The organism is Pseudovibrio exalbescens DSM 16456 (assembly GCF_000422785.1).
GTDB classification, from domain to species: Bacteria; Pseudomonadota; Alphaproteobacteria; order Rhizobiales; family Stappiaceae; genus Pseudovibrio; species Pseudovibrio exalbescens.
Window position 1 is genome coordinate 57672 of sequence record NZ_AUGS01000009.1, and the last position, 57671, is coordinate 115342.

Sequence of the window (57671 nt, forward strand, 5' to 3'; positions counted from 1 at the left end):
TTTGAGGTGGCACAGGTTCCACCAAAGATTGACGTGTGCGACGGGCAATATGTGTTCAATGCCCAGCCCACAGAACCAGGTGCCCGTTTCGCTCCGCGCGCGACTTGCCCCCAATATGAGCTGCCGCCGGGGATCGCCATGGCGTTCAATCGCAAGCAGCAAAGCGACGCCGAGGCAATGGCCAAGATCATTTTGGCTGAAGAACAGCGTGAGCGCCGTAACGCAGCCATCGCAGCGTTCTTTGGATCGGATGAAGACAACAGCACAAACGGAACCGCACCCGCTGCAACGGCAACCAGAACAGCGACCGCGCGCCAAACGACAACCGCACCAACGGGTGAACGTCAGAACGCGCCGACACCCACCGCGGTTGCATCTGCTCCGGCAGAAAGCGCCGGACAAGTGGAACCTTTGGCGCTCAATGCCCAACCGAATACAGGCGGCACCGAGAATGAGGATGAAGACTCCCGCGCTTTCGGTTTCTTCAAGCGCATCTTCCCCTTCGGCTCAGAGGACGCGCCAAGACAGGCAAACGTGGCTCAGATCGGCACCCCTGCCCCCGATGCGCCGCGCCCGATTGCCAAGCCATGACACAACGCCATGAACAGCCGGGCTGATCCAGCCCGGCGCGCAACCCGTTCAAACACGGGTACCAAAACTCAAAATTGTCACCGCACCATTTCTAGGTAGAGTGCTGCTGAGTAAGCGGCCACTGGCGATGGGGGGATGGTTTGAGCACACATTACAAAAAGGCGCTCGACAGTCTGGACAAGTGCCAGACAAGCCTGTTCAAAGCCAAGTACTTTGAAGACATCCGGACAAACCTCACGCACTTCAAGAAGCGCTATGACACCAACGCCGGCGAGTTGATGAGGCTGCGTGAAGCCGTGCCACACTTTCTCTCTCTGCCGAACTTGACGGAACACAGGATTTGCGAGTGCCTTGAGAACGATACCATGGAGGTTGGGTCCTACCCCCAACGCAGCCACCTGTTCTCAACTCTCATGCTGGTTCGCTGCACCCACTGCGGATGTGCATACGTGCCCAGAACCACCTTCAATCTGGATGACTATTACAAGGCCCAGTATGCCCATGACGTGCAGCAATTCCGCACCTCCGGGAAGGCCTTCTTCTCACCAGACAACGACTTTCTTTCCAGCAAGACCTATGCGCGAATGCAAGACCGCGCGCGCTTGATCTTGTCGCTGGCTGGCGACAGCCCGGAAAGGTCCATTCTCGATTTCGGCTGCGGCGTCGGCATCTTGCTCAACGAGTCCGTCTCTCACTCAAAACATGCCGTTGAGAGCGATGCCTATTCAATCAAGATTCTTAAAAACGAACTCGGCGTCAATGTCACGACCCTTGACCAACCAGAGTTGCAGGTTGATGCGATTTGCGCCAGTCACGTTCTTGAGCATCTGGCCGCTGAAACCTTGAGGGAAACGCTCGCGGCATTCCACCGGGTGCTCACTGCTGAAGGAAAACTGGTTGTCTTCGTGCCCGACGGCGCCAACCACATCAACCGGCTGAAAGCAGGTAGCCGGGATGGAATATTATTTGAGCCACATACCCTCCATTTTTCGCTGAAAAGCCTGCTGGATATCATGGCACAGACCAAGTTCCGCGTAACCCACGTGTCCACGCCGGACAGCGTACTCTCGAACCCTCACCTCTATCCGGAGGAGCTGCTGGCGCAATACACGCGCATTCCAACCAACGATCTGGCAATTGTCGCGGAACGCATCAACTAGGCCCAGATGGTCATGCGCAAACCGCGCCCGTCGCGCCGGAAGTCGTGCGGGAACGGCTCAGCTTCGCCGTGGTAGAGCCTTTCAGCGATGATCGCATTCACACAGGCATCAAGCACATCATCTCGGCCAGTGCCCTTTGGAGGCGCTTGATCCAAAAAACTGCGCGGGAATCCGAACCGTTCAAGCAAGTCACGTCGCATATCAAGGCCTGCGCCATAGGGTTTTCCCTTCACCTTTTTCGGCAGCGGAATGGGAGTTTTTCCATTCAGTCGCCAGAACGCCATCTCCGGATGCACTTCGAAGATAGTCTCTTCCAGGTCAGGGTGCATAACTTCATCCAGCTCACGGATTTTTGGAAACAGATTGAAGGCTTGTTTGGAGACCTTTCGGGGAGGAGAGGACGTTGCCAGCGCAGCTTCGCAGGCGGCACCATATTCCTCACAGTACACAGCTGCCCGAGATGGAATTGAGAACACGGTGGACTGGCGCATACCCAAGTGGGGGCGCACGGCTTGCTCGGCTCCACGACCGCCTGTCCCTATCAGATCCGGCAGGCCGATGGGCATGTCCACCGCTATTTTGGTCGGCGCTGGATCCAAACGCAGAATATCCGCAAATCTTTCAAAAACGCGCAAATCGAACGCAGGTGTGCCCGTCACCTGTCGCAGCACAACCAACCACCCGCTGCGGCACCCATCAACGCCAGCAACGACCACCGGTTTTGTGTCAAGCACGCGCAGGCGCCTCCATGATGCGGCGGGCATTGATCAAGGCCATTGGTTGCAAAAGCACCGCCTGGTTTTGGGGGATAAGAAGTTCATCTCCCTGCATTTTCACCGAGCGCGCCACCAGTTCAAACACCGAAGCGGTTGCCTTTTTCACAGCAGAGACCGGATCCATCCCCTCCAGCAGGCGGGCATAAAACAATGCAGCCAAAACCCCGCCGGCCCCTTCTGGGGCGTTGGCAACTTGGGCGTGCTCCACAATGGTCGCCTGCCCCGGTTCAACAAGAATGTTCGCGGTGCAATTGCGCCTCAGCGCCGGAGCCGACGTTATTACCGTCAGGGCGCTGCCCAAACAACGCGCCGCGGCGACGGCATCCTGCTCCATGTCGGTCGAGAAACCGCTGAGCTGAGCTAACTCAGCGCTGTTCAGGAACATGCAGTCTGCAAGGGGGACAAGTGTTTGTGTCAGCATTTCAAAAAAAGCCAGATCAGAGCTCTGCCGCCCAACACGAGCCCCTGAGGCGCACACGAACTTGGCCTCTGTCCGCTTTTCTTTCACCGCACGCACCAACCGAGCCACCTCAGCCCCCTGCGCCGCATTGGCAAGTTGAGCGGACAAGACCCCACGCACCTCGCTCAGCCATGGAGCTGCTATCAAACTGTCAATAAGCGCCTTAAAATCAGCATATTGCACGGCGACTTCTGGGCAGGAACCAAATGCCTCACTCCAAGGAACCAGTGCAGTAGGCACATGCCATACCTGAAAGCCCAATCGCTGCAGCACAAAAGCGGCTGTCCCGGCACCGCCACAGCGCACGCTTTGCGCACCAATCAGCAAAACAACCCCCGAGGCGGTGTCCGCACTCGGGGGTGGCGTAGCTGGCTTGTTCTTCACAAAACGTTCAAGCGACATCAGAGGATAACTCGTCATCAGAGGCGGAGGCTTCACCGGTGCCGAACCGCTTTTCAATGTAGTCAAGGACCATATCCTTGAACTCATTTGCGATATTCGGCCCGCGCAACGTCACAGCCTTTTTGCCATCAATAAACACGGGCGCAGCAGGTTCTTCCCCTGTGCCCGGCAGTGAAATGCCAATATCAGCGTGCTTGGATTCGCCCGGTCCATTCACGATGCAACCCATCACGGCCACATTCAGGCCTTCCACACCGGGGTATTTTTCCCGCCAAATCGGCATGTTGTCCCGGATATGCCCCTGAATGTCCTGCGCCAGTTCCTGAAACACGGTTGACGTTGTCCGCCCACATCCAGGACAGGCGGCCACCACCGGCACGAAACTCCGGAAGCCCATGACCTGAAGAAGCTCCTGAGAAACCTGAACTTCGCGGCTCCGGTCTCCGCCGGGCTCCGGTGTCAGCGATACACGTACCGTGTCACCAATCCCCTGTTGCAACAAAACGCCCATGGACGCCGCAGAGGCCACAATCCCCTTCGTCCCCATCCCGGCTTCCGTCAGGCCCAGATGCAGAGCGTAATCGCAGCGCTGCGCCAAATCGGTGTAAACAGCGATCAGATCCTGAACTTGGGATACCTTGGCCGACAGGATGATCTTGTCCCGCCCCAATCCCAGCTCTTCAGCCCGCTGCGCTGACAGCAAGCCGGATTGGCAGATCGCTTCGCGCATCACCTGTTCGGCCGTCAGCGGCGAGCCATTTTCCTGGTTCTCATCCATCAGATGGGTGAGCAACTCCTGATCCAGCGAGCCCCAATTGACGCCGATACGAACCGGCTTGTCATACTCCAGCGCCATCTCGATGATCTGGGAAAACTGCTTGTCCCGCTTGGCCTTGAAGCCAACATTGCCCGGATTGATCCGGTACTTGTCCAACGCCTCAGCGCAGCCGGGGTGGTCCGTCAACAACTTGTGACCGTTGTAGTGAAAGTCACCAATCAGCGGCACATTGATGCCGATGCGCTCGAGGCGTTCCTTGATGCGCGGCACGGCAGCGGCGGCTTCATCACGGTCCACAGTAATGCGCACGAGTTCCGATCCGGCGCGGGCAAGGGCAGCAACCTGCGCCACCGTTGAATCTGCGTCCGCCGTATCCGTATTGGTCATGGATTGGACAACGATTGGCGCGTCCCCCCCAACCGTTACGCCGCCGACGTTGACCCCGACGGATTTGCGTCTTGGAAATGGTTTGGAAAAGTAATCCCCGGCAGACTTGGTCATGTTCGGTCCATTGGCAGTGCAATTTGTTAACACAGGGAGTGCCGTATCAGCACGGACCTGTCAATAGATCCGGCGGATCTCTCCCTGAGAGCTACTCGGGATACTACTTAATACCTTTTGCGCTTCAACCAATCCCTCACACCCAAATATCGCTTGAAAACGGAGGCGACCGTCCGATAAAGCCACTGAGGCTCGCGTGCGCGAAGAGCCACAACCTTCCGTCGTCGCAGGATCTCACGATATCGGTGTTTGTTGTCCAACACCGTGCGAGCGCGATCTACCCACGCAGCCAGCTCCGCCTCTATAGCCATCTGAACGTCCGGTCGGGTGTTGCCGCTCAAGCCAGACAGACCGGTTAAACGCCCCTTGGAAAAGCCGTTATCCCCATGAACGCGATAGTAGCCCAAGGGCTGCTGTATCCAGAGCGTGCCCCCCAACATGTGCGCTGCCTGAACCAGAAAGGCATCAGCGCAGATGGGTATGCTTTCAGGATGATCCGGTACACACGCCTCTACCGCCGCCCGCCTGAACACCATGCCAGATGTTGCAGACCATATCCAACCGGGTTCCACATCAACAATCAACTGCCCGTCCAAATCGAACGGGTAGTCGAAGCGTTCCAACAAACTCCCGCGATTGAAAAGAACAGCAACGTCCAGAGTGCGTGCGGCAATCCGGCGAACATTACGGGCGGACCGAAACGCGCCCTGAACCTGTTTGTTCCCATCGGTTATGAACATGTTGGAAGACGTAACTGCAACCGGCTGCACGATGTTCAGATGCATCGCCACATGGCACAAAAGATAATCTTCCCGCCAGAAATCATCAGCATCCATGAAGGCGACAAAGTCACCGTCATCAGTTTGCGCCAGACCGTGCAACATGGCCGCCATCTGTCCGCTGTTTTCTGATGTTTGTGTGAAACTGAAGCGCTCATCATCCAGAGCTTCGAGCAATTGGACGATGGTCTCTGCCGATCCATCGGCAGAATTGTCATCAACCACGACACATTTGAAATACGGATAGCTCTGATTTTTGATTGAGTGAAGCGCGTCTGCGATGAAATCGCTCTGGCGATAATTTCCCAGCACCACAAGCACGGTTGGCAGTACCGGCTGCGCGAAGTCCGAATCCATGTCAAGTTTCCGATTGTTGCTTTAGCCTTGCGTAGCTAATGCCATTTCGGCGCGCAAACGTCCATCAAAGTACTGGACAGTTTTCGCGAGGCCTTGTTGCAGGGACACCTCGGGCTGCCACCCCAAAAGGGCACGTGCGCGGGAAATATCCGGTCGCCGACGTTGTGGATCGTCTTGCGGTAACGGCTCATGCAGCAAACGCCCCCGCGATGGCACAAGCTCGAGAACAAGCTCCGCCAACTCCAACATCGTGAATTCCGCAGGATTTCCAAGATTTACGGGCCCGTTCGGCGCGTCTGCAACCTGCATCAACGCACGCAGGCCAGCAATCATGTCATCGACGAAGCAAAAGGAACGCGTCTGCAAGCCGTTGCCGTAAACGGTCAAATCCTGTCCACGCAACGCCTGCACGATGAAATTTGACACAACCCGACCATCATTGGGATCCATGTGAGGGCCATATGTATTGAAAATGCGCGCAATACGCACATCGACGCCGAACTGCCGCGCATACTCCACACACAATGCTTCGGCAACCCGCTTTCCCTCATCATAGCAAGCTCTTATGCCGACCGGGTTGACATAACCCCAATAACTCTCGGGCTGCGGATGCACCTGCGGATCTCCATAGACTTCCGAGGTGGATGCCTGCACGTAGCGTGCGTTTTCACGAACAGCCAGGTCCAGCAAATGCCTGGTGCCGTTAAAGCATGTATTCAACGTGAAAATGGGATCACGCTGATAATGGGGCGGCGAAGCAGGGCACGCGAGATTATAAACCTCATCCACCTCTCCAAGATCCAACGCAACCACACTTTCTGTAATGTCGTGGCTGCGCAAGGTGAAAGCCGGGTGTTGCATCAACTCCTGCAGATTGCCGGGCGCACAACTGTAATAGTTCTCCAGCACCGTCACACGGTACCCATCCTGAAGGAGGCGTCGCGTGAGATTGGTGCCAATGAAGCCGCCGCCACCAGCAATCACAACATGCCGCGGCGTGGGTGCAGCACGCCAAACGGGCTTCAGACGATCTTCTTTTTCCATAGAGCCCCGGTTCAGGATGATTCGATTAAATTGCGTCTTAACAGATAATCATACCCATAATCGACTGTTTATTGGCCTCATCAAATATTGCCCCCGACGTTATGTGCATTGCAGCACCCGCCTTGATCCTTACAAATTGTATACGTGTAAATGCTTGCATGATCGCACGCACACGTATGGGAGGGTAACAACGTGACGTTAGCTGGAAAAACCGCGGTAATTACAGGATCGACATCCGGTATCGGACTGGCCTATGCGAAAGCACTGGCCGCAGAAGGTGCCAACATTGTCATCAATGGCTTTGGTGCCGCCGACGCAATCGAGGCTGAACGCGCTGGAATCGAAAGCACGTATGATGTGAAATGCATCTATCATGGTGCCGACATGACCAAGCCGGCGGAGATTGCTGACATGATTGGCACTGCCGTCACCAGTTTCGGGTCAGTGGATGTGCTCATCAACAATGCAGGCATTCAACACGTGGAGGCCATTGAAAACTTCCCGATTGAAAAATGGGATGCCATCATCGCAATCAATCTGTCCTCGGCATTTCACAGCATCCGCGCGGCCCTGCCCCACATGAAAAGAACCGGATGGGGACGCATCATCAATACCGCGTCCGCCCATGCATTGGTCGCCTCCCCGTTCAAGGTCGCCTATGTCGCCGCAAAGCATGGAATTGCCGGTTTGACAAAAACCGTTGCACTGGAAACGGCGGAAGACAAGATCACCGTCAATGCCATTTGCCCCGGATATGTCTGGACACCCCTGGTGGAAAAGCAGATCCCGGACACCATGCAAGCCCGCAACATGACCGAGGAACAGGTCAAGAAGGACGTGCTACTGGCAGCCCAGCCTACCAAGGAGTTTGTCACGGTCGATCAGGTCGCCGCAATCGCCGTCTTCCTGTGCTCTGATGCCGCCGCATCCATCACCGGATCGCTATTGCCCGTTGATGGTGGCTGGACTGCACAGTAATCCCCCCACCAACGGGAAAAGGAGCCAATCCCATGGCCAGCCGGAAGCGGAAACAGATCAGTCTGGCATTACAGGGAGGCGGTGCCCACGGAGCCTTCACCTGGGGTGTTCTGGATTGGCTTCTTGAAAACGAGGATCTTGAGATCGAAGCCATCTCTGGCACCAGCGCTGGCGCAATCAATGCCGTAGCGCTGGCAGATGGTCTAACAAAGGCTGGCGAAGAAGGCGGACGTCATGCCTTGCGCCAGTTCTGGCAGTCGGTCAGCGAAGCGGGCCAATACAGCCCGTTCCAGCGCAGTCCAATTGATGTTTTCTTTGGCAACTGGAGTCTGGACAACTCGCCTAATTATCTGGCTTGGGACCTCGTCTCCCGTGTTGCGTCTCCCTATCAACTCAACCCCTTGAACTATAACCCCCTCAAGGAGCTTCTGGACAAGCAGATCGACTTCGAGCGCGTGCGCAACTGCGATCAACTGAAGGTCTTCGTTGCCGCCACAAACGTGAAGACGGGGAAGATCAAGGTTTTTTCCGACGGAGAACTGACAGCTGACGCCGTTCTGGCCTCTACCTGTCTGCCCAACGTCTATCAGGCCGTTGAAATCGACGGAGAGTACTATTGGGACGGCGGCTTCATGGGCAACCCTCCTCTGTTTCCTCTATTCGATGTCCGGCCGGTCACAGATGTCCTTCTGATTCAGGTCAACCCCGTTGTGCGCGAAGAGATTCCAAAAACCGCTCAGGAAATCGCGGAGCGCATGAATGAAATAACATTCAACTCTACGCTGCTGCGCGAACTGCGCGCCATCGAGTTTGTGTCCCGGTTGCTGGAACAGGGAAAGCTTGATTCGAATCACTACACCCGTGTGCTCATGCATCGCATCGAAGCAACCCAGGATCTGGTCCCATTCGGATCGTCTTCCAAGCTCAATCCACAGTGGGAATTTGTGGAGTTGCTGTTTGAAATAGGCCGAGAGGCGGCCGAAAAATGGTGCGAAAGCAACTACGCTCATCTGGGAGAACGCAGCACCTTGGACCTGAAGAAGGAATTTTCTTAAGGGTTGCTTAACCCCCTTTTGCAAGGTGCAAGGCAGCATTTCTTAACACCCGCCTAACTCACGGCGGATCTTGTGGTCACGCCGATTGCCGGGGCTATATGTGCTCCTCACAGATTTCCAGTACCAAACCTTCGTTCCAACTCAGGAAAATGAAAACCTCTACGCAGTACCGTATCTCCTCGCTTCACCGTTGTCGGGCTACCTGATGGCACCGTTTGGGGAAACTTTGCCAATCCCCAAATGATGCGCTTTGCCAACCATTTGGAAACACTTTTTGAGTATCAAGGTGATGCTGATCTTAGGTATTGCGTAATCAGCACTTAGGTGGAAGTCACAAGCACTCGCGACCCAGTTTGTGACTTCCACCTGAAGCCCTCCTGTTTGAAAACTTCCTCCCCATTCCAGATGTTGGCCCGAGTAATCGATTGCTGCAATAAACAGCGTTGTCCAGAGCCCTACCGGTCACCCTTTCAATTGCCATGCAAGGGGTCAGACATGTACTCTAAAAGCTCATTGGGGTGCGCCCCACAGCGATAAAGGCGATGCCATGAAATCTGTTGCCTGTGCCACCTTGTTCTTCTTGTGCGAGCCATCCGCAGCCACGCTTGTGGAAACGCAGATTGAGGCCGTGGACCGGCTGCTTGAAACCGGGAAATGCATCGAATGCCAACTCAAACTGGCAGACCTGCGGGGGCTGAATCTCGAGAATGCAGATTTTCAGAGAGCCGTGCTTCGCGACGCTGATATGAAGAATGTGATTTTGCCAAGCGCAAATTTTGCCGCTGCGGATCTTCGCCGAACCGAGCTGGAGCGCACGGCAATGACCAGTGCGGTATTTCGCGACGCACAGATGCGTGGTGTAGACATGGAAAAATCGCTCCTGACAAATGGCGATTTCACCAATGCGGACATGCGGGACGCCGATCTCAATTCCACTACAGCGGACGGCTCCACATTCCGAAATGCAGATCTGCGTGAGGCCATGTTCATAAGAGCATCGCTGCGCGATACCATCTTCGTTGATGTCATGGCTCGTAAGGTCAAGTTCCAACGCGCGGACATTACAGGGGCGAATTTTACCGGTGCACGTCTAACGAATTCCGACATGGATCGCGTTCAAGCCACTGGAGCAAACTTCGCCAACGCAGAAATGCAAAATGTCAGCTTCGCGAGTGCCAACCTCACCCACGTGAACTTTTCCGGGGCAGATTTGAGCGGAGCCTTTTTCCGGCGCAGCCGTCTGGTAGGCGCAAACTTCACCAATGCGCGCGGCTTGGACAATGCAACATTTCTCGGCGCATGCGGTGATCACACCACGATCATTCCGGAAGGATTTGACATCAAGCCCTGCTCAGACCTGAACGAGGCAAAGCAGGGCTCACACCAGTGAATTGGATGCAGCAGCGACGAAATCAGTCGAACAGATTGAAATCGTAGCGATAGGTGGCCCCAATCGCAACAGTGAACTGATCGTCATCAAGGCTGATGGGGCTATCCGCCGCGTCACCAATCAGGCGATCCCAGCCACCCTGCAGATGCAAGGACACGTCATCGGTCGCAGCAAAGCTTGCGCGAGCAATGGCCCCCACGCTTTTGAAGCCACCATCTGCGCTGTAAGCACCCACAGCCGACCCGGCAGGAGATCCGAAATAGGTTTCCATGTAATCGGAGTCGGCAAAATCCACACGCGGTCCGATGGCTATTTTCAGACGATCCAGCGGCTGAAACAGAACATCAATACCCGCGCGCCCGACAATGCCGGTGTGGCCGTTAAAGCCATGGCGCACTTCCGCGAATGCTCGGAACCAGTCATATTGATAGCCACCGCCCAGACCAACTTCCCCCGCCCACTCGACTTTTTGGGTGCCCGCCAGCTTTGGATCATCGGTAGGCTTGCGCTCACCAACATAGCTGAAAGAAGGGTAGAAAAAGATGCCCTGACTCTCTCCGTCTTTCACCTGTCCAAAGCCAGGCAGATAGAAACGACTGAACGCAATCAACGGCAATGGATAGACAATATAGTCATCAGATCCATCGTATTTCGGTGTCACAACACCGGCCAAGCCCACGTCAACGACGAATTGCTTGCGCGCTTCAGTTGGTGTCAGATCACCGACCAGAATGTCATCTGCGGCAAAACCGGGCGCAATACCTCCAACAAGCAGAGCGGAGCATACTGCGGCCTTGGCAAAAAGCTTCATTTCCTATCCCACCTAGAAAAATCGTTTGGTCCAATGTATCCGAAAAACACCATGCTGATTTGTAAAAAGTATAATGCACGCGCAATTGTTGCGAAATTGCACAAATTTCGTGGATTAACCCACAATTACTCCGGCTAACAAGTGGCATTGAAGGTCATCATGCAGCATATCGGCGCCAGATACACAACGGCGGGCTTTGAAGAAGCCCTGCCTAGCTGGCTCTGATTCTCCAGAGGGTCGAGAAATCAGGTTGGTCAAGTCATTCACCAAAGTCCACACATGCACGTAGAATATCTATAGCATTCCTTTAGGTGAGCGCTTATTTAAACAGAACCGCAGAAGGGGCGCAGATCCCTCTGTACATCACTCAAGCAAGACATCGAGCGCAGCATGTTTTTGAGCATATTTGAAATCTTCAAGGTTGGCGTCGGCCCTTCCTCCTCTCACACCATGGGCCCCATGTCTGCCGCCGCCCGTTTTCTGGAGGCGCTGCGCGATGGCTCGCGCAAATGGCCCGGCGCTGGCGCACCAGCACGAGTGCGCTGTACGTTGCATGGGTCCTTGGCATGGACAGGCAAAGGCCACGCCACAGACCGCGCCGTGGTACTGGGCTTGGGCGGCTGCACACCTGATACGCTCGACCCGGCCGAAACCGATCGTATTGAAAACAAGATCAGTGAAACCCGGCAGATCACACCCGTTGGCCTCCCGGCTCTGGCGTTCGATCCGGCACAAGACATTGTATTCGATTTCGACACCAATTTGCCCGGTCATGCCAATGGCATGGCACTGGAAGCATATGATGCCAACGGCACCCTGCATTTTCGCGAAGTCTATTATTCGATCGGCGGCGGTTTTGTTCTGACCGAAGAAGAACTGGAAGCCATGAAAAGCGGCAAGGCGCCGCTGGCGCCGGGTAACGACAACAAGCCCGAACCGCCCTATCCGTTTGGCTCTGCCCAAGAAATGCTGAAGATGGGTCGGGACTCCGGCAAGACAATTGCCGAAATGAAACTGGCCAACGAACTGACCTGCAAGCCGGCAGAAGAGATCGAAAAGCAAATCTGGCGTATTTGGTCGGTAATGAATGCCTGCATTGAACGCGGCCTGGACACCACCGGCATACTTCCAGGTGGGTTGAAGGTGAAGCGACGCGCAGCAGCCATTTACACAAAGCTGCAGGAAGAGCGCGGCCTGAACACAAGCATGCCCCACGTGGCCAATGACTGGCTCTCCGTTTACGCCATGGCGGTAAATGAGGAAAACGCTGCGGGTGGCCAAGTGGTAACGGCACCTACGAACGGCGCAGCGGGAGTGATTCCGGCAACCATCAAGTATTACCGAGACCACTGCCCCGGCAGCACGGACGATGGCATACGCACATTCTTGCTCACAGCGGCAGCGGTTGGTGGCTTGATCAAGCACAACGCCTCAATCTCTGGCGCAGAAGTCGGGTGTCAGGGCGAAGTGGGCTCCGCAGCTGCCATGGCCGCTGCGGGTTTGTGCGCTGCTTTGGGCGGCACCAATGAGCAAATAGAAAACGCTGCCGAGATTGCGCTTGAGCACCACCTTGGCATGACATGCGACCCCGCCAAGGGATTGGTGCAGGTTCCTTGCATTGAGCGCAACGGGTTGGGCGCGATCAAGGCAGTTTCCGCAGCCTCTTTGGCCCTTCATGGCGACGGTTCTCACTTCATGCCGCTCGACAACTGTATTGAAGCCATGCGCCAAACGGGCGAAGAAATGAATGACAAATACAAGGAAACCAGTTTGGGCGGTCTGGCGGTAAACCTGCCAGAGTGCTGATACCGTGTGCGGGGGCTTTACAGCTTGCGGCCCTTCATCATTTCCCGCTTGTTGCCAAAGCCCTTGCAACGCTCCACTTCAAATCCGGCCGCCTGCAGGTTTCGACGTACCCAACCTGCGGCGGTATAGGTGGCAAACGTTCCACTGGGGACCGTATGGTCATGCACGGCCTGCATAAGGGGCTGCCCCCACAGCTCCGGGTTCTTTGCGGGATTGAAGCCATCCAGATACCAGGCCTGAGCCGGGGTTGGCAGACTGGAAACAAGCGCTGCGGCGTCACCAACCCCTAGATACAAGGTGGCGTCCGGCACGTCTCGCCGTTGCCATCCAGCTTGAAATTCTCCCTGAACAGAAAGCTCATCAAGAAGGGCGGTCAGATCCGGCCATGGTGACAATGTGCGCGCCATCGCATCCCAGGTCATGGGATATCGCTCGAAAGACTGAAAGATCAGATGAGGACGCGAAGTCCGCTCTATCAAGCGTACTTGTCTGAGTGTTTCAAAGAAGTTCAGGCCACTGCCAAACCCCAGCTCAGCCACGACAACATCCTGCGCCCCGCGCCACCGCGCTGGCAGATCGTTTCCCTTAATAAATACATAGTCCGTTTCCTCGCGCCCCCCGGCCTTGGAAAAGTAGGTATCATCAAACTGCGGGGAGTACGGCACATGGGCGTCCCGCCATTCCAATTGGGCTTTATCTGTCATATGAACGGCCAGATCTTACTGTGTAACTGAAATCCTTGTTAAAGCGGGGCAGATTGAAATGAAAGCCTTTGATATCGCAATTGTCGGCGCTGGCATTTTCGGACTATCGGTAGCCAAAGCCGCCCATGATCGGGGCATGCGGGTGGCCTTGATCGAAAAAGACACGGTTGCCAACGGTGCCAGCAAAGGCCTGCTCGGCGCACTGATGCCGCACATCCCGAGCCAATGGAACGACAAGAAACAATTTCAGTTTGATGCGCTGCGCACGCTGTCCGAGGAAATTGCTGCGCTTGAAGAGGCCACTGGCGTGTCAACGGGCTATCGACGGGTGGGGCGGCTGATGCCGCTTTACACCCAAGACAAGCTCGATCATGCACTGCACCGCCAAGATGAGAGCCAGACCCGCTGGCGCACAGCCGAAACAGGCTTCAGCTTCAATGTCGTTAAAGAAACACCTTTCAAGGACTGGCCGGCAGCAAACACGGCTCCGTTGGGATACATCTGGGACACCCTCGCCGCTCGCGCGAATCCTCGCCTGGTATCAGCTGCGCTCAAGGCCTATCTGGAACCTCGGATCACCCTACTTGAGCACACCAAGTTCGACCGCTTTGATGAAGACGCCGGACTCGTCCATCTGGGTGACGGTTCAACGCTGATGGCCGAAAATCTCGTTTTGTCGGCTGGCTACGAGGGCTTCGATCTCATAAAGGACCTCACCAACCAATCCATCGGCAGCGGGGTGAAGGGGCAATCGCTTGCCCTGAAGCTGGAGCTCCCGGTCGAGCTACCTGTCATCTATGATGAGGGCATATATGTCATTGCCCACGAAAACGGGACAGTAGCCGTAGGATCAACCTCTGAGCGTGACTGGTCACACAAGGAAACAGAGGAACCCACCCTTCAAGCCATGCTGGACAAGGCGATTCAGTTTTGCCCGGTACTGGAAGGGGCGCCCATCATCGACCGCTGGGCCGGCATTCGCCCCAAATGCCGAAAGCGCGACCCCCTTGTGGGTCTGATTCCCGGTCATAAGCGTCTTTGGGTGGCAACCGGGGGCTTCAAGATCTCCTATGGAATCGCACACCGCATTGCACAAGCGCTGATGAACCAAATCGACGCTACGTCAGGTACGCAAATCCACCTGCCCGAGACCTTCACCTGTGCATATCATTTCGCTTGAGCTATGCACTAATGTTCATGGCAGCCATGCGATAAATTAGATGCACGGCTAAGTATCGCAGAATTCCGCCATTTTCGGCATATTTTGCGCTGCGATATACCACATCACGCCTCTAGAAATCGTAGGGAGTTTGGACTATGTACAGATCAGTCGCCAAGCACACACAAGCACAAAGGAGATCAAGAAATGAAAACTACTCGTTGGCTTCAGATCGTTGTTCCAGCAATCGCAGCGATTGCTCTCCCCCTTCTGGCAAGCAATGCCGACATCAACGGCACCAAGGAAGTAGCGCAGCAGGAAAAATCCATTCATTGGTTTGATAGTCTTCGCGCTGACGCTTGGGAAGCTGCCCCAAAGGCAATGGATGTACAGCAGGCAACTGCCAAGAAGGAAAAAGAAACTGCAAAGTGGTATGACTCTCTGCGTTCCGACGCTTGGGAAGCTGCACCACATCACGCAAAAATCCAGACTGCTGACAACTATGCAAATGAAGCAACTGTAAACTGGTATGATGCACTGCGCGCCGAAGCATGGCAGATCGTGCAGAACAGCCCAGAAAAGAACAGCTAATTCAGTTCCAGCTGCTCATTGAGGCAGTTTTGCAATCGACCAGACAGATTTTCATTTGCACACAAAAACCAATGACGCCCCAGAATCGCAGAAGCCTCCCAAGCCTGCACGTCATTGGAAATCAAGAAAGACAGACTGCACTGGCCCCATATGTGACAGTCTCTTGCCAAAGCATTGGGCGCGCTCCGCGCCGTCGGAGCGCCCCCAGCTGGCAATAAAGCCCTTTCAAGCGGCTAAAAACACTCGTTTTTTCAACCCAATTTAAAACCAAAAGCATTAGCGTCACTCTTGCGGGTGCGTGCAATCGCAGCTACATCATGGCTACGAGCCGTTATCAAGGCTGAGAGTGGGCGATGGCGGCAATCACTCAACACCTGCCCGGATTATTTGGAGAAGTGGCAATCCATGCTAGCTATTCTTGATGTCGTGATGCTCGTTCTGAACCTGTACACATGGGTTATCATTGCGAGCGCTATTTTCTCTTGGCTGTATGCCTTCAACATCGTGAACCCGAGCAATCAGTTCGTTTCCATGATTGGCCAGGCGCTGTACAGCTTAACGGAGCCGGCTTTACGCCCGATCCGCCGCATCATGCCGAACATGGGCGGACTGGACCTGTCTCCTGTTGTCCTGCTGATCGGTATTTTCTTCATTCAAAACGTGATTGCCCGCTACGTTTACCCAAACGTATTCTAGGATGTCACAATCCAATGGCGTTCCCTGGTCTCGGTGCCAAGGCGGACTGGTTCTCCAGGTCCGCCTGACGCCTAAATCCTTCAAGGATGCTCTTGAAGGCCTTACTCGGCAGGCAGACGGTAAATGCTATCTCGCGGCGCGCGTACGCGCAGTTCCGGAGAAAGGCGCAGCCAACAAGGCGCTCACCAAATTGACCGCCAAGACGCTGGGGCTGCCAAAGTCCGCAATCTCGCTCGAATCAGGCAGCACATCACGCATCAAAACGCTTCGTCTGGAAGGCAATCCCGACGAGATCGAAGCAGCATTGCGGGAACTCTTGAAAAACTGAGGCTTACTCGGCCTCGTCCAACGGACGGGCTTCTTCCGCCAGCATTACCGGAATGCCATCTCGGATCGGATAGGCCAGCTTGGCAGCACGGGAAATCAGCTCCTGCCGTTCAGCATCATACTCCAGCGTGGTCTTAGAAACGGGACACACCAGCAGTTCCAGCAGCCGACGATCAATCTTGTGACTAGATGTATTTGACATGTTTTATCCGGTATAACGCCGCCTATTGGATCGATGGCCCTGCGCCCGGGTTGTCCCGTGCCATTTCCATCTCGGCCAAAGCAATGAGGGTATCGGCACGAACCTTAAGTGATTCGGCCTCTAAAAGGGCTTGTTTTTCCTTGGGTCCGTAGGGGCTCATCATGGAAAGAGCATTGATCAATACTTCAGTGGAAGCTGTATTGACGCTTTCCCAATCCGCTTCCATTTCGTTGGCTTCCAGATACGATTGCAGAGCGCTCAAAACACCATCGCGGTCCACCTCTTCCTCGCCAACCCCGGGGGTCAGATCTTCAACGTAACGGCTGATGTCAATCGCTCCCCGCCGAAACGGCGCGCGATCCTCAACCTCGCCAATCAGATCAAACCGACTGATTCCGGAAAGGGTGACAAGGTAGCGACCATCTCCGCTTTCTTGAAAAGAGGTGATGCGTCCCAAACATCCAACAGACTGAAGCGGCGGCCGCGCGCCAGGCACCTCTTCCTCACCTTCCTTCAAATCTGGCTGTATCATCCCGATCACCCGGTCTGTGCGCATGGCGGCATCCACCATGGCAATATACCTCGGCTCGAAGATATTCAGCGGAATGTGGGACCGCGGCAGCAGCAATGCACCCTCAAGAGGGAAAAGGGGTACTACCTTCGGTACGTCCTCGATTGTCTGGTAGGTTGCATTGCCAACTGTCATCACATCACTTTCCATAGGCTATCTGAACTAGACCATGTACGATCAGGAGAACAGAATAGATGACAATTTCCTGCGGCCATAAGTTGAAGCCGGATCCTTGAAGCCCCAGGCTTCAAAGAACTGCAGCAACTGCTGGCGGGCGCCATCTTCATTCCACTCGCGGTCGCGTTTCATGATCTCTATGAGCTGATCAACCGCTTCTTCCTTCTCGCCCCGGGCATTCAATCCCAGTGCATAATCGAACCGCGCCTGATGATCATCAGCGTTGCCTTCAATCCGGGCACGCAATTCCGACAGGTCATCGACTTGATCTGCCTGCTCAGCCAGTTCAATGGCCTTTGCAGCAGCCAGATACTCTTGATCCTGACGTTTGTCTTCAGGTGTCATCTCGAGCGTTTGCTTGGCCCGATCCACTTCCTCTGCCGCCACAAAGCATTGCGCCAGACCGGAAATGGCTTTCACATTGTCTGCTTCCATGGACAAAACACCGGCATAAGCTTGCGCTGCCTGCGTGATATCGCCTGACGCACGGGCGGCATCGGCTTGTTCCAGCATGACATCTACATCGCTCGGGCCAATCTTGACGCCAAGTTTCTCAATGAAAGCCTTGATCTGGCTTTCCGGCTGAGCGCCCATAAAGCCATCGACAGGCTGTCCCTGTTTGAAGGCCACCACAGCCGGAATGGACTGAACGCCCATCTGACCGGCAATTTCCGGGTAGTCTTCAATGTTCATCTTCACGAGCTTTACAGCCCCGCCCGCTTCTCGAACGACGGATTCAAGAACAGGCGTCAACTGTTTGCAAGGGCCACACCACGGTGCCCAGAAATCCACGATGACAGGCGTTTGCATGGACGCTTCCATGACGTCCTGCATGAAAGTCTGCGTCGTTGTATCCTTGATCAGGTCATCGCCCTGTGCAGACGCAGCCTGACCCTGCCCGGTTTGGTAGCCTCCACCATAACCGCCGCCCATTGTGCCGCCGAGGCTGCCACCTACTGAAAAGCCGGATCCACTCATATGCCCTGATCCCTTAATTCTGCGCCGCCTCAACAGCGGCAAAAACCATAGTCAATTACGCCTAACATGGCGTCTTGGGGCTGGAAATACAATTCCCCTCCCACGTTTCTGTTAATGCGCTTCCTGCGCTTGCGCCGAAACACTCAGAACCTGTGGCTCATGCCCACATGCGCGGACGAACTTGAGCAGATCCCCAGAAGAAATCGCCGTGGTCGCCGTGTTCTGCAGCGGGTGATAATTCAACAGGTCATGTTCCATCATGGCCGCATCCAGAACTACCGTGACACGGCGCGCTGCACGATCGTTTATCAGCGAAAACGGGGTAACCGACCCCGGCTCGACCCCCAGCACCTCCATTAGCAGATCGGGTTTGCCGAATGAAACCCGCCCTGAGGCACCAATCAACGGCCCTGTGGCCTTGAGGTCGATCTTGGCGTCATTGAGAGCCACGATCAAAAACAAGTTCCCCTTCTTGTCCTTGAGAAACAGGTTCTTGGTATGACCACCTGGCAGATTGTCGATAATCTCATGGGACTCGGCAACGGTGAATACCGCTGGATGTTCAACCGTGGAGGTTTCGATCCCCAGTTCATCCAAGAAATGCATCAACTCCTCACGACTGGCAGCCATTGAGTTCTCCCCAACCTGAAAAATAGAGTGAAATTCACCGCTTGCGGCTTGTACCGTCCGCAATCGTCCAAAACAAGGAATTTCCTTATAAAACAGCAGGTTTGACAAACCAACCATCGCTCATGCCGGCAAATGAAATCCACAGAACACACAAAAGTTGGGCCAGGAACCGAAATTCCTTATTGCATTCATCGGAAGCTTTTGCCATATAACGCCCACCTCACCGACGGGGCCCACACGAGGGACCTGTTCGAAACGGATGCGGGCGTAGCTCAGGGGTAGAGCGCAACCTTGCCAAGGTTGATGTCGTGAGTTCGAATCTCATCGCCCGCTCCAATTTCTCATCACCCGTGAGAAATCCGGTTCCACCCATACCGGTTTGGTGAGTGAAAATGGATATGCGGGCGTAGCTCAGGGGTAGAGCGCAACCTTGCCAAGGTTGATGTCGTGAGTTCGAATCTCATCGCCCGCTCCATTTCATTCTTCGATCCCCTCTCCTGAAAATCCAATTTTTCATCACGCCATCTTTCGACTGCGCCTGTAATACGTGTTGTCGAGGAAGGGAACTTTAATGGACACACTCCACGTTGTGTCGGGATGCTCTGGCGGCGGCAAATCCACACTTCTTTCAACGCTTCAGAAGCAAGGATTTCCCGTTTTCAAAGAAGCAGGCCGGGAAATCGTAGCATCCGAACAGGCCCACGGCGGCTCCGCACTTCCCTGGATTGACCTGGCAGCGTTTGCGGAGCGTGCCATCGCACAATGCCTTGAGGACTTCCGGTGCGCCGCGCAACTGACTGGACCGGTGTTTTTCGACCGCTCATTGATTGATGCGGTCACCGCTTATGAACACGCAACGGGATCAAAACAATATCGTGCCTTGCTGCAAGAGCACCGATACGCACGGACCGTGTTTTTCGCCCCGCCATGGCAAGCGATTTACCGCACTGACGCCGAACGCCAACATGGCTTCGCAGAAGCATGCGCTGAAGTCAGACGCCTGGAGCATACCTATTCACAGGCAGGCTACAGCTTGCTGCGCCTGCATGAATGCCCGGTCACCGAGCGCGCGTATTTCATACTTAACCACATCTAGGAGCGCGCACTACTCACCACTTCCGAATGGTCGCCCGTTCCGATCCCTTCCACTGACAACCAGGGCGGAAAGGGTGTGTTGCTTGCTGATATCAACGGCAGAAACCGGGATTGGAACCAACTTGAGCGAGCATAAAGCGGAATAAGGGTCCGGCGCACGAACCGCGCCCAGAAGCGCTCGGACGCCATGAGACGGGTCGATGGATCCACGGTTTCAATAACCTGCAAGGCGACGGGCCGCCTGTCTTCCGTGTATTCATCGGTCCGACCGGTACTGATTTGCCAAGCCAGCCACGCCGCATCCTCAATACCCATGTTCATGCCCCGCCCGCCAAACGGCGAATGTATGTGTGCTGCATCGCCAACCAGAAACACACTGCCGCTTTGATAGGTATCAACCAGACGATGGGAGATCTTGAAGGTGCTTTGCCAATGCACGTGCTCGACGTGAAGCGGCGACGGCACATGCTCCAGGATATCCGGATGGTCTGAAATCAACCGGACCCGCGATCCTCCGAGGGGAAACAAGGCGAACAACACGGGCGCTTCATCAAACACGCTGATGCTGTCCAGCGGCAATTCAGTGCTAATATCCACATCCGCCAGCCCCCACTCATGCTCATAGGCCGAGCCTTTGAAGGACTGCCCAATCATGTGACGCGTGGGTGAATGGGCGCCATCAGCCCCAATCACAACGTCGGGAGAGACATGTTGCTCTTCACCGGTTGGCAGCCCCAGAACCACCTGAGACCTACCGCCAATTTGGTGCAAGGATTTAAGAGTTACACCGCGGTCCACCCGGCCACCATAGCCTTGCAGGGTTTCCTCCAACACGGCCTCAGTTTCTGATTGTGAGAGAAGCAGCATGAAATCATAGGGTTGAGGCAACTGGCCGATATCTATTCGAACCAACTCACCCTCGGGCCCATAAAGTCTGGCCAGCCGTATCTTCTGCCCCTTTTCCATCAAGATATCCCGGGCTCCACTTGGAGCCAGAATCTTCAAGGTCCGCGGATTGATCACCAACGCACGAGAATAAGGGCTGGGCTCAGGTAGTTGATCGATGATCCGCGGCCGGTATCCGCGCCGATAAAGCTCAATGGCGGCGGTCAATCCGGAAGGGCCAGCGCCCACGATCAAGATGTCTTTTGGCATCAATTCAACCTTTTCATGGCCGACGTCCTTTAAAGACTATTCGACGAGCCGTGAAAGTTTGGTATGCACTTTGAAACCGAGTCTCCATGAAATCAACTGGTTAAAAAATCAGTGAGGCATTTGGGAGCGCGCTTTCCTGTCGAAGGTTCCATGCGAGCCTGCGCAACTTGAAGGCGGATTGTGGACCTCGAAAGACAAGAAGAGAGACAATGACAACTTCGCAGAAATGTCCCTGCCATTCAGGTGAATCCTATGCTCAATGCTGCCAGCCTGTCATAGAGGGCACCAAGGCACCGGAGCAGGCCGTGGAACTGATGCGCGCCCGGTATACGGCCTACACACAAAAAAATGTGGACTTTATTCGCGACACCCTGTGGCCGCCGCTGCAAAAGACACTCAATGAGCTCGAAGTTCGCGACTGGGCCAACGAAACCCACTGGCTGACGCTGGACGTTATGGACAAGCGTAATGGTGGCGAAAATGACAACGAAGGTCTCGTGTTGTTCAAGGCCAAGTTTCTTGCGCGCGGCCAGATGTTTGAACACAAGGAGCTCAGCCTGTTCAGGAAGCGCAAGGGACAGTGGTACTATGTAGAGCCACTTCCGCTGCCGAACGGCGTTTGAGCCTAATGGAAGTTGCGCCCCTTGGGCAGAACCCGACCCACCTGACGGGACAACGCCTCGTAGTCCTGCGCAACTTCCGGCACCTCCTGGATCAATTGGGCCAGTCCGCGCTTTGGCTTGATCTTGGGAGCCAGTTCGGGAACCGGGCGCTTGACCTCATCAGCTCGCGCCAATGCTGAATCATCAAGCCCTTCCTCAGAGAGCTGCGCCATCAGGTGACTCACGTCCTCAAGCTGTTCAGCAACAACGTGAATAACGCCCTCCGCATTCTGCAGATGACCGGAGACCTTAACAAACCGTGCTCCCAACACGATGGGACGATACTTTTCAAAACACTTTGGCCAGATAATTACATTGGCGACCGCACTTTCATCTTCAAGCGTCATGAAAATCACCCCCTTGGCAGAGCCGGGACGCTGGCGGATCAGCACCAGCCCCGCAACGGACACGCGGGTCCCTGTGCGCAGCTCCGACAACGAGGCGGCGCGCAGCACCCGCATCCGGTTCAAGGTCGGACGCACAAACGAAACAGGGTGGGCCTTCAAGGACAGGGACAGGCTCTGATAATCCAGCACCACATGCTCCCCCAGCCGCATCGGGGGCAAGTCCACATCCGGCTCAGGCCGCAAGTTGTCCAGATCTGCCCGGTCAAACAACGGCAGCCTCTCTGCTGCATCGCCTGCCTCCAGTCCTTGTGCGGCCCAAAGGGCTGTACGCCGATCCAGCCCCAGCGAACGGAAAGCATCCGCCTCAGCCAAGCGAGTAATCACCGCCCGTGGCAGCCCTGTTCGCAACCACAAGTCACGCACGGAATCATATCCTTTGCCGCGCCGGGACACCAACAGCGCCACATCCTCCTGACGAACGCCTTTAATGCTGCGAAACCCAAGGCGAACCGCATGATCACTGCACACAGTCTGTGCCATCTCCTTGTGACGTGGATGTAGTTTCCAACATGCAAGCACCCCCGGCTCCAGACTTGCGTCCCAGTCCGACAGGTTCACATCCACCTCACGCACATCAACCCCATGCTCACGCGCGTCACGGACCAACTGGGCTGGCGCATAAAACCCCATGGGTTGGGAATTGAGCATGGCCGCGCAGAATACATCCGGATAACGCGCCTTGAGCCAAGCCGATGCATAGACCAACAACGCAAAGCTGGCTGCGTGACTTTCCGGAAAGCCATATTCACCAAACCCCTCAATTTGCTTGAAACAGCGCTCGGCAAATTCACGTTCATATCCGCGCGCCACCATGCCTTCGACCATTTTGCGCTGAAACGTGCCAATGGTGCCAACGCGCCTGAAAGTCGCCATCGCCCGTCGCAACCGATCCGCTTCGGCAGGTTCGAACCCGGCCGCAACAATGGCAATCTTCATGGCCTGCTCCTGAAACAGGGGCACACCCAGGGTCTTGCCCAGCACTTGGCGCAGCTCCTCCTTGGGGTAGTGCACAGGCTCAAGCTTTTGGCGGCGCCGTAAATACGGGTGCACCATGTCCCCCTGAATGGGCCCGGGCCGGACAATGGCCACCTCAATGACCAGATCATAAAAATTCTGCGGACGCATGCGGGGCAACATGCTCATCTGAGCGCGGCTTTCGATTTGAAACACTCCCACCGTATCAGCCCGCGAAATCATGTCGTAAACCGGCTTTTCTTCTGACGGTATGCTGGCAATCGTCAATGACTCCCCATAGGTTTCTTGCAGCAGATACAGGGCCCGTCGAATTACAGAGAGCATACCCAGCGCCAGGACATCGATTTTCAAAATGCCCAGCGCGTCGAGATCATCCTTGTCCCATTCAATCACACTTCGGCCCTCCATGGCCGCGTTTTGAATGGGCACCACCTCGTCCAGCCGATTGCGGGTAATCACAAATCCCCCAACATGCTGGGAGAGGTGACGCGGAAAGCCAATCAAATCATGGGCAAGCCGGATAACCTGTGCCATCCGCGCCTGTTCTGGGTCCAGCCCTGCCTCTCGTATTTGCTCCGGCGTACCACCTCGATCCGAACGCCCCCAAATGGTGCCGGCCAAGGCATTTATGGCATCCTCTGAAAACCCGAAGACTTTCGCCACCTCGCGCAAAGCAGAGCGCGAGCGATAACAAATCACAGTGGCGGCCAACCCCGCACGCTCACGCCCATATTTCTCATAGATATACTGAATGACTTCTTCGCGCCGCTCATGCTCGAAGTCGACATCAATATCCGGCGGCTCCTTGCGCTCTGGAGAAATGAAACGCTCAAACAACAAATCAGCCCGCTCCGGATCCACCTCCGTAATGCCAAGGCAAAAGCACAGAACGGAATTAGCTGCAGAACCACGTCCCTGACACAAGATTCCACGTGAGCGGGCAAAACGCACAATGTCGTAAACCGTCAAGAAGTACGGCGCATAATCCAGCTGAGCGACAACCGCCAGCTCCTTCTGCACCGCCTCTTGCACCTTGCACGGCGCGCCAGCCGGATAGCGTCGCTGAACTCCTTCCGCCACAAGGCGCTCCAGCTCTTGTTGTGGGGTCAAGCCTGGCAGTGTGGCTTCCTCGGGATAGGTATAGGCCAGCTCATCCAGTGAAAAGGTGATTTCCTCTGCCACGCGCGATGTTTCGGAGACAGCCTCGGGACAATCTTGAAAAAGGTCCTGCATTTGTTCATGTGTCTTCAAATAGCGCTCCGCATTGGCTTGCAGATGTCGCCCCGCCCCCTCCAGCGTTTCGTGCAATCGAATGCAGGTCACAACATCCTGAAGAGGCCGGCGCTCCGGCATGTGGTAGAGCACATCATTGGTCGCAAGCAGCGGCACCTGACAGCGGAGAGCCAGCTCCTGCAACCGCCCAATCCAGCGTCGATCACTTCCGTTATACAAAAACCGCACAGCCAATCGCACGCTGGTCCCAAAACGATCACGCAAGCGCGCCAGCAACTGACACAACGCACGTTCATCTGCCTGCTGCGGCAATTGCATCGGCACAGGCGCCATCACCATGCCCTCGCCCCATGCCAGCAAATCTTCAAGCCGCAGGTGACACTCGCCTTTCGGCGCCCGACGGTTTCCAATGGTCAAAAGGCGGCACAACCGTTGATACGCTGCCAAATCTTTCGGCCAAACCAGAATATCCGGCGTTTGATCCAGAAATACGAGACGGCACCCCACAAGAGCGCGCACCCCCGCCTCCCGAGCCGCGACATGAACCCGCACCACACCGGCCAGTGAGTTGCGATCTGTTACCCCCAGTGCGCAGTATCCCAACTCGCCAGCAGTAAAAGCCAGCTCTTCCGGGTGAGACGCCCCATGAAGGAATGAGAAATTGGTGGCACAGCCCAGTTCGACAAAAGAAGCGCGCTTCAACAAGTCGGTCATGGTCGCAACTCCTGACACCTAACTGAAAAAGCCCTGCAGGAACCAACGCGGCACAGGGGTTTCCCGCTCGAACAAACCTTCCCTGAAAAGCCAGAAACGCCGGCCATGCGTATCTTCAACACGAAAATAGTCTCGAGTAGGTGCCGTGCCTTCCCACCACGGCGGCGCTATGCGTTCCGGCCCTTCAGACCGGGCCACTTCGTAAAGCGCCCTGCGCCAGCGAAACCGCAGCGGAGGCCCTTCAGGCACCATGGCAATGGCCTCCACCAACTCAGCCTGAGGAAGCAACCGCAACGGACGCTCCGGTGCAGACGTATCCCAAAGCAGGGTTTCATCCGGCCAGAACACAGCCTCTTCTCGAACTGTGGCTGCAGGCACCAACGCGGCACGCTGCTCCGGCACGTGGCTATCCTGTGGCAAAAACCGGGAGACACGCGCCAATCCCAACCGGGCGCCCAGCCGGTCAACCAACAGCGTCAAATCCGCATCATCAGAAGTGCTGCCACTGAGATCCAATTGCCCCGCCGTGCAGGACTGCGCTTCCAACACCCCCAGACGGATCAGATCAAAACCAAATCCCACATCCAGATCGTCCCCAGCGGCCTTCAGCTTTTCCTTGAACAACCGCAGCATGAAATCTGGTTCACGCACCGGGCCGCTGGTGCCTACGATCAGACGGCTGACCACACCATCCACGCGAAACAGGACCACCTCAAAGGCACGCCCGCCCTCTCCCCGGTCTTCAAGTTGCTTTTTCAAATGCACGCCCAAACCCAGAATAACGGCTTCCACATCCTCAAGCCGAGAGACAGGTTCGAAAAAACGTCGCTCCGCCACCAATGCAGGCGTATGGAGCCTTGGTGAGATGGGTTCGCCCTCCATGCCCAGTGCCTGGTCCAGACGACGCACAAGCTGCGGTCCAAACCGGCTGGCCAAAGGAGCGCGCGGCCGATCCAGAATGTCGCCCACGCATTTCAGCCCTACTTTCGTAAGCCCCGCCACGACACGGCTTTCCAGTCTCAGCAAGGACAAGGGCAGCTCTGCCAGCATTTCGCGCTGTTGCCCCGGAGCGATCACCCCTTGGCAAGACCGCGCACCTGCCCATGCAGCACCCACCGTATCGGCGACACAAGCTCGAACCGTAAACCCTTGAGACGTGAGGCGGCTGACACAATCCTCCAGCAAGGCCTGCTCGCCTTCAAACAAGTGCGAACATCCTGTAATGTCCAATAGAAGGCCATCCTCGCCGCTCAGCGCGACCAACGGCGTATACCGGTCACACCAGTCAGCAAGGGCTGCCAAAAGCGAAGCATTTGCTGCCGGCACATCTTCTTGCGTGCGCAGCGCTGGCACCCGGGCACAGGCATCACTCAACCCATCACCACAAGAAACTCCTGCACGCCGCGCAACACCATTGACACATACAAGTTCCAGACGATTGCCAAGCTTTGCATAAACCGCCAATGGCTCAACGGACCCGCCGGAAAGCCACGACCTGCCCCGTTCCTGACGGCACAGGCGATCGGTGGCCAGCTCTGGAAACCAGAGGCAGAGAATCCGTTGCGGTGCCCGCAGAGGCATTTTCAATGTCGAGGCGGGGGATTTCATCAAATTGCCGGGTTGCATGGTTCCACTCCAAATCGCAAGAACTAGGCCGCCCTTCCCGGTTCTTTTCTAGCGTCACACGCCAACGAGGTGCCCCCATCAATGCACGGTGCGGCACATATGCGCCGGTCCTGTCCCGTGTTGCTGTTGGCGTTGGGCCGGACCCAACACACCAGCGTGTCATGGCTGCTGAAACCGTTGCATCTGCACCATGACGCATGAAAAACAACGGCACACCTGAGCGCTCGGTGCGCAACACCAGTCGACGGGTTGAGGTCAAATCGAGTTCCTTGAAATCTCCCAGCATTTCGCCCACCACGACGCTCAAGGACTGGCATTGACTGCCCTCTTCCAAAACCCACAACATATCTTCCACCCGGCGCGGGGTGACCATGATCAAACGAGCCGGATCCAGCCCGAACTGCAAAAATCCTTGTGCACACAGCATGCCGGCCTCGCGCTGCACCGCCTCGTCCAGCACCCATAAAACCTGACCGGCACGCCGGTTGGCGCACAAAGTGGCAAGCGCAGCAACGAAACCGGTCAATGCTCCACTCAAACGCACTTGAGGCGCAATGAATTCATGCATTGTGCCGAGTTTGAAGCCTGGCTGGGCCGACGCGCCATCCAAAGCCTCAACACCCAAGCAAAACCGTGGGGACACTGCCGAGCGCAGGCAAGGTGCACCTGCCTCATCCTTGCTGGAACGATCATGGGACGCTGTCAGGTTCTGATCAGAAGGGAGAGCTGGCTCCTGCAATTTCGAGGCGGCGGAGGCAGGAGCCAGACTCAACTGCGCTTCTGGAGGGAGGCGACCTTCCAGAACCGCAAGGCGGCGACGTAAAGCGTCAATTTCTTCCTTTCGGGAGTTCATGCACCCTCGTCGTGTTCTCATTTTGTTCTTATAATGTTCTCACATTGATTCCGCGAGAGAGCGCGAGAGTCAAGCACTCATTTACCCCAGGATTTTAAGTATCAAAATATGAGGTCATTCTGGATTGCGGCTGATCACCCAGTCGACTTGGCTTTTACAAACAGTCTAGGTGGCTCAATCATTAAAAAATTAATCTTTGCGTATAAGTATATATAACCCATTAGAATTGCAGGAGCCCAATTTTGCGAATCCTGTTCGCTCCCATTGCCGAAAAGGTGTTGCCTTCCAGCCTGAAAGCCACGCTGATGCCGCTTGTCGCACGCCTGGACAGCGCCTTGTGGGAGGAAGGGGATCAGGCCGCAGCAAACCGCGGTGCGCTGATCGTGTTCTTCAGCCGGGTGGTCAGTGCCGCTTTGGCCTATGCCCTTCAAGTATTCCTGGCACGGATTCTGGGATCGACGGAATACGGCATATTCGTCACGGTCTGGACGATTCTGATCATCTTCAGCTTGTTTTCCTGCTCCGGCTTTTCCAACTCCATTCTGCGTTTTGTACCGGAATTCAACGCACAAAAGGATTTCGCTCGCTTAAACGGCTTCATATTTACCGCTCAGCGTGTTGGCGTCTTCGGATCCACCGCCATTGCCCTTGCCGGAGCACTGGCTACCTGGGTGCTCTCAGACACCATCGAAAGCCACTTCGTTCTGCCGCTGTTCCTGGTAGCGGTTTGCCTGCCCTTGATGGTCTATACCAACATTCTGGAAAGCGTGGCTCGCGCTTATGATTGGCAATTGCTGGCCATGATGCCCGCGTTCTTGTGGCGTCCAACGCTGATCATCATCGTCATGTTAGGCGCGTGGCTTGCTGGCTTTCCCCCAACAGCTGCCACGGCCTGCATCAGCGCAATCATCGCCATCTGGGCGGTCGCGGTACTGCAAACGCTCATGATGCGGCCCCGCCTTCGGGCCGTGGTGCCGTCAGTTCCCAAAATCATTGACTTCAAGTTCTGGCTGATCGTTTCCACACCGATGATGCTGGTGGATGGCTTTTTCCAGCTCACCATGAGCGCAGACGTCTTGATGGTGGGGTATTGGATGTCACCGGATCAAACCGGGATCTACTTCGCCGCCTCGCGCACTCTTGCTCTGCTGCATTTTGTATTCTACGCCGTGCGCTCGGTCAGCGCTGCAAGACTGTCGCGTCTGTACCACAGCGGCGACCAGAACGGCCTGCATGCCTACAGCCGCACAGCGGCTCAGATGACGTTCTACCCTACGGTGCTGCTCGCCGTGCTTCTGATCCCGACCGCGCCCCTGCTGCTCCGCCTGTTCGGATCGGACTTCATGGAGGCTCTGCCGGCGCTGTACATCCTGATCTTCGGTGTGCTGGCCCGCGCGGCCATTGGCCCGGCTGACGCGCTTTTGATCATGTCCGGCAACCAGACAACATGCGCCTGGGTTTACGCCTCCGTATTCGCCGCCAACGTGGCGTTTAACGCCGTTCTGATTCCGGCATTGGGTTTGGTCGGCGCCGCATTGTCCACCACCCTTTCCACCTTTATCGAGGCCGCCTTGATATATGCCGTCACGCGGAAGCGCGTCGGTGTTCGCGCCTTCTTCCTTGCAGCCCCAACGGCTACGGCAGGCTCATCATGAAGCAGAACACCCCAGTCGTTGTCGCCCATAGCGCTGAAACATGGGATCAGATCGAACCGGCCTGGGCACAGCTCGCCGCAACAGCTTTGGACCCCAATCCATTCTTCACGCCCACATTCTTGCGCGCCTATCAAACCCACTTGGCACGGGGCAGAATCCAGTTGTTGGCCGTGGCTCATCCAGCCGAACAACGCCTCGTCGCAGCCCTTCCCCTACATCTGACACGATCTACCGGTCTGTGGCACACCGCAAGTACAGTCGTGGGGGACTATGGGACGCTGGGCACTTTGCTCTGCTCCCCGGAGGCAACCTGCGAAGAAATCGCCGCGCTCATAAAAGCAGCTGTTCAACGCTCTCCAGGACGCACACTCGCACTCCCCTATCATGCCGTGCAAGGTGCCACGTTTGAGCGCCTGCAACATGCGTTGGAGGCCAGCTCGCTTCAGTGGCACATCGCCGATCAATCAGACCGCGCCTATCAGGCAGGTGGCCCAGATGCGGAAGCAACGCTCTCGCAAGCACTTAACTCAAAATCGGGGAAGAGAGTCCAACGCTACGGCCGTCAGCTCGCGCGCAAGGGTGAATTGACACAGGTGTCATTCACAACACCGGAAGACATCAATAAAGCCCTAGCGGACTTCATTGCCCTGGAAGCCGCGGGCTGGAAAGGCCGCCAAGGCACAGCGCTTGCAAATCAAACCAGCGCACAAAACTTCACACAGCAGATGTTTCGAGACTTTGCGAACACCGGTAACGCCAGAATTGACGCTTTGTGCCTGGATGGGGCGCCCATTGCCATAAAGCTCTGGCTGCGCCAGGGAAACCGCTTCTTCGGATGGAAAACCACATTTGACGAGACCCACGCCAAGGTGTCTCCCGGACCGCAATTGCTGTTTTACAGTAGCCACGTCAATCTGGACACCGAAGGGTTTGAAGGCGCAGATTCTCTCACCACACCGGATAATCGGATGGCCAATACCGTTTGGCATTCTCGCTTCGCATATGGAACGATCATGATCGGCTCAGGGTCTCGCTTCGCGGTCAGCACGACCTTGATCAAGGCGAAGACGCAGGCGCAGGCATACGCCAAGACAAAACTGAAGGCATTGCTCGGCCGTCGATAAAAGATCACGCAAGCGCGCCACCAAACATACCCCCAGAAACACCAAAGGGGGCTCGAAATCTCGAACCCCCTTCAGCTTTTGCTATATCTCAGTCTTACTGCTCGAGGGCAGCTTCAACCCGGGCAGCCACTTCTTCGGGAACCCAAGTGGTCCAAAGATCACGGTTGGTGCGCAAGAACTCCAGTGCCGCGTCGTCGGTTGAACCGCCGGTATCCTGCATGTAGGCCAGCGCCTTGGAGACAATCGCGTTTGTGGTTTCGTACTTGGTCAGGAACTCAACCAGTTGAGGCGCTTGTTCCGCAAACTCGCTGTTGGCGTAAACATGAACTCGGGACAACGGATAAGCGACCGCTTTCTCAACCTGTGTCGGATCCGTTTCCTCGGACAATGCATCCCAGATTTCGCGATCAAAGGCCGGCTCTTCAAGAATGACCAGATCATCCATCACCTTACCAAGAACCCAAGTCGGACCCCAGTAATAGAACACGATCGGCTTTTCACGCTTCACATTGGATTCGATCGCGGCGGAAAGAGCCGCACCTGTACCCGGACGGAAGTTCACAAAGTCTTCCGTCAAACCGTAGGCATGCAGCTTCTTGGTGTTGATCTCTTCACAGCCCCACCCTGCGATACAATTGTAAAAGCGCCCTTTGGATGGATCTTCCGGATCCTGAAAGACCTCCTTGTACTTGGGCAGATCAAACACAGTCTTCAAACCCTTGGCCGGGGCGTCTTCGCCCTCCACCAGATACTTGGGCACAAACCACGCCTGAAGGGCATCCGGGAAGTTGATACCAAGATCAACAAAGTCACCAGCAGCCTGCCCCTTTGCGAGGGCCTCGGTCACATTGTCCGGCCAGATTTCCATGGTCACGTCCACGTCGCCGCGAGCCATGCCATTCAATAGCGGAATGGTGGAACCAGGAATCTGATCAGTTTCACATCCATAGCCATTCTTCATGATGAAGCTGGCCACGGATGTGTGAAATGCATTGGAATCCCAATCGAGACCAGCAAACACGACGGGCCGGTCAATTTCACACTGGGCTTCTGCAGCAGCGCTAGAACCAACAGCAAGTGGCAGCGCAACAGCTGCAGCGGCAAATGCAAGAGTTGTTTTAAACAAAAGAACGTCTCCGGTTACGAGGTTACAGTCGCTCGCTGCTTCCTCGACAGAAGAAACAGGGCAAACTCGTCTATTTCGGGCCGGGACCCGAGATTTTTAATAATGATGAGAAGCTTTCCCAAAGCCAACTCACCGAATAGGCGAGCACGATAATAGTCTCAAAAAAATTCATGTCAACGATTTCAACCATGAACTTTAAAAATAACTCATAACAAACATCATTTCCAAATAATAATTCATTACCTTTCGAAAAATATACTTCAACATAACCAAGATAAACTTATAAAAATCATCATATAAAATAAACAGCGCTTCTCGCGGTGGCGAGGCAAAATATTTCGGCCACCCCAGAGAAGTCATGACATGATGTGCAGATTTCACAAAAAACAGAAAGCGTGTCGGGAAATGCGCCTAAACCCATAGAAAATTTATACAAATCACGACGCATTGAAATGCTTTGCGTTCGGATCTTCCGAACTGAAGCAGAAGATCGTTTTACTTGAAAACACCCCTATGAATTCAGAGCACGGTCGCTGGTCGCAACATGAAAACGATTCATAGCCGCAGATTCTCTTTCAAATCCGGACGCAATATAGAGCCGGATCGCCGTGCTATTCCGCTCCAACAAGGCTCCAGAATACCTTGTATTTGGTTTGAGGTGCATACGCGGTAGCGATCCCGATCCGAGTGATCTTCGGATCCAGCATCACGGCGCGATGACGCGGGGAGTCCCGCCAGCCCGAAAAGGCTTCGGCCCAACGCCGATAGCCTGCGCTGGTATTTTCAACCGCGTAGATATTCAGCTCCCCCACGGCCTCGAGACGCTCGGCCAAATCGCCGCCTTCCCGACCCGATAGATTAGAGCCACCTGTGGTGGCAAGGCTTTGAGCCTTGATGGCGGCGGCGCGTCCCAAAGAGGAAGCAACAACCACAGGACCCAACCCCTGTTGAGCCCGATAACTGGAGATCATCGCAGCCACAACTTGCTGATCGATCTGCGCATCCGGTCTTTCCAGACTTTGATAATAGGAAGGCGTATCTGGCCCGCCCACACAACCAACCAGCCCAACCGTACTGATAGCCATCAAAATACCGGCCCAAACCGACTTTAAGACTGTGAACACCATTGTCGCCCCTTTTACCTTTGCAAGGCCTGATTGCCGTCCTGACGCAGCGACGCACTGATACACGACCCAACAAAAAAGGCCAGCACTTAATGTGCCGGCCTTGTTTCATGGCAACCTGAGCGTCGTTCAGGAAGCGTGCTTGACGGAAGTCTTATCGCTCTTTTGCGCGTCTTCCGCTGGATCCTGATCCTTGATGGCACCATCGTCAGAAGCCGCAGCATCAGGCGTCTTATCGCCTTCCGCTTCCTCGCCCTCGTCCGGCGGTGTCAAGATGCTACCCACCTCATCGGTGTTGAGAACACCCTTGAAGTGTCCCTCTTCATCCACCACCGCAACTGGATAGTCGCTTTCCAATGTTGCCGGCAACGCTGCTTCAATGGTGCTCTCCAGATCCACCTTCGAGCTGTCATCAGCAAATTCATAAAGCGACGGATTCTTGCCAGGTTTGTTGATCTCTTCCTCAAGGGCTTCTTGCGTAACCACGCCGCGGAACTCCTTGTTCTCGACAACGTAGCCGTACTCTTCACCCTTGCGGCGCATCTCGGCCAGTGCCCGCTCCATGTTATCGTGAGTGATCCGCCACTCCGGTGGCTGCATCACGGTATCCACGGTCAGAACACGAGCCCGGTTCACATCGCGAACGAATGCGCGCACGTAATCATCAGCCGGCTGCAACAGAATTTCAGGCGGCGTACCAACCTGCGACAGTTCACCGTCCTTCAGGATTGCAATCTTGTCACCAATGCGCAGTGCTTCATCGAGATCGTGGGTAATGAAAACGATGGTTTTGTGCAGCTTTTCCTGTAGTTCAACCAACTGATCCTGCATCTGCGAGCGGATCAACGGGTCAAGCGCAGAAAAGGCCTCATCCATCAGCAGGACATCAGCATCCGTGGCCAACGCGCGCGCCAAGCCGACACGCTGCTGCATGCCGCCAGACAACTGGCTTGGGAACTGGTTTTCGAACCCGCCCAGACCAACAGCTTCAATCCACTCGCGCGCCTTGTCCTCACGGCCCTGCTTTTTGACGCCCTGAACTTCCAGTCCATAGGCCACATTCTGCACAACCGTCCGGTGCGGCAGCAAACCGAAACGCTGGAAAACCATGCTCATCTTGTGCCGACGGAAGTCTTCCAACTCCTTGCGGTTCAGCGACATCACATCCACGCCATCCACAATGATCTGGCCAGCAGTTGGCTCAATCAAGCGGTTGAAGTGGCGGATCATGGTGGACTTACCCGAGCCGGACAGCCCCATGATAACAAAGATCTCGCCCTCACCAATTGTCAGCGACACATTGTTGAGGCCCAGTGTATGGCCGGTTTCGGCAAGAAGCTCTTCCTTGCTCATTCCAGCCTCGACCTTCGGCAGCACCTCTTTGTCACGCGGTCCGAAGATCTTCGTGATATTCTTGACTTCGATTTTTGACATGGCGTGCTCGTTATCCATTCACTTTTCTGTGGGCCTGCATACGATGACCCGCTGATTGGGTGATGCGATCGAAAAGGATCGCGAGGATGACGATAGCCATACCGCCAATAAGGCCCTGACCGGAGTCGTTTCGCTGCAATCCGAGCAGTACCGTTTCACCAACACCACGGGCACCAATCATGGAGGCGATCACCACCATCGCCAGCGCCATCATCATGGTCTGGTTCACACCCTGCATGATGGAAGGAAGAGCGAGCGGGATTTGAACGCCCCTCAATACCTGCCAACGGGTCGCACCAAACGCACGGCTTGCTTCAACCACTTCCGTATCCACCATCCGGATACCCAAGTCTGTGAGGCGGATCAGGGGAGGCGCAGAGTAGATGACCGTAGCCAGAATGGCGGGCACCTTACCCAAGCCGAACAGCATGGCAGCCGGGATAAGGTAAACGAAGCTGGGGATCGTCTGCATCAGATCGAGGATCGGGTTCAGACCAGCGCGGAACCGCTCGGAACGCGACGCCAAAACACCAAGTGGAATACCAATGATCACGGAAAGGACGACCGAGACCAACATGATGGCAATGGTTTGCATGGCCTGTTCCCACAAACCAAGTGCGCCAACAACCCACATGGCAATAACCATACCAATGGTCAGGCCAATACGTCGGCTGGCTGCAAATGTGAGAAGCCCAATGCACAACAAGACAACCACCGGGTTCGCGGAGCGCAGTACCTGCTCAAGCTGAACCAGGAAAAACAGAATGAAGTTGGAGAAGGCTTCAAAGCCGTCTCCATAATTGATGACCAGGTAGTCTACGAAGTTATTGGTCGCAACACGAATAGGTCTTCCGATATCTGGAAATAGGACGAAGTCCATATGTTCCTCTCATAGTTATTGATAGAAGAGCACAGGTGTACCCGTGCTCCGCGCTCTCGAGGCCGTTTGGAATCTACTGCTCAAGAACAGCATCAACGCGTACGGCAATGTCTTCAGGTACCCATGAAGACCACAGATCCCTGTTCCGCTTGAGAAACGCCACAGCCGCCTCGTCGGTCGTGCCACCGGTTTCCTGCATATAGGCCAGTGCATCAGACACGATTGCGCTGGAAGTTTCATAAGCGGTCAAAAACTCAACAAGCTGCGGGGCAGCCTGAAAGAATTCGGTATTCACAAAAACATGAGCCGGGTTGAGCGGATAAGCCGTTGCGGCCGTCACGTGCTCAGGATCACTTTCTTCTGTCATCGTTGCCCACACCGCCTCATCAAAGGCGGGCTCTTCAAGCTCGACAACATCCTCTGCAATCTTACCCATCACCCAAGTCGGCCCCCAATAGAAGAACAGGATGGGCCGCTTCCGTTTGATTTTTGCTTCAATGGCGGCAGCAAGTGCTGCGCCGGTCCCGGGCCGAAAGTTCACGTAGTCTTCAGTCAGCCCATAAGCATTGAGTTTTTTGGTGTTGTAAACCTCACAGGCCCAACCTGCAATACAATTATAAAATCTACCCTTCCCGGGTTCTTCTGGATCCTGAAATACTTCCTTGTATTTCGGCAGGTCATAAACTGATTTCAGTCCCTTGGCTGGTGCATCTTCGCCCTCCACCAAATACTTGGGAACATACCATGCCTGCTTGGCATCCGGATAATTGACTCCCAAATCGATGAAGTCGCCGCGCTCCAGACCGCGAGTGAGAGCCTCCGAAACATTCTTGGGCCAGATCTCCATGGTCACATCCACATCGCCGCGTGCCATGCCATTTACCAAAGGAATGCTTGACCCGGGAATGATATCCGTTTTGCAGCCATATCCGTGCTCAATGATGAACTGGGCAACCGAATTGTGGAACGCATTGGAATCCCAGTCCAATCCTGCAAAGACCACAGGGCGCTCAATCTCACACACCGGCGCCTGTGCTGCGGCCGCGCTCAGGTTGAAGGGAACAGCGAACGCACATGCAACAGCAACCGCAAAAAACTTCGACACGTTGATCAACTCCAGTCGGAGGAACGTCTGGTTCGGCGTCCTCAAAATCACAAGATGGCGCTCGAAAATCCTATTTTGGAGCGCACTTCTCAACGTCCCTTGCCGTCCAAAGGCTGCACAATAAGCAAACCACATTGAACAAAAGAGACGTGATGCGCTCGTTCTAGCACATCACGTCATCGGTTTTATGAGAGCCGTCTCATGGAGAATACGTAGAGACGGCGGCAGCGCAACTATTGTGCGTCAAGAGCACTCTGTACCCGTTGCGCCACATCCTCTGGGACCCAGCCGGTCCAGCGCTCGGTGTTGTTGCGCAGAAAATCTTGAGCAGCGTCCTCGGACGTTCCCCCGGTGTCCTGCATGTAGGCCAAAGCCTCAGACACAAGATCGCTATTGGTCTCGTAAGCGGTCAGAAACTCAACCAATGTCGGCGCCTGCTCCGCAAAATCCGTATTCACGAAGACATGGGCTGCTGATTTTGGATAAGCGGTTGCCTCCGTCACTTTCGCTGGATCCGCCTCATCAGTCACCGCCTGCCAGACATCTTCATCAAACGCCGGCTCCTCGAGGGCCACCACCTGATCGGAAACCTTCCCCATCACCCAGGTAGGACCCCAGTAATAAAACAGGATCGGTTTCTCGCGCTTGATGTTGGACTCAATAGCCGCTGCAAGCGCCGCCCCAGTGCCAGCGCGGAAATTGACGAAGTCTTCCGTCAAGCCATAAGCATTGAGTTTTTTGGTGTTGAAGACCTCACAGACCCAGCCAGCAATACAATTGTAGAACCGGCCTTTGCTCGGCTCTTCCGGGTCCTGGAAAACCTCCTTGTACTTGGGTAGGTCGTAAACACTTGTCAGCCCCTTGGCAGGCGCGTTCTCTCCTTCCACCAAGTACCGAGGCACGTACCAAGCTTGCGTGGCATCTGGAAAATTAACACCCAAATCGATAAAGGCGTTGGCCTCAAAGCCCTTTTTCAAAGCATCCGACACATTGGTCGGCCAGATCTCCATATGCACGTCCACATCTCCACGGGCCATGCCGTTGATCAGGGGGATGTTTGAGCCCGGAATGATATCAGTTTGGCAGCCATAGCCGTGCTCAAGAATAAAGCTGGCAACCGAGTTGTGAAAGGCGCTGGAATCCCAGTCCAACCCGGCAAAAATAACCGGGCGATCAATCTCGCACACAGCCTCGTTCGCAGCAGCGGACGAGATGCCAAGCGGCAACGCAAGCGCCAAAGCGGCAGTTACAGCACTAAAATTTTTCAAGGGGGTTCTCCGATACACGGGACGATGTTCACTCCGGCGCCACAAGTTTTCGCCGGTATTGCTCCTTCATCTGAGCGTGTGCCCACGATCTAAACGTCACGAAATGAGACCAAGTCAGGTCTTGTTCAATTACGACGCTCATTTAGGATAGGTTATTGAGAACAAGTGTCAAGATATAGCACAATAACATACTCAACAAACATCACCAGTAGCAGTATTAAAACAATAAATACACATCAATTAATAATTATTATTTACATCAGATATGTAACCTTGTCAAAAATAAGTATCAACTCGTAACCACAAGTCATTCACCAATGACGTCTTGTTGGTTGCAAGCATTTACTCACAGGTGTGCTCAACAATCGATGCATGCAGTCAAACGGCTCGCTCTGAGAAGATATAAGCACCTGAAAATAATGATCTTTCTCAGAAATTTTCGGTGAAGCGAGGTTTCTGCCCACTCAGTGAGACAGATGGAACCTACGTCAACTGGAAGCCTTGATGAGGTAACGGCCCCAGCCAAAGGTCAGTCGGGACGCTTCGCCGCATCTCCAGCCTCCAAAACATCATCAAATGTCCGAAGTCCCGGTCGCGGCGCGCTTACAAGTACGGCCATGTTGCCGGGAGCGTGTTGGTTCTTCCACATTTTGGTGTGCGCTTTGGGTATGTCATCCCAACCGAACACCTCACTCATGCAGGGATCAATTCGCCGGTCGATCACGAATTGATTTGCCTCACTGGCTTGCTTCAAGTGAGCGAAATGCGAGCCTTGAATACGCTTCTGGCGCATCCATGCATACCGGGCATCAAACGAAAAGTTGAAACCGGTGGTACCAGCACAAAACACCACCATGCCGCCTCGTTTGGCAACGAGGCACGAAACCGGAAACGTCATTTCACCAGGATGCTCGAACACAAGGTCCACATCATTGCCCCGGCCCGTAATGCGCCAGATGGCCTTGCCGAACCGTCGCGCCTCGCTCTTCCAGTTATCATAATCATCCGAATGAACAGACGGCAGACGCCCCCAGCAATCAAAATCCTTCCGATTGATTGCAGCGCGCGCTCCGAGCGAGAGCACATACTCCCGCTTTTCTTCATCGGAAATGATCCCAATGGCATTGGCGCCGGCTGCTGCGGCCAATTGCACGCCGAACACGCCCAACCCCCCGGAGGCTCCCCATACGAGTATGTTCTGACCAGGCTTCAGAATATGCGGCGGATGTCCGAACAACATGCGATAAGCCGTGGCCAGGGTAAGCGTGTAACAGGCGGACTCCTCCCAAGTCAGATGTTTGGGGCGCGCCATCAATTGCTGCGCCTGAACCCGCGTGAACTGTGCAAACGATCCATCCGGCGTCTCGTAGCCCCAGATACGCTGACTGGCAGAGAACATGGGATCCCCGCCGTTGCAATCCTCATCGTCACCATCATCCTGATTGCAATGGATGACCACCTCATCGCCGACTTTCCAGCGCTTTACCTTGGACCCGACCGCCCATACAATCCCGGCGGCATCTGATCCTGCGACATGGTAGGCATGCCCATGCGTGTCCAAGGGAGACACGGGTTCGCCCAATGAAGCCCAGATACCGTTGTAGTTCACGCCGGCAGCCATAACGAGTACCAGCACCTCGTGACTGTCCACCTCCCACGTGGGCACGACTTCCTTGACCATCGCATCTTCCGGAGCTCCATGACGGTCCTGCCGGATGGCCCAGGCATACATCTTTTTCGGCACATGACCGAGTGGAGGGATCTCTCCGATTTCGTAGAGATCTTTTACAGGTCTGTCACTGCCATTGACCGCTTCGGCATCCGGGATCAGCGCCGCACTCATAGTCCCTCCTTACCTGATCGTGCCACCATGCTCCGGCTCGGGCGCAACCAGCTTCAACACACCTTCAGCCTACGACAGTAGTGTTGCGTTGCAATACGACAATATTGGGTAAGCCGATCGCAGAATATGCAGCGTGTGCGGAGGGAAAGCCAATGCGACGATAGCCCAACAAGACACGAGCGGGCCCGATTTGATGCAGCGCACACTGCGTTTGTGGTGAGCCGTACGCCTAGCGCTACCAATGCCGATAGTACCGACGGTAAGGCCTGTAGTGGTACCTTGGCCGATAAGGTCTGTAATAGACCGGCGGACCGAACTCGAACCGAAGCGTGTAGTTGGGCGGCGCTGGAACCGGCGCAATGTAGCGCGGCGGCAGGGCGCCCTGCCTTAAGTACTTGCCGTATATCCAACCCCGGACGCCCCTGAAGGAGGCATCACACCACCGACTACGCAAGCACCGATGAACAACAGTAACCCCGGCGCGGGGCACTTGAAGCAACACCGGGTACTGAGTTCCGGGCCCGGTGCGCATGTTCACTCGGGTGGTCGCGTACGCAGTGGAAGAGGCATAGGCGTAGGTTTGGCCGAAAAACAGAAGGCCAAGCATCAAGCCGAAAAGGGTCAGTCCTGCCGCTTTCATTGGTCGGCTCCCATGTTCTGCCCGAACTGATGACCTGCCCCAAGAAGTTGCTATTTGTTGCTATTTAATGTTGCCTGCTCCTGTTCGATCGGCGTTCGGCGCCGTTGGGTCTGACTTGTTACCATACGGAATGACTGGTGCCTTGAACTCATCTGATGTCGGCTTGCCTGTCACTTCCGGGCGAGCGCGTGGAATACGAGTCTCGTCGGGATACGCCCCAATGGGCCGCTCTGGCTTGGGCCGCATACCTTCCGGATAACTGCCCAGAACGGGACCTCCTGTACCGATCGCGTCGCTGCCATAAGATGGCGAAAAGCCACCGCCTGCCGGGCCGGATGGGGTTCTCGGGCTTTGCGCAGCAGCGGCCGACACGCCAAATGCCACAACAAGTGCTGCGACTGCCGATAGTGCTGGGACGGTGATTTTTCCCATGGTCCCCTCCGCGGGCTCTTTTCGTTTTGTCAAAGTGTATCGGAGCACTGGTTTTTCCGCTAGTAGAGCGTAGACACTTTCGGCAAACAGCCCTAACACCCAAAAACACCAAGCCCACGCGGCATTCAGGCGTTCGGCACGTCTGACCATCAACAAATAGTGACTGCACCAATGAAGAACAGACTGAAGATTGTAACCTGGAACATCAATTCGGTACGCCTACGTCTGCCAATCGTCGAAAAGATGTTGCTGGACCACGCCCCTGACGTACTGTGTCTGCAGGAAACAAAATGCCCGGATGGCAGCTTCCCAACGGCAGCGCTCCAACGCCTGGGCTATGATCACATCGAGTTTCACGGTCAAAAGGGCTATCACGGCGTCGCCTTCATTTCCCGTGTACCCCTGATGAACGTGGAGCGACGCGAGTTCTGTGGCATGGGCGACACCCGGCACATTGCAGCAGATATCGCTTTCAACTCCGGACACTTCCGTCTGCATAATTTTTATGTCCCAGCAGGCGGGGACGTACCGGATCCGGAAATCAACGAAAAATTCGCCCACAAACTCCAGTTTCTGGATGAAATGGAAGATTGGTTCGGCTCTTTCACCGATGAATCGATTGTGGTGGGTGACTTGAACATCGCACCTTATGAAACTGATGTCTGGTCGCACAAACAGCTCATGCGCGTTGTCTCGCACACCCCCTTGGAATGCGAGCGCCTGGAAGCCGTGCGCACTGCCGGCGGATACGTTGACACCATGCGCAAGCACATACCCATGGATCAAAAGGTGTATACTTGGTGGAGCTACCGCGCCAAAGACTGGTCCAAGGCGGACAAGGGACGACGTCTTGACCACGTCTGGATGACCCCGGAAACAGCGGCATATACTGAAAGTGTCTCCGTATTGCGCGAAGCGCGCGGTTGGGAGAAGCCGTCAGACCACGCCCCCGTCATTGCAGTACTGGAAGCGTGACTGAAAACCAAGCACCAGCCGGCGCCTGGGAGCGAACGCCTTGAGGCGCCGACACGCTTGTATTTCGCAGGCCGGAACGGTAAAGCAACGCCAAACCAACATCAAAAGACTGACAACATGCGCGGCTACTTTGCAGTAGGCTCGGAAGGCCTCTCAAAAACAATGAATCTTGGTACCTTGATGCGAACTGCACATGCCTTCGGTGCCAGCTACTTTTTCTCTGTAGATGCCGATCCACGGCTTGGTAAGGCCCTGAAGGCCGACACCTCAAAAAGCCCCGATCACTTGCCTTATTTTGCGTGGTCTTCGCCAGAAGAGATGGCTTTCCCGAGGGGATGCAAGCTGGTTGGTGTCGAGTTGACCGACGATGCCATTGATCTACCCAGCTTCGGTCATCCGCTGCAAGCGGCATACATTCTGGGTCCCGAACGCGGCTCACTGTCGCCAGAGATGCAGGCCCGCTGCGACTACATGATCAAGATCCCAACCCAGTTCTGCGTCAATATCGGCATTGCCGCCGGCATCGTGTTGTATGATCGCTACCGGGTTCATGGCAAATATGCAGAGCGCTCGCTCACGGCAGGAGCACCGAAAGATCCTATGCTGGAGCATGTGCACGGAGCGCCGATTTTCCGATCCGACCGACGCATTCCCGGTACGCAAACACCGTAAAACCTCCTGATTCGCCGAACGTCCAGCCTCTTTGTCCACGTAGCCCACGCGTGTTCACAGGATGTTTCGACTGTACCGACAATCAATTGAAGCGGCTCCAGCGCGGACCGCCTCCAGGCGTCATGCAAGTCTTGATTGCAGGTGGCAACCGCCCGGCGTGCCGCGCACGGAGCCCGTTGTCGCACACAGCCGGCAAACTGATGACACCATGCGGCACCGAACGATCAAAGCGCAAGAAGCCCTGCCTTGATGAACCTGACAGACAAGCAGCCACGCTAATCTTGGTCTCCAAAATCCGAGGTATTTCACTGGCACAACCCGCCGAAGACCAAAGGTTGGCACCGCGACGCGACACAATGGCTGCGGACTATTGCAACCTTGTCACACTGTCGCCAAGTTTATGCGGCCAGCGTACACTCAGTAATCACAGAGTTTTAGGTTTCCACTTCGGGCTTAGGGTCTTCAACTCTTTAGTAACCATCTTTAAGGTAACCTTAAAACTAAGTTTATGATGTGTTTCATGCGCGCACCTCACTTGGGCGGCGCAAACGAAGCGGTTTGGAGAAGATGCAAGCACGTATCCTGATCACTGCCATTATGGCTCTAGGTATCTCTGGCGCAGCAGCCTATGCGCAATCTCCAACTCTGCTGAAGCAGAACAGAGATTGGGGTGCCTACTCCTTCACCGGTCAGAACGGCAAAATCTGTTATGCGCTGTCGAAGCCACAACAGTTGCTGCCTACCGACCGCAATCACGGTGACGTATTTTTCTTTGTCTCAACACGTCCCAACGAACAGGTTCGGGACGAACCGAGCGTGATTGTAGGCTACAATTTCAAGGATGGCTCAACAGTCACCGCTGATGTTGATGGCAACAAGTTCACCATGTTCACCAAAGGTGACGGGGCTTGGGTTCAAAACGCGGCCGAAGAACAACGGCTGGTTGCCGCCATGAAGGCGGGGCGTCAGATGACGATCTCAGGCGTATCCGCCCGAGGTACTCAGACCACCTACAAGTTCTCTCTGAGTGGCATCACCGCGTCCATTCGTGACGCAAGCGGTGCCTGCCAGTAGGACTAAACCTGACAAAGGGGCTGACGCACCCAACGCAGCGTCAGTCCTTGAGCCATTGAGCGCCCCATACTGAAGCGGCGCAAGACGAGCTCGATGAGAAAATGCTTCCAACCTGAGCAAATTCAGGTATAACTGCGCGTGACTGGCGGTGGCATGATGGCTGCCGCCTTATTATATTGCGGAAGCAGCAGCATGCGCCACGCTCATGACAGCAGGCTGCAAGACTGCAAACACCAATCACATAAGCTGACGAGTATCCCCATGGCGATTTCGCTGGACATCGCGCACAAGAAAAGCGACCCCGTAGTCAAGATTGCCGCGGTTGACGACGACGCCGTGGCAAAATCCGAAGACAAACCGTCTCTGATCGGCCTTAACCGAGAAGATCTGGGCAAAGCACTGGAAGCGGTTGGCGTTCCTCCCAAACAGATCCGCATGCGCACCAATCAGTTGTGGCACTGGCTTTATGTGCGCGGCATTTCTGATTTCGACAAGATGACCAACGTGTCCAAGGAACTGCGCAATCGGCTGAACTTTGCCTATACCATTGCGCGCCCGGAAATCGTCAGTGAACAAGTATCGGTAGACGGCACCCGCAAATGGTTGTTCCGGTTCCCCTCTCGAGGCGCCGGAAAGCCTGTCGAGGTTGAAACCGTCTACATTCCCGAGGAAGATCGCGGTACGCTCTGCATCTCGTCTCAGGTGGGTTGCACGCTCACTTGCACCTTCTGTCATACAGGCACGCAAAAGCTGGTGCGCAACCTGACGGCCGAGGAAATCCTGTCACAGTTGCTGTTGGCGAAAGATCGTCTGGATGATTTTCCCGATGCGGATGCACCGGAAGGCGGGCTGGAGAATGCCAGCAATCGTCGCCGGATCACGAACATCGTCATGATGGGCATGGGCGAACCGCTTTACAATTTCGAGCATGTTAAAAAGGCGCTACTGATCGCCTCCGATGGTGATGGGCTGTCGCTTTCCAAGCGCCGGATCACGCTGTCCACCTCAGGTGTGGTTCCCATGATCGAGCGTACCGGCGATGAGATTGGCTGCATGCTCGCCATCTCGCTGCACGCTGTTCACGATGAGCTGCGTGACGAAATCGTTCCAATCAACCGCAAGTACAAACTCGACCAGCTGCTGGATGCCTGCCGGAATTATCCTGGGCTGTCCAATGCCAAGCGCATCACCTTCGAATACGTCATGTTGAAGGGCGTAAACGACAGTCTGGATGACGCCAAGAAGCTGGTGAAGCTCCTTCAGGGCATTCCTGCCAAGATCAACCTTCTGCCCTTCAATCCGTGGCCGGGGTCGCCCTATGAATGCTCGGATTGGGAGCAGATCGAATCATTTGCAGATGTTGTCAACCGCGCGGGCTATGCTTCACCAATCCGCACCCCACGTGGGCGAGACATCTTCGCGGCCTGTGGGCAGTTGAAATCCGCTTCTGAACGTCTGCGCAAGACAGAACGCGAAGCTCTGGAAAAAGCACAGGCTGCAGGCGAAGCTTAGATCCATGCACAGGCCCCGGCCCGAAATCAGTTAGACCGGGGTACGCGCTCGAATTTCCGGAATATCTCCTCGCACTCTGACCTAAAGGCATCGGGACACAGGATGGTCGACGGCGGTAAACTGTTCTTTCAATTGGTCCGCATCCTCTGCGGCTTCATTGCTGCCGTGATCGCGGCGGGCCTGTTTTTCTCCTGGGGGTACTTCCGCGCCAGCGGTCCCGACACCGATCCCGCGACCTTCATTGCCATGATGGGGTCCACCATCGTCTCCGCCAGCGTGATTGGTTCCCTTGCGCTCATCCCGGCTATCTTTGCCGCAGGTTTTGCGGAAACCATGAAATGGCGCGGTGTTGTTTACCATGTTGGCGCGGCCGGTCTGATAGCCCTCGCCATCTGGTCTATCGGTGATCAGATACCTTCAACCGGCGAGGCTCCGGCTCTGCGCCCCGGTTCGTCAGTTGTCACATCGGCCGGCTTTCTCGCAGGCTTTGCCTACTGGCTGATTGCCGGCCGGACCTCAGGCTGTTGGTGGATCGAGAAACGGCGGGATGATACAAACCGCTCTTAAGCCAGTCGCGACTTCTTCATATACTCTTGAAAAGGTTGACCAAAAATGGGCTCAACCACCCGAAGGATCAACTGCCGACCCGTCTTGGTAACGCGAGCATCGAAAGCGGGATTGGCAAGAATAAACGCCATCAGATCCCCACAGCGCCACCATGGTTGGTGGGCAAAGCAATGCCAAAAATGCGTGGTTAAATCCCGATAGTCATGAATGGGACGCAGATCAGGCGCGGAGCCTGGAAACTCACTGTTGTAGGCGTTGATCAGCGCGTCCAAAGGCGTTCCCACCAAAACAGCGTCACTGTCATCGCCCGCAGTATCATCCATCCGCATCATCACCAGAAACTCATCCTCCAGCAAATCAAAAAGGGCCAATAGATCGGCCCGCGGAACATCGCGGCTTTTTTGTTCTTCACTCAGGTGATCAGAAAACATGAGGCTCCTTCAGCCAAGGCAAGTGATTGGAAATTCCTAACCCATAGTACAAGCCTGCAAAACGCAAGAGGCTGCCACTGTTCCTGACAGCCTCTTTCACAATTGAGTTCCCTCAGGCCTCCCTAAGCAAACGCAAGGCGTTCGCCACGACGATAAGAGTCGCCCCCACGTCCCCTAGGATGGCGGCCCACAGACTGGACAGTCCCAAAGCCGTAAGCACAACCAACGTACCCTTTACAGCAAAGGCAAACGCTATGTTCTGGCGTATGATGCCCAAGGTTCGGCGGGAATGACGAATGAGCCAGGGGAGCCGCGACAAATCATCTTCCATCAACGCTATATCGGCGGTTTCAATTGCAGCATCAGAGCCGATTGCTCCCATGGCCACGCCAAAATTGGCCCGCGCCATGGCCGGTGCATCGTTGACACCATCTCCAATCATCGCCACCACCTTGTGTGAGGTGGCCAGTTCTTCAACGGCATCCACTTTGTCCGCAGGCAACAGTTCCGCCCGCACCTCATCAATGCCGACCGCGTCGGCCACCTTATTCGCTGTGGCGCGGTTGTCGCCGGTCAACATCACAAGCTTTTCGACACCCGCCGCGTGCAGCTCCTTGACCAATGCGGCCGCCGTCGGCCGGATCTGATCGGACAGCGCAATGACACCGCATACGTGGTGATCGGTTCCCACAAGAACAACTGTCTTGCCATCAGCCTCAAACCGGCTGGCAAGCTCATTCGCTTGGCCAATGTCGAACTTCTTTTCCTTGAGAAAACGGCGCGACCCAAGCCAATAGCTTTTTCCGAACCGTTCGCCAGAAAGCCCACGACCCGGCAACAGTTCCACATTGTCCGCTGCGGTGTAGGACACCCCATCAGACGCCGCAGTGTCCGCAATCGCCTGCGCCAACGGGTGAGAACTGCGCGCCTCAAGTGACGCCGCCCGTTGAACCAGTTCTTCCGCGCTATGCCCGTTTAACGGTACGATATCCGTGACGGTTGGGCGCCCTTCCGTGATCGTACCTGTCTTGTCGAACGCAAGTGCCTTCAGCTGGGCAGGCAGTTCCAGATAAACGCCCCCCTTTATGAGAACCCCGTTTCGAGCTGCGGACGTGAGTCCGGCCACAATCGATACCGGTGTGGATATGACCAGGGCACATGGACAGGCAATTACCAGCAGAACAAGAGCACGATAAAACCACTCAGCCCATGAAGCCCCAACAATGATTGGAGGCACAACCGCCATCAAAACCGCGAGGATCATAACAGCGGGAGTATAAATCCTCGCAAACTTCTCAACCCACTGTTCAGCCGCTGCACGCCGTCCCTGGGCTTCGCTGACCATTCGAATGATGCGGGCCAACATGGTGTCATCGGCTGCCTTGGTTGCACGGACTTCAAAGGTACCCTCGCCGTTGATGGTGCCTGCATAGACTTCTGCACCAGCCTCCTTCATGACCGGAACGCTTTCACCCGTAATCGGCGCCTGATCCACACTCCCGACCCCGGTCAAAACAACGCCATCAAGGGGAATGCGGTCGCCCCCGCGGACAACAAAAACCGCACCGGGGGCGACTTCAGAGGCCGATACATCTTGCTCGCGCCCATCTTCATGTTTCAAACGAACACTGTCTGGAGCGATATCCATGAGGGCAGCGACGGCTTTGCGCGCCCGCCCCACGCTCCAGCTTTCCAGATAAAGCGACAACGAAAACAAGAAGGCAACGGTCGCGCCCTCGAACCACTCGCCGATACCAATTGCCCCTGCAACGGCAACCATCATCAACAAGTTCATGTCGGGCCGAAGTGTGCGTAGCGCATACCACGCCTTGGGTGCGACCAGTCGTGCGCCGGCGAAAATCGCCGCAAGATAGACAACTTCAACACCCAATGAAGGAGTGCCTGCAAGCGCTTCCAACACCTCAGGCTGCGCAGAAGAAGCGAAGTACTGGACCGCCTGCACTATCAACGCAATGGCCCAAAGGATGCCAGAGGCAAGCGTAAATCGACCAAGCCGCAGGTGCTGGCGCTCTTTGGCGGCATCAGCTTCGCTGTCCACATAGGGAGCTGCCTTCATGCCCGTGCCGTTTACCGCCTCAATGATGGCTTCATCGCTCACGGACCCGGCGGCCGGTGACACAATCATCTTCGTGTTGAGCACGTCAAAGCTCAAATTATCGGCGGAGCCAACCACCGGACCAACAACGCGGCGCAAAACCCCGATCTCTTCTGCACAACACAGGCCTTCAACGCGAAACGCGCGAGCCCCCTCCCAGTTCTTGACATCCGGCAGCGCCTGCTCGCTTCCACAACACCCGCAGGCACTGTGGGCAGTGTTCGCATCCTGCCCATGGTCGTGGTCATGATCATGCCCGCTGCCACAGCAGGGTGACACCTTCTTCTGATGTTCCTCTGAACTGCAACCACATTCACCAGTTTTATGGGATTGGTCAGGCTCCTGACGACGCACGTCCTCATGTCCGCAACAGGATGCCGAATCATGTTTTTCGGTCATCTCATTCTCCATGCAAATCATCGTTGCATAGAGTCATAGGACCTACAGCGACTGTAGCTTCAACCCCCTACTTGCGAAAAATTCGCAAATAGGTAGTAGCGCGCAACGTCCACACGGGAGGATCAAAGTTTGGAAATGCCGCCCTTGTCCGGGCAGTTTTCCAGCGCCGACAGCACCGTGACGCCACCGTCAATTACCGCGGTTGGCCAAATCTCCGCCAAGGGTACCAGTACGAAAGCCCGCTCTGCCATGCGCGGATGAGGAATACTCAATCCATCATCCTCTACACGCGCCTGTCCGTAAAGCAGCACATCAATGTCGATGGTGCGCGGGCCCCAGCGTTCATGTCGCACACGGCCAAGTTCCAGCTCGATATCAAGGCAAGCCTGCAATAGCCGTTTGGGTGCCAGATGGGTTTTGATGGTCAAGCAGCAATTGCGATAGTCATCCTGTGGTACCGGCCCCCATGGCGGCGTACGATAATCCGAGGACCTTTCAATCACTTCAATGCCATCATGTGCCGCCAATGCTGCAATGGCGGCATCAATGTGCGCTTTGGTATCGCCCATATTGGACCCGAGGCCCAGCGCGGCCAGAACAAGATCACTCTGCATGCAGGCTGCCCAATTTCTTCATTGCCTGAAAAATGCGGGAGGCATCAGCATGTGCCTTCACATCGTGCGCTCGAACGATCTGCGCGCCGCCTTGCATTGCCAATACGTGCACCGCGAGCGACCCGAACAGCCGGTCCTGCGTATCCACATCCAGCACATGCCCCACCATGCGCTTGCGCGACGCTCCAGCCAGAATTGGCAGTTCCCATTTCTTGAGCTGCTGGAGGTTGGAAAGGATTTGATAGTTCTGCTCCAGAGTCTTTCCAAAGCCGAACCCAGGATCCAGTATCAGATGCTGACGAGGCACACCGGCCTTTTCCGCCAAGGCCAAAGAACGCTCGAAGAACCGATCCATATCCGCAAGAATATCCAGGGACGGATCCACTGTTTCGCGGTTGTGCATCATTATAACCGGGACATTAGCCTCGGCCACCGCACCTGCCATGTCCGGATCTCGCTGCAATCCCCAAACATCATTGATGATGTGAGCGCCAGCCTTGACGGCTTCACGCGCCACGGATGCCTTGTAGGTATCAATGGAGATAAAAACATCCAGCGGGGCCAATTTGCGCAGTACGGGTAGTACGCGAGATAACTCGTCCTCAGCAGCTACGGGTTCCGCGCCAGGTCGTGTGCTCTCACCCCCTACATCCAGGATGTCCGCCCCTTGCGCGATCATGTCTTTTGCATGCGCCAAGGCCATGTCCGGCGCATCATACCGGCCACCATCGGAAAAACTGTCGGGCGTCACATTCAGGATGCCCATCACAAGAGGGCGATGCGACGCCTCAAGTAATGAAGATGAGAACGAAACTGGCAAAAAATCCCCCGTGGTCCTAGCAAACAGCAACGTTGACCTCGGGACATGCGCTTTTTTGCGTCGGAAATCAACCCAAAGCAGGGTATGTGCCCGTCTTCGGCACAATAGTCCCCGCTTGTCTTGCGGTCTCAGGGCACATCCAGAACCGGGGTGTCCTTGGGCAAAAGAACCTTTCCGCTCCAGTATATCAAGGCCGTCAAAACGGTCATGCCGGTGATAATCATCGTAACAGCCGTTTGCGCATCGTCAAACACAACCGCCGCCATGGCACTGCCCACAAGGCCAACGCCAATCTGCACGAATCCCATCATGGCTGAGGCCGCGCCCGCGATTTTGGGAAACGGGTGCAAACCGCGCACGGTCATGGAGGGCAACATCAAAGCTGTGCCAAACGCAAACCCGCCGACGGGCACCATGACACTCAAATAGGACGGCGCCACGTAGAGATAACCTGCAAACAACGCCAGACCGCTCATCAGATTGAGCAGAGACCCAAAGCCTGCGATCTTGTCGGACGGAAAGCGCTTCAGTAACAAGCGCGTTGCCAACCCGCCAAGAAAAAAGCATCCGGTTTGCATCAACATGCCGATGCCAAACTGGAGCGGACGCAGCCCCACTTGATCAATCAGCACGAAAGGCAAGATGGTGGCAAGTGTGTAAAATCCGCCAATCGTCAAACCGAGTATTAGTGCCGGAACAAGAAACAAGGGTTGACCCAGCAAGAAGCGATAGGATCGCGCCAATCGTCGGGGATTGATTAGCGCGCTATCCCGATGACGATTGGTTTCCGGTACAAGCAAGACAATCGCCGTCAATACAATGGCCCCATAGGCCACCATGAAACCAAAGATCGACGCCCATCCGGCCAACTCCAGCGCAATACTGCCAATGACCGGGGCAAAGGCCGGTCCGGCTGCCAGCATCATCCCGATCAGGTTCATGATGCCAGCCCCCTTGTCGCCGGTATATTGGTCGCGGATGATTGCACGAGAAATCGCTATGCCGCAGGAAGCACCAATCCCTTGCACGAGACGTCCAACAAGCAAGAACTCGATGGTCGTCGCCGAGAAGGCCATGAAGCTACCAACAAGATAGCCCGCCAGAAACCAGAGCACCACAGGCCGCCGTCCGTAGGCATCAGACAGCGGACCGCACACCAACTGCGCAAAAGTAAAACCGATGAAATAGAACGTCATCGTCAACTTGACGGTAGACATATCGGTGGCGAATACGGTCACCAACGTGGGCATTGCCGGCGTATAAAGCGCTAGCGAGATCGGCCCCAACGCAACCAGCAGAGCGCCGATGGCCGACGCTCGGCGTTCAGTCATCAACGCGGTCTGCATAGGGCTTCACGTCCTCGGGCATTTTGGCAAGTTCGGCGTTCAACCGGTCGCGCATGGCGCTCAGCTTGTCTTGAAGTGCCTCCAACTCGTCGAGAGAAAAATCCGCGCCCGCCGTGTCGCGAACCCGAACGCCGATCTCCTTGAGGCGTTCAATGAGATCGTATCCCGTTTCGGTAATCCGAGTCATCTTGCTGCGGCGGTCCACCGTGTGGCGCACCCGCTCCACAAGGCCTGCACGCTCCAGTGCATCGAGATGGCCAACCATTGTCATGGGCTCCACGCCCATGCCTTCTGCAAGCTGGTTCTGGCGCAATCCGGGATAGTGGTAAATGTAAGCCAGAACTCGGGCCATGCCGAGTGTCACATTCAATCCCGCGTCCTGCAGTTGTTTTTCAAAAACACGCCGATGGGCGCGCGCAAAATCCTGAACAACAAATCCAAAAGCTTCGCGTGTAGTGGTGTCCGTCATTCTGTACCTGTGCCACGAAAGATAAGTAACGCTTACAATCTAGGGCACCGGACAGATTGTCAATCAACCCAGCTACAACTTGATGAGCAGTTTCCTTAAACCCTGCGGAACCGGGAGATTTCTTGGGAGGGTGAATGTCCAAAAAGCCGTTTGAACTCGCGACTGAACTGTGACGCGCTGGCGTAACCCACTCGGTAGGCGGCCTGACTTGCGCTCAATCCTTCACTCAGCATCAACGCACGTGCCTTCTGCAAACGAATGGACTTGATGTACTGTAGCGGCGACTTGGAGGTTATGGCCTTGAAGCCCACGTGGAAAGACGAAGTGCTCATGCATGCAAGCCGTGCCATCTCCTCCACGGTGAGATTGCTGTTGGCATACTCTGTTTTCAAAAGGCGCAAAACCCGGTTGATACCCTGCTGTTTTTCATTGGCCTGAAACAGGCGTTTCAGTTTTGCGCCCTGCTGGGACAGCGCCAGATGATAAAGCACCTCGCGATAATAGGAGGGGGCCAAAAATCTGGCATCGCGTTCCGTGCGCAGGCATTGCATGAGGCGACCCACACTATGGCGCATGGGCTCATCCATATCGTAGGACCGCCCGAGCGCCGCACCATCGGGTGCAAGCGGCAGTTCCTGAGACATTTCCAGAAGCAGTTCGGAGGCAACTCGAGCATCTATGCGGATCATGGCCATGATTGCCGGCTCAGCCTGACTTGCCTGACCAACACGACACTCAATGGTGTCAGACGCACTCAACAGACAACAGGAGAGCGCCGGATATCGATGGATGACGGGACCCATATGTCCCTCGAAACCATCACTCAAAAACACCACCAGGTGCGGTTCCTGCTCTGATAAACTGAAATCTCTCCGACCGGAGTGGCGGAACAAGCGAATCTGAGGAAGGCGCGTACGGTTCTCACCCTCAAGCGGCAGCAATGCCGCAAGCCACTCCGCTGTCCACTCTTGCGAGGAAACCGTCATCATCTCGTCCCACACCAACCCGGTTGCGCTCGTGAAACGCCGCCCAAACCAACCTACTAGCAAAATTTAAGTGGCGGAAATACGAAGGATTGCAATGCGATAAACTACGCAGTCTAATATTCGGGTCACCGGAGGCTTGCGTTGCAAACAACGATCCAAACACCTGCAGCAACCGTAAACCATTCAACTGGTGGCATTGGGGAGGACAGGGTGGATTGGCCAGACAGCGACCAAATGAAAGAAGCCCTTGAGGAGTTGGAGACCAGCTTTCGAGAGCGTGGCTACGCATTTCATCTCCATTGCGATAATCCCGGTCGGATCTGGCGGAACCTTTACGCAGAGGCGGAAGAGGTATTTGTTGCGTTGACCCCGGGGCTAACTCTGGCTATTAATGGCGCGCTCAAGCAAGCACGGCCTCTTGAAGAGGTTTTTCTTGAGCCCGGACACCGGTTCGACATTGTCGGGAACTCTGCTCATGCATGCCGGTGGGTCTATGGCTACGAAATAGCCGGGACCAAATCATCTACACGCGTCTTAAGAAGCAACGGGTTGTTGATGGAAGAGGATTGGCTCTTCGCTCAAACTACTTGAGTGTCCGGGGTTTAAAATTCTGGCAAGGTGACCACAATCGCACTGCCCCAACCAAAGACGGGTACGAAGTGCAGCTTAGGCTGTTTAATTTGTCACAAAAATAGGATAGAAGGACCCGTCTTTCAAAAGAGTTATCGCAGGAAGCAACATGCGGCGTGACCCCACGCGCGCCCTGACACCCTTCTTGTGGCCGTATGGAGCCCTCATGAAACTTCGCAATATTGCGATTATTGCCCACGTCGACCATGGCAAAACTACACTAATTGACGTTCTGCTGAAGCAATCCGGCGTCTTCCGCGAAAACCAGCGCACCGAAGAACGCATGATGGATTCCAACGATATCGAACGTGAGCGCGGCATTACCATCCTCGCGAAAAACACGTCGCTCGTCTGGAACGATACGCGCATCAATATCGTCGACACCCCGGGCCACGCAGACTTTGGTGGCGAGGTGGAGCGCATTCTTCACATGGTCGATGGCGTTGTTCTGCTGGTGGATGCCGCAGAAGGCCCGATGCCGCAAACAAAGTTTGTTCTTGGCAAAGCGCTGAAGCTGGGCTTGAAGCCGATCGTCGCCATCAACAAGATCGACAAGCCCGAACAGCGCGCAGAAGAAGTGCTGGATGAAGTCTTCGACCTGTTCGCCTCTCTTGATGCCAACGACGAACAGCTCGACTTCCCGGTGGTTTATGGTTCTGCCAAGCAGGAATGGATGGCACTGGAGCCGGACGGACCACAGGACAGCATGGCTCCTTTGTTCGACATGATCCTTGAAAAGGTTCCTGAGCCGCAAGCCGAAGAAGGACCATTCCGCCTTCTGGCAACAACCATCGAGTCCGATCCGTTTCTCGGTCGCATTCTGACAGGTCGCGTTGTGTCCGGCACGGTCAAGCCAAACATGAATGTCAAGGCACTCGGCCGCGATGGCAACCTGATCGAAAGCGGACGCATTTCAAAAGTTCTGGCCTTCCGTGGTCTGGAGCGGCAGCCGATTGAACAGGGCGAAGCAGGCGATATTGTTTCCATCTCCGGACTGACCAAGGCGACTGTCGCCGACACCATCATGGACCCGTCCGTGGCCGAACCCATTCAGGCTCAGCCGATCGACCCACCAACCCTGTCCATGACATTCCGTGTCAATGATGGCCCTCTGGCGGGTACCGAAGGCTCCAAAGTTCAGTCCCGCGTTATTCGTGAGCGTCTGATGAAGGAGCAGGAAGGCAATGTGGCCCTTCAGGTGGAAGAAACGGACGATGCGGACGCGTTCATCGTCTCTGGCCGCGGCGAACTCCTGCTGGCCATCCTGATCGAAAACATGCGCCGCGAAGGCTTTGAGCTGTGTGTCGGTCGTCCACGGGTTGTCTATCAACAGGACGATGCCGGCAATCGGCTTGAACCCATTGAAGAAGTCACCATTGACGTGGACGAAGAATACTCCGGCGTCGTTGTCCAAAAGCTCACAGAGCGCAAGGCTGAGCTCATGGAGATGCGTCCATCTGGCGGTGGACGGAGCCGATTGGTATTCCATGCACCGACCCGTGGCCTGATTGGTTACCAGTCGGAACTCATGTCTGACACGCGCGGCTCGGCTATCTTCAACCGCGTCTATTTCGCCTATGAACCGTTCAAGGGACCGATTCAAGGCCGCCATACAGGCGTTCTTCTGTCCAATGGCGACGGCGAAGCTGTAGCTTACGCTCTGTACAATCTGGAAGACCGTGGTCCGATGATGATCGAACCGGGCACCAAGGTGTATCAGGGCATGATCGTTGGCGAACACACGCGCGGTAACGACCTTGAGGTCAACGTGTTGAAGGGCAAGCAGCTCACAAACGTACGTGCTTCCGGCAAGGACGATGCAGTCAAGCTGACAACGCCGATGAAACTCAGCCTTGAAGCAGCTCTCTCCTACATTGCCGAGGATGAGCTGGTGGAAGTCACGCCGGAGTCCATCCGTCTGCGCAAGGCGTTGCTGTGCCCGCACGAGCGCAAGCGCGCCGAACGGGCCGCGAACAAAGGCGCAGCTTGAGCTTAACGGCTATCTGCAAGACGATTTTGGGGAAGGCTTTCGAGCCTTCCCTTTTTTGTGGTCCCATCACCATTCATTGATCCGCGTAGTCTGAAGCAGGAGCCTTGTGCCCAGACGTCGCTGCCCGATCTGTGTCCGCACCGCTGCGAGCTTTCTCAGCCTGTCGGCGGCGCCAGTTTCTCTTGGCTTGGGCAGTTGTCATACGCGACCCGTCCGGAGACCAGCCCGGTGGCCCGAAGGTGTAGCCCACCAATTCTCTCAGGCTCCGTACCGATCGCAGATCTCGTAAAATCGCCAGCCATTCATGAAAAGCGACATAGAAAATGTTGGTGGTGCCCAGATCACGGCCAATTCCATAACGTGGAGGCTCCTCGCGCACTTCTTCCGTGAAGGTGCCGAACATTCGGTCCCAAATGATCAGTGTGCCACCATAGTTGGAATCAAGATACCTCGGGTTGGTGGCGTGATGAACGCGGTGATGACTTGGCGTATTCAGGACGTATTCCAAAGGGCCGATACGGTCAATCAGTTCCGTATGAATCCAGAACTGGTAAACCAGATTGAGCGAGGCTGCGAAGTACACCATCTCCGGCGGGAACCCGATGAACGCCACAGGCATGCCAAACAGAAAGGTCAAGGCAATCGTCCCGGTCCAGGTCTGGCGCAAGGCCGTCGACAAGTTGTAATGCTGTGATGAATGATGATTGACGTGACTGGCCCAGAACCAGCGATACTCATGCCCCAAACGATGTTCCCAGTAATAGGCAAAATCATAGAGCAAATAGCACAGGGCAACGCTCCACCACGTCACAGGCAGATCCTCGATCAGACGATACCCATACGCCCAGGTCAGTGCCGCATAGGATACTGCTGCCCCGACAATCACTTTGACGACAAGGCTTCCAATGCCCATGGACAAGCTGATGACAGTGTCCTTGAGTTCATAGCCGCGCCACCTCCCGCGTAGCGCAAGCACGCCTTCAACAATCATCAGTATGATGAACGCTGGCACCGAATAGGCAATTGGATCAATAAAGCCCATCGCGTTTGTCCCCTCCCCCTACCGCAGCCTGGCCGAGACGGCTGCGAGGCCCGTACCGCCCCCCAGCAGCACGCATTGACCTGAGAGCAACAATAGTAGCCACGCGGCGTAAGTAAAGACCCTTATTTCACTTCGAGAAAACGGTTTTGAGCAGCCGGGGGCGCATCAAGGCACATCAACATTCTCGATGCCCGCAACAAGGCTTGTGTTTGCATGCAAGGTGTTACCATCCATGCCGATTGCCATGGCAAGGGTAATGTTGGTGCGAACCTGAGGATCCTCGGAAAGCCCAAGTACGGCATTTTTGGCTTGTGCCCAACTCGGTGCACCATTCAAGACCAATTGCCCATCTGCCGCCACTGCATATTCCGCTGCCGCAGCTTGAGGATTGTTGTAGTCGCCGGGATTATCGTTGGCATTCAAGGCGTTCTTTATGGCCTGAATTGCGTTTTCTGTTGAATTTCCAGGATTCTGGCCAGTAAAGAAACGAATGTTTCCTTTGTTCGCCTGCGCCAGATAGTTATCCCAAAACCCGGCTAGGCGCTCCTCGCACACACCCGCATCTACCGGATTTCCGTTGTACCCGTCATTCAGGTTGGCTGACAGGACATGCGCCATTGCAACCTGTTGCCCGGCGTCCGTATCGATCAGGACCCAAACCACGGTACAAGAAGCCTGCCCGCCTGTCAGAAACTGGACACTATTGAAGTCGATTTCATTGATAATTCCATAGGAATTTGCCGGAACGACACAGTAAGGCATGGAGATCGGTCCTCTCGCTTGATTGGTTTCCTTTCAAGACTGACGAGCCATCCCCACCTCCGTGAACCGGTCAGCGCCCGCATGGTAAACAAACCCGCAGCATCAATCTCAATACACGTTTATGCACGTTGTTGCATGTTTTTACAAAATCGTGTATAAACAAGCATAAACCAACGTAGTGATGCCAATGTCTGAAATTAAAGTCGATCACGAAGATCTTTCCGCCCTACCGGAACAGCGCCGGCAGAAAATCCTGCTGACGTTGCAAATGGAAGGTCAGGTACTCGCTGCCGATCTTAGCCAGCGTTTTAATGTTTCGGAGGACACGGTCCGCCGCGACTTGCGGGAACTGGCGCGCGCAGGCATGGTCAAGCGCGTTTATGGCGGGGCGGTGCCTTTGGCGCTGGATACAGGCAAACCATATGTCCAGCGCGCCAATAGTCAGGAGCACATCAAACAGGAACTGGCACAGGCCGCCCTGGCATTGATCCGGCCCCGGCAAATTCTGTTTCTTGATGCCAGCACCACGAATCGACAAATCGCACGCGCACTGCCAAACGATGTTCCCCTGACGGTCGTGACCAACTGCCCGCCCATCGCTGTAGACCTGAGCGATCATCCATTAGTCACGATCATCATGCCCGGAGGCAAGCTGAACAAGGCCATGCAGGCCCTCACAGGTCCAGAGTGCGTCGAAAAACTGTCTCAGGTGAATGCAGATCTTTGCTTTTTGGGTGTGTGTGCCATTCATCCGCATTACGGCATTTGCTCGGAAAATGATGAAGAGGTATTCGTCAAACGCGCCATGCTGGAACACGCTGCGGAAGTCGCGATCATTGCTACTGAAGACAAGGTTGGCGCCGTCGAAGGTTTCAAGATTGCCCCGATCGACAAGATCACCCACATGATCACGCCCGACACGGTGCCGAAAGACCTCCTGACCCCTTATGTCGAAAAGGCAATTCGGGTCATTCCGGTTGGAGAAACCAGCG

Annotated in this window: 55 protein-coding genes and 2 tRNA genes (2 of these 57 cut by a window edge); 24 read left to right on the forward strand and 33 right to left on the reverse strand. The window is 55.4% G+C overall.

The features are described 5' to 3' along the window. Both G512_RS20420 and G512_RS0108500 read left to right on the forward strand, forming a co-directional pair. On the forward strand, positions 1–591 hold the 3' end of the coding sequence (locus G512_RS20420; protein WP_073833053.1) for a L,D-transpeptidase family protein. The gene continues 696 nt to the left of window position 1, outside the view; only the last 591 of its 1287 coding nucleotides appear in the window; the start codon falls outside the window, past its left edge; it ends in the stop codon at positions 589–591. A 140-nt stretch (positions 592–731) separates the two neighbouring features. Beyond that, positions 732–1751, forward strand: a complete 1020-nt coding sequence (locus G512_RS0108500) for a class I SAM-dependent methyltransferase (protein WP_028481357.1) — start codon at positions 732–734, stop codon at positions 1749–1751. Here the strand turns inward: G512_RS0108500 and G512_RS0108505 are convergent. The 5 genes from G512_RS0108505 to G512_RS0108525 all read right to left on the reverse strand — a co-directional run bounded on the left by G512_RS0108505 (position 1748) and on the right by G512_RS0108525 (position 6848). Further along, positions 1748–2485 (reverse strand): DUF429 domain-containing protein, encoded by a 738-nt coding sequence (locus G512_RS0108505; protein WP_228130491.1) that lies wholly within the window; start codon positions 2483–2485, stop codon positions 1748–1750. The genes G512_RS0108500 and G512_RS0108505 overlap by 4 nt on opposite strands. Further along, entirely contained in the window at positions 2478–3389 is a 912-nt protein-coding gene (locus G512_RS0108510) for a bifunctional hydroxymethylpyrimidine kinase/phosphomethylpyrimidine kinase (RefSeq protein ID WP_028481359.1), read from the reverse strand. Before G512_RS0108510 ends, G512_RS0108505 begins: the two co-directional genes overlap by 8 nt. Continuing rightward, positions 3379–4668, reverse strand: a complete 1290-nt coding sequence (ispG, locus tag G512_RS0108515) for a flavodoxin-dependent (E)-4-hydroxy-3-methylbut-2-enyl-diphosphate synthase (RefSeq protein WP_028481360.1) — start codon at positions 4666–4668, stop codon at positions 3379–3381. The genes G512_RS0108510 and ispG overlap by 11 nt, the downstream gene beginning before the upstream one ends. A 107-nt stretch (positions 4669–4775) precedes the next feature. Next, on the reverse strand, positions 4776–5804 hold the full coding sequence (locus G512_RS0108520) for a glycosyltransferase family 2 protein (RefSeq protein ID WP_028481361.1): 1029 nt from the start codon (positions 5802–5804) through the stop codon (positions 4776–4778). Positions 5805–5825: 21 nt separating this feature from the next. Continuing rightward, positions 5826–6848: a UDP-glucuronic acid decarboxylase family protein gene (locus G512_RS0108525; RefSeq protein ID WP_051269138.1), complete on the reverse strand. Its 1023-nt coding sequence runs from the start codon at positions 6846–6848 to the stop codon at positions 5826–5828. A 192-nt stretch (positions 6849–7040) separates the two neighbouring features. Between G512_RS0108525 and G512_RS0108530 the strand changes: the two genes are divergently transcribed. From G512_RS0108530 to G512_RS20425, 3 genes are all read left to right on the forward strand, one after another. Next, on the forward strand, positions 7041–7826 hold the full coding sequence (locus tag G512_RS0108530) for a 3-hydroxybutyrate dehydrogenase (RefSeq protein ID WP_028481363.1): 786 nt from the start codon (positions 7041–7043) through the stop codon (positions 7824–7826). Positions 7827–7858: 32 nt separating this feature from the next. Beyond that, positions 7859–8881 carry a patatin-like phospholipase family protein gene (locus tag G512_RS0108535; RefSeq protein ID WP_028481364.1) on the forward strand — a complete coding sequence of 341 codons (1023 nt, stop codon included), beginning with the start codon at positions 7859–7861 and terminating at the stop codon, positions 8879–8881. A gap of 547 nt (positions 8882–9428) precedes the next feature. Next, positions 9429–10271, forward strand: a complete 843-nt coding sequence (locus G512_RS20425; RefSeq protein WP_051269139.1) for a pentapeptide repeat-containing protein — start codon at positions 9429–9431, stop codon at positions 10269–10271. Between the two features lie 22 nt (positions 10272–10293). Here G512_RS20425 and G512_RS0108545 read toward each other — a convergent pair whose 3' ends face one another. Beyond that, positions 10294–11082, reverse strand: a complete 789-nt coding sequence (locus G512_RS0108545) for a MipA/OmpV family protein (RefSeq protein ID WP_028481365.1) — start codon at positions 11080–11082, stop codon at positions 10294–10296. Positions 11083–11472: 390 nt separating this feature from the next. Here G512_RS0108545 and G512_RS0108550 point away from each other — a divergent pair, with 390 nt between their 5' ends. Continuing rightward, on the forward strand, positions 11473–12888 hold the full coding sequence (locus G512_RS0108550; protein ID WP_028481366.1) for an L-serine ammonia-lyase: 1416 nt from the start codon (positions 11473–11475) through the stop codon (positions 12886–12888). Positions 12889–12905: 17 nt separating this feature from the next. On the opposite strand, the gene mnmD is transcribed toward G512_RS0108550, so the two are convergent. Continuing rightward, positions 12906–13592: a tRNA (5-methylaminomethyl-2-thiouridine)(34)-methyltransferase MnmD gene (gene mnmD, locus G512_RS0108555; protein ID WP_028481367.1), complete on the reverse strand. Its 687-nt coding sequence runs from the start codon at positions 13590–13592 to the stop codon at positions 12906–12908. A 58-nt stretch (positions 13593–13650) separates the two neighbouring features. Between mnmD and G512_RS0108560 the strand changes: the two genes are divergently transcribed. From G512_RS0108560 to G512_RS0108580, 4 genes are all read left to right on the forward strand, one after another. Next, positions 13651–14772 carry an NAD(P)/FAD-dependent oxidoreductase gene (locus tag G512_RS0108560; RefSeq protein WP_036489136.1) on the forward strand — a complete coding sequence of 374 codons (1122 nt, stop codon included), beginning with the start codon at positions 13651–13653 and terminating at the stop codon, positions 14770–14772. Between the two features lie 186 nt (positions 14773–14958). Beyond that, positions 14959–15342 (forward strand): hypothetical protein, encoded by a 384-nt coding sequence (locus G512_RS0108565; protein ID WP_028481369.1) that lies wholly within the window; start codon positions 14959–14961, stop codon positions 15340–15342. A 405-nt stretch (positions 15343–15747) separates the two neighbouring features. Continuing rightward, positions 15748–16038 (forward strand): YggT family protein, encoded by a 291-nt coding sequence (locus G512_RS0108575; RefSeq protein ID WP_028481371.1) that lies wholly within the window; start codon positions 15748–15750, stop codon positions 16036–16038. A 1-nt stretch (position 16039) separates the two neighbouring features. Continuing rightward, the gene (locus tag G512_RS0108580) at positions 16040–16366 is read left to right on the forward strand and encodes a DUF167 family protein (protein WP_036489139.1); all 327 of its coding nucleotides are present in this window, start codon (positions 16040–16042) and stop codon (positions 16364–16366) included. Between the two features lie 3 nt (positions 16367–16369). Here the strand turns inward: G512_RS0108580 and G512_RS0108585 are convergent, their stop codons facing one another. The 4 genes from G512_RS0108585 to G512_RS0108600 form a co-directional block, all read right to left on the reverse strand. After that, positions 16370–16567 (reverse strand): Trm112 family protein, encoded by a 198-nt coding sequence (locus tag G512_RS0108585; RefSeq protein WP_028481373.1) that lies wholly within the window; start codon positions 16565–16567, stop codon positions 16370–16372. Between the two features lie 22 nt (positions 16568–16589). Then, entirely contained in the window at positions 16590–17273 is a 684-nt protein-coding gene (locus G512_RS0108590) for an LON peptidase substrate-binding domain-containing protein (RefSeq protein WP_028481374.1), read from the reverse strand. A 42-nt stretch (positions 17274–17315) separates the two neighbouring features. Then, positions 17316–18293: a thioredoxin gene (trxA, locus tag G512_RS0108595; RefSeq protein WP_028481375.1), complete on the reverse strand. Its 978-nt coding sequence runs from the start codon at positions 18291–18293 to the stop codon at positions 17316–17318. 111 nt (positions 18294–18404) lie between these two features. Then, positions 18405–18923, reverse strand: a complete 519-nt coding sequence (locus G512_RS0108600) for a prolyl-tRNA synthetase associated domain-containing protein (protein ID WP_028481376.1) — start codon at positions 18921–18923, stop codon at positions 18405–18407. 261 nt (positions 18924–19184) lie between these two features. Between G512_RS0108600 and G512_RS0108610 the strand changes: the two genes are divergently transcribed. From G512_RS0108610 to G512_RS0108620, 3 genes are all read left to right on the forward strand, one after another. Further along, positions 19185–19259, forward strand: a tRNA-Gly gene (locus G512_RS0108610). A 64-nt stretch (positions 19260–19323) separates the two neighbouring features. Then, a tRNA-Gly gene (locus G512_RS0108615) sits at positions 19324–19398 on the forward strand. 96 nt (positions 19399–19494) lie between these two features. Further along, complete coding sequence (locus G512_RS0108620) at positions 19495–20019, forward strand: AAA family ATPase (RefSeq protein ID WP_028481377.1); 525 nt, start codon at positions 19495–19497, stop codon at positions 20017–20019. On the opposite strand, the gene G512_RS20430 is transcribed toward G512_RS0108620, so the two are convergent. Beyond that, on the reverse strand, positions 20016–21173 hold the full coding sequence (locus G512_RS20430) for an FAD-dependent oxidoreductase (RefSeq protein WP_051269140.1): 1158 nt from the start codon (positions 21171–21173) through the stop codon (positions 20016–20018). The genes G512_RS0108620 and G512_RS20430 overlap by 4 nt on opposite strands. Before the next feature lie 209 nt (positions 21174–21382). On the opposite strand from G512_RS20430, the gene G512_RS0108630 reads away from it, so the two are divergent. Then, complete coding sequence (locus G512_RS0108630; RefSeq protein WP_028481378.1) at positions 21383–21796, forward strand: YchJ family protein; 414 nt, start codon at positions 21383–21385, stop codon at positions 21794–21796. A gap of 2 nt (positions 21797–21798) precedes the next feature. On the opposite strand, the gene G512_RS0108635 is transcribed toward G512_RS0108630, so the two are convergent. From G512_RS0108635 to G512_RS0108645, 3 genes are read right to left on the reverse strand one after another with little or no spacing between them, the layout of a single operon-like run. Further along, positions 21799–25164, reverse strand: a complete 3366-nt coding sequence (locus G512_RS0108635) for an error-prone DNA polymerase (protein WP_178378238.1) — start codon at positions 25162–25164, stop codon at positions 21799–21801. A gap of 18 nt (positions 25165–25182) precedes the next feature. Beyond that, entirely contained in the window at positions 25183–26745 is a 1563-nt protein-coding gene (locus G512_RS0108640; RefSeq protein ID WP_143181351.1) for a Y-family DNA polymerase, read from the reverse strand. Continuing rightward, on the reverse strand, positions 26633–27643 hold the full coding sequence (locus G512_RS0108645) for an ImuA family protein (protein ID WP_051269141.1): 1011 nt from the start codon (positions 27641–27643) through the stop codon (positions 26633–26635). Before G512_RS0108645 ends, G512_RS0108640 begins: the two co-directional genes overlap by 113 nt. 242 nt (positions 27644–27885) lie before the next feature. Between G512_RS0108645 and G512_RS0108650 the strand changes: the two genes are divergently transcribed. Further along, a complete protein-coding gene (locus G512_RS0108650; RefSeq protein ID WP_028481382.1) occupies positions 27886–29298 on the forward strand; it encodes an oligosaccharide flippase family protein in 1413 nt (470 codons plus the stop codon). Next, entirely contained in the window at positions 29295–30422 is a 1128-nt protein-coding gene (locus tag G512_RS0108655; RefSeq protein WP_028481383.1) for a GNAT family N-acetyltransferase, read from the forward strand. Before G512_RS0108650 ends, G512_RS0108655 begins: the two co-directional genes overlap by 4 nt. Before the next feature lie 94 nt (positions 30423–30516). On the opposite strand, the gene G512_RS0108660 is transcribed toward G512_RS0108655, so the two are convergent. The 9 genes from G512_RS0108660 to G512_RS0108700 form a co-directional block, all read right to left on the reverse strand. After that, positions 30517–31548 (reverse strand): ABC transporter substrate-binding protein, encoded by a 1032-nt coding sequence (locus tag G512_RS0108660; protein ID WP_028481384.1) that lies wholly within the window; start codon positions 31546–31548, stop codon positions 30517–30519. A gap of 611 nt (positions 31549–32159) precedes the next feature. Continuing rightward, entirely contained in the window at positions 32160–32675 is a 516-nt protein-coding gene (locus G512_RS0108670) for a CAP domain-containing protein (protein WP_051269142.1), read from the reverse strand. 126 nt (positions 32676–32801) lie between these two features. Next, positions 32802–34106, reverse strand: coding sequence for a quaternary amine ABC transporter ATP-binding protein (locus G512_RS20435; RefSeq protein WP_081657423.1), 1305 nt, complete (start codon positions 34104–34106; stop codon positions 32802–32804). 10 nt (positions 34107–34116) lie between these two features. Beyond that, a complete protein-coding gene (locus G512_RS0108680; RefSeq protein WP_028481386.1) occupies positions 34117–34986 on the reverse strand; it encodes an ABC transporter permease in 870 nt (289 codons plus the stop codon). Between the two features lie 73 nt (positions 34987–35059). After that, positions 35060–36091, reverse strand: coding sequence for an ABC transporter substrate-binding protein (locus G512_RS0108685; RefSeq protein ID WP_228130492.1), 1032 nt, complete (start codon positions 36089–36091; stop codon positions 35060–35062). A gap of 233 nt (positions 36092–36324) precedes the next feature. Beyond that, positions 36325–37359 (reverse strand): ABC transporter substrate-binding protein, encoded by a 1035-nt coding sequence (locus G512_RS0108690; protein WP_028481388.1) that lies wholly within the window; start codon positions 37357–37359, stop codon positions 36325–36327. A 529-nt stretch (positions 37360–37888) separates the two neighbouring features. Further along, a complete protein-coding gene (ccrA, locus tag G512_RS0108695; RefSeq protein WP_036489148.1) occupies positions 37889–39202 on the reverse strand; it encodes a crotonyl-CoA carboxylase/reductase in 1314 nt (437 codons plus the stop codon). Between the two features lie 235 nt (positions 39203–39437). Further along, entirely contained in the window at positions 39438–39842 is a 405-nt protein-coding gene (locus tag G512_RS22380; RefSeq protein ID WP_073833056.1) for an SH3 domain-containing protein, read from the reverse strand. Positions 39843–39902: 60 nt separating this feature from the next. Further along, positions 39903–40274: a hypothetical protein gene (locus G512_RS0108700; protein ID WP_028481390.1), complete on the reverse strand. Its 372-nt coding sequence runs from the start codon at positions 40272–40274 to the stop codon at positions 39903–39905. Positions 40275–40445: 171 nt separating this feature from the next. Between G512_RS0108700 and G512_RS0108705 the strand changes: the two genes are divergently transcribed. The 5 genes from G512_RS0108705 to G512_RS0108725 all read left to right on the forward strand — a co-directional run bounded on the left by G512_RS0108705 (position 40446) and on the right by G512_RS0108725 (position 45074). After that, positions 40446–41249, forward strand: a complete 804-nt coding sequence (locus G512_RS0108705; RefSeq protein ID WP_081657419.1) for an exodeoxyribonuclease III — start codon at positions 40446–40448, stop codon at positions 41247–41249. Between the two features lie 117 nt (positions 41250–41366). Then, entirely contained in the window at positions 41367–41921 is a 555-nt protein-coding gene (locus G512_RS0108710) for an RNA methyltransferase (protein ID WP_028481392.1), read from the forward strand. A gap of 567 nt (positions 41922–42488) precedes the next feature. Beyond that, positions 42489–42995: an invasion associated locus B family protein gene (locus tag G512_RS0108715; protein WP_208974981.1), complete on the forward strand. Its 507-nt coding sequence runs from the start codon at positions 42489–42491 to the stop codon at positions 42993–42995. 261 nt (positions 42996–43256) lie between these two features. Next, the gene (rlmN, locus tag G512_RS0108720; protein WP_028481394.1) at positions 43257–44507 is read left to right on the forward strand and encodes a 23S rRNA (adenine(2503)-C(2))-methyltransferase RlmN; all 1251 of its coding nucleotides are present in this window, start codon (positions 43257–43259) and stop codon (positions 44505–44507) included. A gap of 102 nt (positions 44508–44609) precedes the next feature. Next, a complete protein-coding gene (locus G512_RS0108725) occupies positions 44610–45074 on the forward strand; it encodes a hypothetical protein (RefSeq protein ID WP_028481395.1) in 465 nt (154 codons plus the stop codon). On the opposite strand, the gene G512_RS0108730 is transcribed toward G512_RS0108725, so the two are convergent. The 7 genes from G512_RS0108730 to G512_RS20455 form a co-directional block, all read right to left on the reverse strand. After that, positions 45071–45505 carry a hypothetical protein gene (locus tag G512_RS0108730; protein ID WP_028481396.1) on the reverse strand — a complete coding sequence of 145 codons (435 nt, stop codon included), beginning with the start codon at positions 45503–45505 and terminating at the stop codon, positions 45071–45073. The two genes, G512_RS0108725 and G512_RS0108730, sit on opposite strands and share 4 nt — an antisense overlap. 112 nt (positions 45506–45617) lie before the next feature. Further along, positions 45618–48020 (reverse strand): heavy metal translocating P-type ATPase, encoded by a 2403-nt coding sequence (locus G512_RS20440; protein ID WP_143181352.1) that lies wholly within the window; start codon positions 48018–48020, stop codon positions 45618–45620. A gap of 122 nt (positions 48021–48142) precedes the next feature. Then, positions 48143–48634 carry a 2-amino-4-hydroxy-6-hydroxymethyldihydropteridine diphosphokinase gene (gene folK / locus G512_RS0108740; protein WP_028481397.1) on the reverse strand — a complete coding sequence of 164 codons (492 nt, stop codon included), beginning with the start codon at positions 48632–48634 and terminating at the stop codon, positions 48143–48145. After that, on the reverse strand, positions 48624–49400 hold the full coding sequence (gene folP / locus G512_RS0108745) for a dihydropteroate synthase (RefSeq protein ID WP_051269144.1): 777 nt from the start codon (positions 49398–49400) through the stop codon (positions 48624–48626). The genes folK and folP overlap by 11 nt, the downstream gene beginning before the upstream one ends. Positions 49401–49582: 182 nt before the next feature. Next, a complete protein-coding gene (locus tag G512_RS20445) occupies positions 49583–50800 on the reverse strand; it encodes a multidrug effflux MFS transporter (protein WP_051269145.1) in 1218 nt (405 codons plus the stop codon). After that, on the reverse strand, positions 50778–51269 hold the full coding sequence (locus G512_RS22055; protein ID WP_051269146.1) for a MarR family winged helix-turn-helix transcriptional regulator: 492 nt from the start codon (positions 51267–51269) through the stop codon (positions 50778–50780). The genes G512_RS20445 and G512_RS22055 overlap by 23 nt, the downstream gene beginning before the upstream one ends. A 95-nt stretch (positions 51270–51364) precedes the next feature. Then, positions 51365–52255 carry an AraC family transcriptional regulator gene (locus G512_RS20455; RefSeq protein WP_051269147.1) on the reverse strand — a complete coding sequence of 297 codons (891 nt, stop codon included), beginning with the start codon at positions 52253–52255 and terminating at the stop codon, positions 51365–51367. 141 nt (positions 52256–52396) lie between these two features. On the opposite strand from G512_RS20455, the gene G512_RS0108765 reads away from it, so the two are divergent. Both G512_RS0108765 and typA read left to right on the forward strand, forming a co-directional pair. Beyond that, positions 52397–52846, forward strand: a complete 450-nt coding sequence (locus G512_RS0108765; RefSeq protein ID WP_143181353.1) for a hypothetical protein — start codon at positions 52397–52399, stop codon at positions 52844–52846. Positions 52847–53051: 205 nt separating this feature from the next. Further along, the gene (gene typA / locus G512_RS0108770) at positions 53052–54875 is read left to right on the forward strand and encodes a translational GTPase TypA (RefSeq protein ID WP_028481400.1); all 1824 of its coding nucleotides are present in this window, start codon (positions 53052–53054) and stop codon (positions 54873–54875) included. Positions 54876–54948: 73 nt separating this feature from the next. Here the strand turns inward: typA and G512_RS0108775 are convergent, their stop codons facing one another. Continuing rightward, complete coding sequence (locus G512_RS0108775; protein WP_028481401.1) at positions 54949–55917, reverse strand: sterol desaturase family protein; 969 nt, start codon at positions 55915–55917, stop codon at positions 54949–54951. Positions 55918–56082: 165 nt separating this feature from the next. Beyond that, positions 56083–56679, reverse strand: a complete 597-nt coding sequence (locus G512_RS0108780) for a hypothetical protein (protein ID WP_028481402.1) — start codon at positions 56677–56679, stop codon at positions 56083–56085. Between the two features lie 187 nt (positions 56680–56866). On the opposite strand from G512_RS0108780, the gene G512_RS20460 reads away from it, so the two are divergent. Further along, positions 56867–57671, forward strand: the 5' portion of a protein-coding gene (locus tag G512_RS20460) for a DeoR/GlpR family DNA-binding transcription regulator (protein WP_162143367.1). Its footprint extends 26 nt past the window's final position; 805 of the gene's 831 nt are visible here — the first part of the coding sequence; the start codon lies at positions 56867–56869; its stop codon lies off the right edge, out of view.

Coding starts and splice junctions, on each gene's coding strand:
- G512_RS0108510 (WP_028481359.1), bottom strand. CDS start 3,389: ATGTCGCTTGAACGTTTTGTGAAGAACAAGCCAGCTACGCCACCCCCG.
- ispG (WP_028481360.1), bottom strand. CDS start 4,668: ATGACCAAGTCTGCCGGGGATTACTTTTCCAAACCATTTCCAAGACGC.
- G512_RS0108520 (WP_028481361.1), bottom strand. CDS start 5,804: ATGGATTCGGACTTCGCGCAGCCGGTACTGCCAACCGTGCTTGTGGTG.
- G512_RS0108525 (WP_051269138.1), bottom strand. CDS start 6,848: ATGGAAAAAGAAGATCGTCTGAAGCCCGTTTGGCGTGCTGCACCCACG.
- G512_RS0108535 (WP_028481364.1), top strand. CDS start 7,859: ATGGCCAGCCGGAAGCGGAAACAGATCAGTCTGGCATTACAGGGAGGC.
- G512_RS20425 (WP_051269139.1), top strand. CDS start 9,429: ATGAAATCTGTTGCCTGTGCCACCTTGTTCTTCTTGTGCGAGCCATCC.
- G512_RS0108545 (WP_028481365.1), bottom strand. CDS start 11,082: ATGAAGCTTTTTGCCAAGGCCGCAGTATGCTCCGCTCTGCTTGTTGGA.
- G512_RS0108550 (WP_028481366.1), top strand. CDS start 11,473: ATGTTTTTGAGCATATTTGAAATCTTCAAGGTTGGCGTCGGCCCTTCC.
- mnmD (WP_028481367.1), bottom strand. CDS start 13,592: ATGACAGATAAAGCCCAATTGGAATGGCGGGACGCCCATGTGCCGTAC.
- G512_RS0108560 (WP_036489136.1), top strand. CDS start 13,651: ATGAAAGCCTTTGATATCGCAATTGTCGGCGCTGGCATTTTCGGACTA.
- G512_RS0108565 (WP_028481369.1), top strand. CDS start 14,959: ATGAAAACTACTCGTTGGCTTCAGATCGTTGTTCCAGCAATCGCAGCG.
- G512_RS0108575 (WP_028481371.1), top strand. CDS start 15,748: ATGCTAGCTATTCTTGATGTCGTGATGCTCGTTCTGAACCTGTACACA.
- G512_RS0108580 (WP_036489139.1), top strand. CDS start 16,040: ATGTCACAATCCAATGGCGTTCCCTGGTCTCGGTGCCAAGGCGGACTG.
- G512_RS0108585 (WP_028481373.1), bottom strand. CDS start 16,567: ATGTCAAATACATCTAGTCACAAGATTGATCGTCGGCTGCTGGAACTG.
- G512_RS0108590 (WP_028481374.1), bottom strand. CDS start 17,273: ATGACAGTTGGCAATGCAACCTACCAGACAATCGAGGACGTACCGAAG.
- trxA (WP_028481375.1), bottom strand. CDS start 18,293: ATGAGTGGATCCGGCTTTTCAGTAGGTGGCAGCCTCGGCGGCACAATG.
- G512_RS0108600 (WP_028481376.1), bottom strand. CDS start 18,923: ATGGCTGCCAGTCGTGAGGAGTTGATGCATTTCTTGGATGAACTGGGG.
- G512_RS0108620 (WP_028481377.1), top strand. CDS start 19,495: ATGGACACACTCCACGTTGTGTCGGGATGCTCTGGCGGCGGCAAATCC.
- G512_RS20430 (WP_051269140.1), bottom strand. CDS start 21,173: ATGCCAAAAGACATCTTGATCGTGGGCGCTGGCCCTTCCGGATTGACC.
- G512_RS0108630 (WP_028481378.1), top strand. CDS start 21,383: ATGACAACTTCGCAGAAATGTCCCTGCCATTCAGGTGAATCCTATGCT.
- G512_RS0108635 (WP_178378238.1), bottom strand. CDS start 25,164: ATGACCGACTTGTTGAAGCGCGCTTCTTTTGTCGAACTGGGCTGTGCC.
- G512_RS0108640 (WP_143181351.1), bottom strand. CDS start 26,745: ATGCCTCTGCGGGCACCGCAACGGATTCTCTGCCTCTGGTTTCCAGAG.
- G512_RS0108645 (WP_051269141.1), bottom strand. CDS start 27,643: ATGAACTCCCGAAAGGAAGAAATTGACGCTTTACGTCGCCGCCTTGCG.
- G512_RS0108655 (WP_028481383.1), top strand. CDS start 29,295: ATGAAGCAGAACACCCCAGTCGTTGTCGCCCATAGCGCTGAAACATGG.
- G512_RS0108670 (WP_051269142.1), bottom strand. CDS start 32,675: ATGGTGTTCACAGTCTTAAAGTCGGTTTGGGCCGGTATTTTGATGGCT.
- G512_RS20435 (WP_081657423.1), bottom strand. CDS start 34,106: ATGTCAAAAATCGAAGTCAAGAATATCACGAAGATCTTCGGACCGCGT.
- G512_RS0108680 (WP_028481386.1), bottom strand. CDS start 34,986: ATGGACTTCGTCCTATTTCCAGATATCGGAAGACCTATTCGTGTTGCG.
- ccrA (WP_036489148.1), bottom strand. CDS start 39,202: ATGAGTGCGGCGCTGATCCCGGATGCCGAAGCGGTCAATGGCAGTGAC.
- G512_RS22380 (WP_073833056.1), bottom strand. CDS start 39,842: ATGAAAGCGGCAGGACTGACCCTTTTCGGCTTGATGCTTGGCCTTCTG.
- G512_RS0108700 (WP_028481390.1), bottom strand. CDS start 40,274: ATGGGAAAAATCACCGTCCCAGCACTATCGGCAGTCGCAGCACTTGTT.
- G512_RS0108705 (WP_081657419.1), top strand. CDS start 40,446: ATGAAGAACAGACTGAAGATTGTAACCTGGAACATCAATTCGGTACGC.
- G512_RS0108710 (WP_028481392.1), top strand. CDS start 41,367: ATGCGCGGCTACTTTGCAGTAGGCTCGGAAGGCCTCTCAAAAACAATG.
- G512_RS0108715 (WP_208974981.1), top strand. CDS start 42,489: ATGCAAGCACGTATCCTGATCACTGCCATTATGGCTCTAGGTATCTCT.
- rlmN (WP_028481394.1), top strand. CDS start 43,257: ATGGCGATTTCGCTGGACATCGCGCACAAGAAAAGCGACCCCGTAGTC.
- G512_RS0108725 (WP_028481395.1), top strand. CDS start 44,610: ATGGTCGACGGCGGTAAACTGTTCTTTCAATTGGTCCGCATCCTCTGC.
- G512_RS0108730 (WP_028481396.1), bottom strand. CDS start 45,505: ATGTTTTCTGATCACCTGAGTGAAGAACAAAAAAGCCGCGATGTTCCG.
- G512_RS20440 (WP_143181352.1), bottom strand. CDS start 48,020: ATGACCGAAAAACATGATTCGGCATCCTGTTGCGGACATGAGGACGTG.
- folK (WP_028481397.1), bottom strand. CDS start 48,634: ATGCAGAGTGATCTTGTTCTGGCCGCGCTGGGCCTCGGGTCCAATATG.
- folP (WP_051269144.1), bottom strand. CDS start 49,400: ATGGGCATCCTGAATGTGACGCCCGACAGTTTTTCCGATGGTGGCCGG.
- G512_RS20445 (WP_051269145.1), bottom strand. CDS start 50,800: ATGCAGACCGCGTTGATGACTGAACGCCGAGCGTCGGCCATCGGCGCT.
- G512_RS22055 (WP_051269146.1), bottom strand. CDS start 51,269: ATGACGGACACCACTACACGCGAAGCTTTTGGATTTGTTGTTCAGGAT.
- G512_RS20455 (WP_051269147.1), bottom strand. CDS start 52,255: ATGACGGTTTCCTCGCAAGAGTGGACAGCGGAGTGGCTTGCGGCATTG.
- typA (WP_028481400.1), top strand. CDS start 53,052: ATGAAACTTCGCAATATTGCGATTATTGCCCACGTCGACCATGGCAAA.
- G512_RS0108775 (WP_028481401.1), bottom strand. CDS start 55,917: ATGGGCTTTATTGATCCAATTGCCTATTCGGTGCCAGCGTTCATCATA.
- G512_RS0108780 (WP_028481402.1), bottom strand. CDS start 56,679: ATGCCTTACTGTGTCGTTCCGGCAAATTCCTATGGAATTATCAATGAA.